Raw genomic sequence first — 56,913 nt, forward strand, 5'->3', positions numbered from 1 at the left:
GAATTCAGGGTTTCCGACACCGCACACCGCCCGTGAACGCCGTAGGCTACATACTTCCTCAGCGACGAAGGTGGGTGGAACCCAGAAATGCGTGCAAGCTGCTGCGCGTTGGCGGCCGTGGGTCTCGTGCGCACGTGAGCTAAGTTGATGGCCTGCGCCGGGCGTATCAGAGTGGGAACCAGGCGTAGATTCAGCACCAAATGGTGCTATTTATAATGCCAGAATTAGGAAACCAGATAATGCGATCGACTATCGACCTCGACGACGCTCTCATGGAAAGAGCCAGATCCCTCACCGGTACAAAAGAAATCGCCGCTTTAGTCCGCCAAGCGTTGGAGACGTTTGTTCGTGTGGAGTCGGGAAAACGCCTCATCGCGCTCGGAGGAACTATGCCCGATGCGGAGGCAGCCCCACGCCGCCGGAGCACAGCGGCCAAGTGATACTTGCAGACACTTCTATCTGGATTGATCATTTCCGCCATGTCGATATAGAGCTGCGTAGGATTATTGAGGACGATGGCCTACTCTGCCATCCGGCTGTGATTGGCGAACTGGCGCTTGGCAGGCTTCGGGATCGCGGGAGCGTGATACCTTTCCTGGCCGCTCAGCGCGAAGCGTTCGTCGCAACACACGACGAAGTCATGACGATGATCGATCGCCACGACATTTTCAGCATGGGCATTGGCTACACTGAGGCCCATTTGCTGGCCTCGGTTCTCCTTGATCAGCGTGCGGCCTTATGGACCAGAGACAAGCGTCTGCGGGCAGCGGCCGAAAAGATGGGGGCTTCACTGCACACGCCTGTCGACGCGCGAAACTAGAACTGAATGCAAAGCTCGCTGCAGCACTTTGAATTGCTGCATCTTAAATCGAATAGGATTTAAGGATAGATGCAGCAGTCATGCTGAGCGGCTGATGCGCTCATCGCCTCAAACGCGCCAGAACCAGACCTTAGCCGCTCTCGCCCTTTCCAAGACATTGGCCGGCTCCGCCAAAAGAGCAAATCCACCGCCGAGAACGGACCGCGCATGTCCTCGATCGGCGATCAGCGTTCGGGCAAACCTGCTTGCCGCAAACCCTCGGCCATCTTCTCTTCCCAATGCGGTATGTTTTGAAACCAGGGCAGCGCTCGATACCACTCGATTGTAAAGCCTGGCTCGGCCGCCAATAGCTTCTGCGCGGCCCATCGGGCGGTCTCCAGGTCTCCGCTCATCGCCGACCAGGCGGCGAGATGGCGATAGGACCAGGTCACGTCAGGATAGCTGTTGATGACCTCCTGGGCTATCGCGATGGCCTGGGATAGAGAACCTTCCATGGCCAAAGAAAAGGCCATCCCTAATCTCATGTTGAATGTGAGCGGATCTCTTGGGCTCAGGGTCATCCCACGCTGGAAGCGTTCCGGCGCGCGAGTGGCTTCGCCCTTGTAGATCGCGATCCAGCCCAGGCGCGCCCATGCCCAGGCATTGTTTGGATCAAGCGCAAGCGCCTTTTCGATAAGGATGGTGGCGCGCTGCTGGTCGCCGCAGATGCTCATTGCCGCGCCGGCGGCAGTCAGCGCGGTTGGATCATCGCCGATCGAGCCTGCAGCTTCGACCGCTGCGCGCGCCTTTTCCAGATCAGGTTTCGGTTGTTCTGTCCATAGGTAGGAGGCGTTTGAGGCGTGGCACCACGCCAAAAGTGCATGCGCGCGACCATAGCTCCGATCGACGGCGATCGCTTGCTGAAGCAGTTCGATCGCCTGGTTGTTGGTATCCTTGCGGCGGCCCCAAAGGTACGGGTAGGCGCGCATAACGAGATCATAGGCCCGCAGGCTGGTCGGCGGCTTGCGCTTGGCCAGCTCGATCTCTGCATTGCGGATGACCGGATGAATGGCGCCTGCCACCTGCGCCGCGATCCGATCCTGGAACTCGAAAATATCTTCAATCGCGCCCTCGTAACGATCGGACCAGAACTGGGTCCTTGTCTCCGCATCGACCAGTTGCACGGAAATGCGCAGCCGGTCGCCGCCCCGGCGAACGGTGCCTTCGACCACATAATTGACGCCGAGTTCCCTGCCGACTTCACGCACGTCGACGAAGCGTCCCTTGTAGGTGAATGCGGACTGTCGCGCGATTACAAAGAAATCCCGAACGCGCGAGAGCGCGGCGGTGATCTCCTCTACAACGCCGTCTACGAAGTATTCGTCGCCCTGGCCGCTGAGGTTGTCGAAGGGCATGACGACGATTGACGGCTGGTCCTTGTCACGGCGGGCCACAAGTAATGGCGCGGACGCTATGCTGCCTCCGACAGGCATATCTTGCTGCCAATCGACCCGGAAGACGAAGATTGGCCGGGGGATATTCTTCAAGCTCCGCTCGCCGAGGCTGGTCAGCGCGAACGGCACCTTGCCGTCAAGATGTTCGCGCACCGATGCGGAAATGCAGATGCCTGACGGAGCGGCGATCTCCTGCACGCGTGCCGCGATATTGACGCCGTCGCCGAGCAGATCGTCTCCCGACACAACGACGTCACCCAGATTGACGCCGATGCGGAATTCCAAGCGGCGATCGGGTGGGAGGGCTTCTGTGAGACTGAAGAGACGGCGCTGGATTTCTACTGAGCACCGGACGGCCTGAACAGCGCTTGGGAACTCGGCGACAAGGCCGTCGCCTGCGCTACCGAAGATACGGCCACCATGCTCGCTAACCATTTCGTCAATCCGACCGCGGCATAGATCGAGTGCGCGAACCGTACCCTCCTCGTCCAGCGCCGTGAGGCGGCTGAAGCCGGCAACATCGGCTGAAAGGATGGCTGCAAGCTTTCGATCCACAGCGGTGAACGCTCCTGCGGCGCACGATGTCGTTATCGTTGGGCTAATATGCGCGCATTTTCCCACATTCACAGATGTTTTTCGCCAGCGAGACCGGATGAAAGACCGCTTTTGGGCGTGGTCACGTCGTGCCCGCTCGGTCCCGCGCCCTCGGCCACCTCATCTGCCCTGCCTGACCAGCGTGCGGGCGATTTTGCGCCATTCAAGCAGAAGTGTCGTTGCTGCAAACTCACGCGGTAACCCTGCCGGAGCACGTTCACCGGCACTGTCACGTTGTTTCATCAACGCCCGACAAAGCGTTTGTCTATGAACTCAGATAGTTGCGCCGGACACGGCTTTCCACTGCGCGCCATTGTGCGGATCCGATGAATGTGGGTGGCTGGGGCTGAGTGTTTCTGGTGCGGTTAGACGAAGAGATTTCGGACTGCCGAGAAGACCGAGATGAAACGTTGCAAGCCGCCGACAGATCGAAATCCCTGCATCATGCCTTCTCGTTAGTGGGGTGTGCAAAAGCCGTGCACGTTGTTCTTATCTGTTCTCCTAGCGGGCCTGGCAAATGTGTCTCACTGTAGAGATTGTCCACAGTGCCCTGATTGAGGAACCTCCCGTGAAATTGTTCGACTGGCTGACAGGATATAAACCGGCGCCGAATGGGGTGGACCGCCAATCCACGACAGCGCTTCGCAATGATCTTCTCGCCATCAATAGAAAGACTGCGCCGTTCATCATTCGTGACGGCAAGCCGGAAGGCGTCGATCTCGTCGCCGAATGGAAGATCGCTGATGCCCGCTGGTACGAACTATTTGCCAAAGCTGGGCTGCAAAGGGTGTTCAAGGTGCTGATGAAATTCGATGCTGCCGTTTGCGAAGTTCGCGCCGTCGATCAGGAATGGTCCGTCGAATGGCGCGCTGGCGTGCCCACGCTTACTTTGAGCGCTAATGCGTTTCGCGGTCGAAAGTGGGAAAAAAGCTTCGACATGGCCTTCGCCTTCAAGGAAGATTTGTCCTACGGCAAGGTTTACGAATATCGCTTCAATACCACCGAAATAAAGACGCCCCTAATTGAAGCCGCTCATCGGACCGGCTGGGGTTGGAGAGGCGTGGCGTTCGGGAAGTTATGACTGCGTCACTCTTCACATGCGGAAGACAGGCCGGCGCTCTTTGCCGCGGCAGTTCGCCTTGCCGCATGTCTGCTGGCTGATCACCTATCCGCGTACAGGCTGGCTCGGAGCGACCACCCTCACATCGCCGGAGCTGCGCGCATCGACAACGAGCACGTCTTCGTGATCGACAGCCACCATCCCGAATAGCCTGCGGAGCGGTAGGCAACGCGCCGCTATCTGCGGACGGCACCGCTCCCGGAAAGCGACAAGATCGCCGCGTCGGCGATTTCCGCAAAGCGGGCACTCGGCCCCTGCACCCCGCTGCTTTGCTGGGCGACACGCGCGCCCTCGATCAACAACAGCAACGTGTCGCAGAGCAGTTCCGCATTGGCGACACCGGCCTTGCGGCAAAGCTCCATAACGCGATCGCGTTGCGCATCCTTGAACTTCCGGATCACCGACCTGCCGGGATGGTCCTCGTCCGTCAGCTGGACGGCGGCGCTCATCATTTCGCAGTGGCAATCGTCGTCGCCGAGGTGCTCGGCGATCCGCCGGACCCAGGCCCTGAGCTGCGCCAGCCCGTCGCCGGGGTGGGCGTCCTCCAGCTCCCGCCAGAAGCCGTCCATCTCCATTCCCGCGCGCTGAAGACATTCGACGATGAGTTCGTCCTTCGAATTGAAGTGACGATAGAGCGTCATCTTGTTGCTGCTGGCGGCATCGGCGATGGCGTCGACACCGATCCCGCGAATGCCGTGCCTGCGGAACAGCTGGCGGGCCGCCTCGACGAGGCGATCGCGCGGCGAAACACGTGGTTGCTTGCGGGAATCCGTGGTCATCGCATTCGGCCCGACGTCGTCGGCATGGAAAAACTTGCCCCTTGACGACCCGTTGGCGACAGATAACATGCGACGATGTTACCGACCAGTAACATTTTCGCCAGCGGCGCATCGAGGAATGCCGTTTGTCGCGAGGGCTTCCGGGACACAGCGGTAACTGCAGAAAAATTTCTAGCGTAATGTCGGTGGGCGCGGTCGTCGGGCGTCTTTTAGCCAGAGTGCACACCGCACAGACTTATAAGTTTCGATCACGTTCAAGATTTGGGTCGCTCCGGCCCATCGTGATCTCGTGCTGGAGCCTTACGATGCGCATGCTGGATGGGCCGAAGGCGAAGAACCGCACCGCTGACCGCAAGGTCCGCGTGGCAGACGTCTGCCTGCCCGTTTTCGGGATCTCCCGAAATGCCTCCTGCATCGCTGCCGCAGACATTCAGCCCTTCGAACGCTCCAATCGCGGGGCACTTTACCAAAATGACGCCCCGTGGACCCTTCACAATGGCGCCTTGCAAGGATCGATCCCGCCATGATCGACTTCTTCATTCACCGGCCGATCTTCGCATCGGCGATCGCGATCATCACGACGCTTGCCGGCGGCATCTGCTATTTCCTGCTGCCGATCTCGCAGTTTCCCGATGTGACGCCGCCACAGATCGTCGTTGCCGCCAACTATCCGGGTGCCAGCGCCCAGGTCGTCGCCGATACGGTGACGACGCCGCTCGAACAACAGATCAACGGCGTGCCGGGCATGCTCTATATGACCTCGACGAGTTCGAATGACGGCTCGTCGCGGATCATCATTTCCTTCGAAGTGGGCTATCCGATCGACGTCGCCGCACTCGACGTCCAGAACCGCGTTTCGCAGGCAGCATCCTCGCTTCCCGCGCTCGTCAACCAGACCGGCGTGACCATTGCCAAGCAAATCCCGAACTTCACGGTGCTGGTGAGCCTGGATTCGCCCGACAATTCGGTCGATTTCGCCTCCGTCAGCAACTACGCCTACCTGCAGATCCTCGATCCATTGAAGCGCCTGCCTGGGGTCGGCGACGTCCAGCTCTTCGGCGAGCGTCGCTATTCGATGCGCGTCTGGCTCGATCCCGACCGTCTGGCCAATCTCGGCATCACCGCCGTCGACGTGCAGAACGTCATCGCCGAACAGAACATCCAGGTCGCAGGCGGCAAGATCGGGCAATCGCCGGCACCAGCCGGGACACCCTTCGAGATGCAGATCAACGCGCTCGGCCGGTTGAGCGATCCGGCGCAGTTCGGCGATATCGTGCTTCGGGCCGACCAGACGACCGGGGCGACGACGCGGCTGCGCGATGTGGCGCGCATCGAACTCGGGGCACTGCTCTATTCGTCGTCGGTCACCTTCAACGGCAAGGAAAGTGTCGTACTCGCCGTATTCCAGGCGCCCGGTTCCAATGCGCTCGACCTGCAAAGCCGCGTCCAGGCCAAAATGGATGAACTGTCGCAGCGCTTCCCCGCAGGCATCGCCTACCACATGTTTTACGACACCACCCGCTTCGTCTCGGCGGCGATGGAGGATGTGGTGTTTACGTTGCTCGAGGCGCTCGCCCTCGTCGTCTTCGTCGTCTTCATCTTCCTGCAGAACCTGCGCACCACGATCATTCCGACGATCGCCATCCCGGTGTCGCTGATCGCGACGCTGGTCGTCATGTATCTGTTCGGCTTTTCGCTGAACATGCTGAGCCTGCTCGGCATGGTGCTCGCCATCGGCCTCGTGGTCGACGACGCGATCGTCGTCGTCGAGAACGTCGAACGTCAGCTTGAGGCCGGCCTGCCGCCACTTGCCGCTACGCGCAAGGCGATGCAGGAAGTGACAGGCCCGATCATCGCGACCACCGCAGTTTTGCTTGCGGTCTTCATTCCGGTCGCCTTCATCCCGGGCGTTGCCGGCAGCCTTTACAACCAGTTCGCCCTGACGGTCGCGATCTCGGTCGCCTTTTCCGCCTTCAACTCGCTGACCCTCAGCCCGGCGCTCAGCGCCGCCTTCCTGCGTTATCGCGGCGAGCCGCGCTTTGCGTTCTTCCGTTGGTTCAACACCGGCTTTCACGCACTGTCGGATGGTTATGCACGCAGCATAGCCGGGCTCGTGCGCTGGCGCTGGGCGCTGTTTGCGCTGTTCCTCATCGCCATCGGCTCGACCTACGCGCTTTGGCAGCGCACGCCGTCGACCTTCCTGCCGGTCGAGGACCAGGGTTACTTCTTCGTCGTCATCCAGCTTCCCGACGGCGCCTCGCTCGAACGCACCCAGGCCGTCGCGCGGCGGTCCGAAGAGATCCTGCGCGGCACGTCAGGTGTCGATTTCGTCGGCTCCGTCGTCGGCTTCAATTTCCTGTCCTTCGCCGCCCAGTCGAATTCCGCCGTGCAATTCGCGGTTCTGAAGCCATGGGATGAACGTCCCGCGGCACAAGGCGCTTCGGCGCTGCGCGAGGCGGTGCAGCCGCAATTGCTGCAGATCCCGGACGCGCTTGTGCTCGCCTTTGATCCCCCGTCGATCCAGGGGCTCGGCGCGACCGGTGGCTTCGAGTTTCAGGTCGAAGATCTCGCCGGGCGCAGTGCACAGGCGCTCAGCGACACAACCCAGGCGCTGATTGCCGAGGCGCGCAAACAGCCGGAGATCAATCCCTACCAGCTCTTCACCACCTTCAGCACGTCGAGCCCGCAATTCGACTACGATCTCGACCGTGACAAGGCGAAACTGCTCGGCCTCAACCTGCCGGATATCTTCAGCACGCTGCAGATCTATTTCGGCTCGCTCTATGTCAACGACTTCAACCTGTTCGGTCGCACCTTCCGCGTGACGCTGCAGGCCGATCAGGCTGCGCGGGCCTCGGCCACCGATCTTTCCCGGTTCTATGTGCGCAACAGCCAGGGCGAAATGGTGCCGCTCAACACGCTCGGCTCGTTCAAGTCGACGGTCGGACCAGAGACCATCACCCACTACAACAACTATCCCTCTGCGCTGATCAACGGCGCGGCAGCACCCGGCTTCAGTTCAAGCCAGGCGGCAGCGGCAATGGAGCGGGTCGCCCGTACGACGCTGCCGCGGGACTACACATTCGAATGGACCGGCATTACCTATCAGGAGATCCGCGCAGGTTCGATCGCCGCGCTCGTCTTTGCACTCGCGCTCGTTTTCTGCTTCCTGATCCTGGCCGCCCAGTACGAAAGCTGGTCGATGCCGTTCATGGTGCTGCTCTCGGTACCGCTCGCGCTTCTGGGCGCGCTGTCGGCACTGTGGCTTCGCGGAATGCAGATCGACGTCTATTCGCAGATCGGTTTCGTGATGCTGGTTGGACTTGCCGCCAAGAACGCCATCCTGATCGTCGAGTTCGCGCGCCGCCGGCGCGAGGAAGGGCTGGATGTGGTGGCAGCAGCAGCGGAAGCGGCGCGCCTGCGCTTGCGCCCGATTCTGATGACAGCTTTTGCCTTCATCCTCGGCGTGCTGCCGCTGATGTACGCCAAGGGCGCCGGTGCTGCCAGCCGCCAGTCGATCGGCACCACCGTGTTCGGCGGCATGCTCGCGGCGACCGTTCTCACACTCATTTTCGTCCCGGTCTTCTACGCGGTCATCGAACAATGGCGGGAGGGACTTTCCTCAAAGCCCGTCGGCCAGAGCCACGAGCCGGAGGCGGCGGAATAAGGATTGGAGCCTAACATGCGTGGTTCGAGACTGGTCCTTGCCGCAGTGGTCATAATCGGCGGCCTTGCTGCGGCCTACCACTACAGGAATGGCGGGTTCGAGATCAAAGGCGGCGATGCCGGGGCCGCCCCACCGCCGCAACAGGCCATGCCCGTTCCCGTCGCGGCTGTCGTCAAGAAAACGATCCCCATCTATCTCGACTATTCCGCACGGACCGAGGCGATCCGCAACGTGACGCTTCGCGCCAAGATCACCGGCTATATCGAGTCACAGGCGGTTGCGGACGGTTCGGATGTTCAGGGCGGCGATCTCCTCTACCGGATCGACGCACGCGACTATCGGGCGGAACTGGATCAGGCAAAGGCCCAGGTCGAAAGGGACGAAGCGTCACTCGCCTATCTCCGATCCAATCTCACGCGCGGCAACGAGCTTGCCACGACAGGATATCTGGACAAGGACAGCTTCGACCAGCGTCAGAGCGCAGTGCGTCAGGCGGAGGCTGCACTTGCCATGTCGCGGGCGGCGGTGCGCACCGCTGAGATCAACCTCGACTACACCGAAATCCGCGCCCCCTTTGCCGGGCAGCTTGGGCGCAACCTGGCGCCGGAGGGAACACTGGTCAGCAGCACGACCGGAACCCCGCTCAACAACCTTGTGCAGCTTTCGCCGATCTATGTTTCGTTCAACCCGAGCGAAACCGAACTCGCCGACATCCGGAAGGCCCGGACAAAGGGCAAAGTGGAGGCAGAGGTGCTTCTGCCCGGCGACAAGGAACCGCGTTACCGCGGCGACCTCAGCTTCATAAACAATACGGTCGAGGGCAATACCGGAACGGTGGTAGCGCGCGCCACGATCGACAATGCCGATCTGACCCTGCTTCCCGGCCAGTATGTCCGCGTGCGCCTGAAGATCAGGGATGAACCGAACGTGATGATGGTGCCGGAGACAGCGCTCGGATCGAGCCAGCTCGGCAAGTATGTCTATGTCGTCGGCAAGGACGATACGGTCGAGCAGCGGCTCGTCACCCTCGGCCCGACCAGCGGCGATCTCATTGGGTTGGCCTCGGGTGTTTCGGAAGGCGACCAGGTGATCGCCGGAAATCTGCAGAAAATCTTCCCCGGAGCGCCAGTCAAACCGATGCCGGCGGGGCAGGCGCAGAAGTAGCGCGGCGCTGTAGGATCGCTGCAAATGCACTTGGCCATCCGACTGCATCCGCCGCGGCGACGTTTTGCTGACCAGACGTCTCGTCGTGTGCTCGCTCTCTCGGCTTCAGATCACCTGTGCGGTCACAGAGTGGATCGAGTTGTTACCGTAGCCCAGACGGTTCCACTCGGCGCGCTCAGGCTGAGTCCGGCCGGCCATGTCGGTGGCGCGCGCCCGCACGGCGAGCGGCCCCGTCTGCTCAAGTCGCGTGATCAGCTCCCACCATTGCCAGGCAGAGCGCCGCGGTTCGCCGACGAGCCGCGCCTCGCGCCACGGGCCGTTGTTTAGGCTGACATCGACCCTGGATATGCTCCCGGCACCAGACCACGCGACGCCACGGATCGCGGTCTCGCCGCGCGGTAGGCTCTCCCCCTGATCGGGCGAAGAGATCAGCGCCCGCACACTCATGAGCGTCACCGGCGCGCGCTCGTCGCGCCCGTTCCGCACCCACTGGTACCAGTACTTCTCCGTTTGATAGTGGGTCTCGCAGGGCTTGTCGGTAACGACGATCTCGGTCAGCCACTTGACGGACGCCACCGCATACCAACCGGGCACGATCAGCCGCAGCGGATAGCCATGGGTTGCTGACAGCGGCTCGCCGTTCATCTCGTAGGCGAGAAGCGCGTCCGTTTCGCGAATCTGGTCGAAGCTGAGGCCACGCTCGAAACGAATCGGCGCATCGTGACCCTCGACGAGCCCGCCGTCCGCACCGCGGAACGTAAGTTCCCTCGCGCCGGACCGCGGGCCTGCCCGTTCGATCACCTTGCTCAAGGGAACGCCGGTCCATTCGGCTGTGCTGACGGCGCCTAGGCCCCAGGCTTCGCCGGGCACGGTCGGATCGAACAGGCTGCGGCCGTTACCAGCGCATTCGAGGGTCACCATGAGGCTCTCAGCGTGGAGATTGTGAAGGTCCCTCATGCTCAGACTCAAAGACCTTTCGACCAGCCCGTCGACGGAGAGCCGATAGCTCTCGCCATCGAGGTTCGGAATATCGAAGTGATTGCGCAAGTAGAACCGACCATTGGGCACGACTGCCCCGCCCGCGAGGTCCTGCACCGACGTCTCGCCGTTCAGCGGATAGACGCTGTGAATTAGGAGCCCCGCCTCAACGGCGTCCTGGCAAGCGTCCGCCGGGTCGAGCACCGAGGTGGAAACGTCGGCAGGGCGTGCATCGCAGCCGCCGCTCGCCACGACCCCGGCGCAGGTCGACGCCGCCATCACTTCGACCTCACCGGCTTGAAGGAATGGCGTCAAGAACGCTTGGAGGACGGTCTCATCCGCCGCTTCGGCAATGAAGAACAGTGAATGGGAACCGCGAACGACGGCTTCGCCCTTGATGACCACGCCATGGCGAGCGGCGCTAGGCCGGCTCAAATGGTTCAGCAGCATCGCGCCCTTGGCCGGATCGCGTGCGGGGCAGGTTTGGGGCGAATGCTGATGGTGCACAATGAACAGAGGCACTGGGAACCTCCACGTTAGGGCGGGGTTGCCCTGCGCCAAACCGCCCGTTGCGGTCTGCAAGGCGATCGATCCCGATCCTGAGGACACGTTGCTCCGCTAGCATTGCTCACGATCATTTCAAGACCTGCACGATGCGGAGATGGATCGCGCCTCCCGACGATACATTATGCGACCGTGAACGCAAAACCCGGCAGATCCAGCGTCCTTGTCGGGTCTTCGCACCGCCCGGCTCTCTTCCTATTTTTAGGATCTCAGATTTCCATCGTGGTGGAAAAAAGCACTGACGGTATCTCTGGGTTGTCCGCGTCAGTGACAAGCAGGAGGTCCAGACGGCTTCCATCCGATCGAGCGTGGATACCCTCTATCTTGTGTGGTCGCTCAAGGCGACGCACCGAACGCAAGTTACCATTATTGTCAGCTATTCCAATTGCAGCGCCGATGCAGGGTCCATCACGGAATGCATCTTCGGTATCTTCTGCAACGGCGCTGAAAACCATATCGCCGTTGCCCAAAACGGCCGCGTCCGTGAAGGAGAATGGCACACCGTGGAGAACCCCCAAGTCTAGCCGACGGATAGAAGATGGCTTGATGGCTTCGACAGACCCGGCCTGCAATGCATCCAGTACTGTTGAAAGCGGGAACCGGATGATCGCGTTGTCGGCTTGGCTCTTGTTGCCGCGCTGGAACAAGCGCAGTTCATCGCCAACCACGACCGCGCCTTCAATATTGACCTCGGAGAATTCCTCGTTGAGCGGAACAAGAATGGGTGAAAGATCCACGGTTCGGGGCGGCATCAGCATCTCGACATCGGGACCTAGTCCAAGCAGAACGCCCCTGCGGCGGTTGGGTCTGGAGCCTGAGCCAAATGCCAATAGCGCGCCATGAGGAAAATTCCGGAAGGCGGGAAGGCGTGCGAGCGCTTCGAGATCGGGTTTTTGCCGCTTGCGGGCAGCCTTGGACTCCGGCAACACGCCATCAAACAGGCGGATCAGATGACCGGGCTTCCCGTTGATCAAGGAAAACACGCCTAGGTGAAGCTCATCATCTGCAATGACGCAGATGATCGAATCCAGGCACACGAGCCCGCTCGCAGCACTTAGATGCAAAGGCCCGATCCCGGCGTCAGCCGGTGAAATATCTAACTCGCGTATCTTCGTGAGAGCGATCATCCCTGCGTTCTAAAGCATGCTCATGCAAATACAATTGGTCAGGCCAAGGCATGAAGCGCCTTGATCTCAGGCGTGTTGCGCTAACAGTTCCGCAAACGGCTGCGCCCTCCGCCGGGAAGCGGAAGGCGCTTGATGTCAGGCCGAACTGGCGAGGAGAGATTTTCAGCGCATTAGCGCTCGATCATGCGGTTCCAGCGCTTGTTCCAGTCCTGACGGCTCTTGTTGATTGCATCCCAATCGAGAACCTTCGCGGTTTCCATGTTGGTCTTGAAGGTCGCCAGCTTCTCATTGGCCGCAGCCGTACCGGCCTTGGCGTTCCTGTTGGACGGAATGATGTTGCCATTGTCCAGCGCCAGGCTCTGAGCCTCTGCCGACAGCAGGTAATGGGCAAGCTTCTGGCTGAGTTCCGGCTCGCTGTTGTTGGCGATGACGCATTCGGTTACGGCGAGAACGACTGAGCCTTCCTTCGGCTGGGCGTATTCCACCGGTATACCCTTGTCCTTCAGGTTGTTTACCGCCGTCGGCGTCAGCGGGAAGATCGCCGCTTCGCCGGTCTGGACCATCTCCGAGATCTTGGCAGAGCTTGGAATGAACTCGATGACGTTCTTGCCGATCATATCGGAAAACTTCTCGAAACCGGGTTCGACATTGGTCTCGTCGCCGCCCTGGATGCGGTTGAACATCAGGAAGGCATGCAGGCCGAAACTGGAGGCGGAAGCGGACTGGAACACCACCGCATTTTCGAACTTCGGATCGGCCATATCCATCCAGGAGCTCGGTGCCGGCCAGCCCTTTTCGTCAAAGAGCTTCTTGTTGTAGGCAAGGCCCGTCATGCCCATGTCGACGCCGATTGCCATGTCATCCTTTAGGCGCGCAGCCGGCTGGATTTCAGCAAGCACAGGATCGTCGGCGATCTTCTGGCAAAGCCCGGCGCCAATGGCGCGCACCATGACGCCGTCGTCGAGCAGCATGACATGCATCTGCGGATTGTCCTTGGCAGCCGTGGCCTTCGCGAGAATGTCGGCGGAGGTGCCGGGAACGATGACGACTTTGACGTCATTGGCGTTCTCGAAGGGAGGCAACACGTGCTCGGTGTAGGCGCGCTCGAAATTGCCGCCATTCATGCCGATGTAAAGCGTCTTGGTTTCCGCCTGGGCGGTGGTCTGCTGAACGGCGAGCGCGAGCAGCGCGAGGGCCGAAGTTCTCATAAGGCGTTGGTCAATCATGGTATTCCCCTTTCTGTTTACAACGAGACTGCAGTTTGAGCCGCTACTTGACTGAAGCGGCCGATGGAAAAGGCATCGATAGGCGTGGTGCTTTGCCCGGTGGCGACGAGCTCCAAGAGCACTTCGCCGACGGCAGGCGCGATCTGGAACCCGGCGCCGCAGAACCCGAAGGCGTGGAAGAGGCCGGGCGTCGTCTGGCTTGCGCCGATGACCGGATTGCCGTCAGGCATCTCCGCTTCCGTACCGGACCAGAACCGGATGACCTGGGCATTGGCCAGATGCGGAAAGAGCGCTATGGCGCGCTGCATGACCGATGAAGCCGCCGTCACCGACGGCCGCGAGAAATCGGGATCGGCAAGTGCTGCTCCGCGCCCGCCACCCATCACATAGTTGCCGCGCGCAACCTGCCGTCCGTAAAAACTGCCGCCCTGCTCGCCCATGCTGACCGGCAATCGCACCGGCAGCGGCTCGGTGACCACCATCGAGGGATAGATGCGGGTCAGCGGAACGCTTTCGCCGAACTGCGCGGCAAACGTATCGGACCAGGCACCGGCGCTGTTGACGATCTGACGACTGCGAATTTCGACATTCTCTCCCGCAAGCACGGCAAATCCGCTGCCGGTCGCGCGCACATCACGCACAGGCGTCTGTTCGAAGACCTTTACGCCCGCCCGTTCCGCCGCACGCGCAAAGGCGGGCGAGACCAGCCTGGGATTGGCATGGCCGTCGCCTGGGCAAAGCGATGCGCCTGCGCCTGCCGCCGACAACCAGGGGAAACGCGTCTTCAATGCGGCAGCCCCAACCAGCTCGAGATCGAGCCCGTAGGGCTTGGCTATCTCGGCATAGGCTTCCAGCTTAGCAAAATCCGCCTCAGTGCGCGCTAGCTTCAGATGGCCGGACGGCACGTATTCTCCGTCAATGCCGACCAGTGCCTTCAGTCGTGGCCAGATGCCGTGTGCCCGCTGGGACAGCGGCAATTGCTCGGGAGGCCGTCCTTGCCGGCGCACGCCGCCATAGTTGACACCGCTGGCCTGGGCGCCGCAGAAGCCCTTATCGATCAGCACAACGGCAAGTCCGGCCTTGCGCATCGCCAGCGCTGCTGAACTGCCGACAAGCCCGCCACCGATGATGGTCACATCCGCCGAAATGCGCTGGATCATCGGCCTGCCTCCCTGTCGAGCGGACCGCCGAACCCGAGCGGAATGGGCTTCACCGGCGCCTGCGCCCGCAGACGGCCGGTTTCCTGCGGCTCGACATTGCGGATGCTGCGAAGCACCTCAGTTGCGGCGACCGAACACATCCGCCCCTGGCAACGCCCCATGCCGACGCGGCTCAGAGCCTTCATCCGATTGATCTCGCCGATGTTCCCGGCCTCGACCGCGCGGCGGATCTCGCCGATGCTGATTTCCTCGCACCGGCAAAGCGTCGTCTCGGCCGGCACCGTCTCGAACCAGTCGCGCGGGAAAGGAAACGCATTTTCGAGAATTTCGCGCTGGCGCAGGATCCGTGCCCGGGCAGCCATCAATTGCCGGAGACGATCGCCCTCGACCGTCTTGCCCACATCATTGAGGATTGCCAATGCCGCTAGCTGGCCGTCGATCTCGGCGGCATCGGCACCAGCAATACCGCTGCCGTCGCCGGAGACGTAGACATCCTTGCGGCTCGTGCGGCCCAGGGCGTCGCGTTCCGGCAACCATGTCCGGTCGCGATCCTCGAAGCGGAAGCGACATCCGGCGAGGTCGGCCAGCTGCGTTTCCGGGCGCAGCGCAAACCCGTAGGCAATCGCGTCGCATTCTAGCTCTTGTGTGCAGCCACTCGCCTGAAAGCGGATGCCCTCGACCCGGTCTGCGCCGATGACCGTTTCGGGCCGAACACCATATCGGATCTTGACGCCCGACAGTTGGAGTTGAGCGCCATAGAACAGGCCGAGCGCGACGATGCGCGGCGCTCGGGCGAACAGCGACACCAGATGAATTTTCGATCGCAACGGCGCCGTATCGAGCACGGCGGCCACTGTCGCTCCCGCCTTCATGTATTGCCACGCAACAAGATAAAGCAGCGGGCCGGACCCCATGAATACCAGTCGGTCGCCAACCGTGCAGCCTTGCGCCTTCAAAGCCGTCTGGGCGGCACCGAGCGTGAATACGCCCGGCCTCGTCCAACCGGGAAATGGCAGCACGCGGTCCGTGGCGCCGGTGCACAAAAGCAGCTTGGAAAAGGCAATCTGGTTATGCACGCCGTCAGTCATCATATCGAGGTGACCGCCGCGCTCCTGGCCGCTGACGTTCCAGGCAAGTGTTTCCGGCCGATACTCGATTGCCGGGCGGAGCCGCTCGAAGGCCGCGTGCAACTGCTCGGCCTTTCTCGCCTCGGAGCCGTACCGGTTGCGGTAGGAACGGCCGTCGTCGATCATCGGGCGCCGGTAGATCTGCCCGCCGGCGCGCAATCCCTCATCGAGAACAATCGGCCGGATACCGGCTTCGACCATTTGTTCGGCGGCGCGGATGCCGGCCGGACCGGCACCGACGATCACGATCGGCAGAGCATCAGTCATGCTCGACGCGCTCCATCGTGGTCGTGAAAAAAGCCATGCCGGGTTTCAGCGCCGTGCTGCAGGCACGCACGCGGCTACCGTCCGCCGTCATCACGAAGCAATCCTGGCAGGCACCGATCAGGCAGAAACCTGCGCGGTTCTCGCCGGTGAATTCGGTGCGGCGAAGGCTGGATCCGAGCGAAAGGATGGCCGTCATGACCGTGTCGCCACGTCGTCCGATTTCGGGCAAGCCGTTTAGCAGGAACGGGATTGCTTCCTCGTCCCGGCGATATCGGCGCTTGAACAGGGCTTGTCTCGACATCGCCGTTCTCAGCCTTTGCCGACAAGAAGACGATCGAGCCCAAACATCCGGTCGAGGACGATCATGGTCACGGTCGCAAGCGCGATCATCAGCGTGGAAACCGCGGCCATCATCGGATCGATGGATTCGCTGGCATACATGTACATGCGAACCGGCAAGGTCACGGTCGAAGGCGATGTGACGAAGATAGACATCGTCAGTTCATCGAAGCTGTTGATGAAGGCAAGCAGCCAGCCGCCGCTGATCCCCGGCAGCAGCAACGGCAAGGTGATGCGCTTGAACACCGTCCACTCGGCCGCTCCAAGGGTGCGGGCCGCGTTCTCGGCGTTGCGATCCATGCTCGTCAACGACGCGAGGATGAGCCTCAGCGTATAGGGCGTGACGATGATTGCATGCGTGGCCACCAGCCAGGTGAAGGAGCCGGTCATGCTCATCAGCGAAAACAACCGGAGAAAGGCAACGCCAAGAACCAGATGTGGGATGATCAGCGGCGACAGGAACAATGCGTTCAGCACATCACGGCCGCGGAACTCGTAGCGCGTGATGGCAAGGGCGGCCGGGACAGCAAGCAGTGTCGAAATCGTTGCCGAAAGGAGGGCCAATCGAATGCTGTTGCCGAATGACGACATGAAGTCGTTGTGGCGGAAGACTGCCTCGAACCAGCGCAGCGACAGGCCGTTCCATGGCATGGCCAAAGTGTTTTCAGGGGTGAAGGCCACGAGGCACACCACGACCATGGGAGCCAGCATGAACACGACGATGAGGCTGTGAAAGACCAGCGCGACAGGACCGTTTCTCTGCATGATTTCAACCCAGCTTCCGTTTGGCCTGCTGCTCGATGAGCCTGTTATAGGCGAGCATGATCACGAGGTTGGCGACGAGGACGATGATGGCGATGGTAGCGCCGAGCGGCCAATTGAGTTCGATCAGGAACTCGTCGTAGACGAGCGTCGCCGCCATCTTCAGCCGCCTCCCACCGAGAAGGCCGGGGATGGCGAAGGAACTCGCCGACAGCGCGAAGACGATCAGGCTGCCGGAGAGAATGCCAAGGGCGGCCTGCGGAAAGACGATCCGGCGCAGGGCGGTAAAGCGGGATGCGCCGAGCGTGAGCGCCGCCGCCTCGACGGTCGGATCCAGCTTCTGAAGCACCGTCCAAACCGGGATGACCATGAACGGCAGCATGATGTGGACGAGGCCGATGACGATCGCCGCTTCGGTGTAGAGCAGTTGCACCGGCTCGAGGCCGACGGCGGCAAGCGCGCCGTTCACCAGCCCGTTCTTGCCTAGCAGCATGCTCCAGCCAAAGGTGCGCACGACCACCGAGACTAGCAACGGGCCGATGATGACGAGCAGGAAGATCGACCGCCAGGGCTTGCGCATGTTGGAGAGGATGTAGGCTTCCGGAACACCGATCAGCACGGCGATCACAGTGGTCAGCAGCGCCAGGCGCAGCGTACGCCAGAAGGTCGAGAGGTAATACTCGTCCTGCAGAACGGTCAGATAGTTTGCGAGCGAGAAGTCATTCTGAATGCCGGCGGTATAGTCGTAGCTGTTGAACGACAGGATGATCGTTAGCGCCAGTGGCAGCAGAACAAGCCCAATGAAAAACAGCGTTGCCGGAGCCGAAAGGAACAACGGGGCGAAAGCGCGCGGCGCCGCCGCAGGGGTCGCCGCGCCCATCACTCGGCAGCTCCCGCAGCGAGAACGCGACAGTCGCCATGCTGCCAGGACAGGCCCACATTTTCGCCTTCCAGCGGCGGCGGTGCGCCAAGATTGGGAACGGCGACGGCCAGAACGCCGGCCGGGGTCGCAGCGCTGACCAGCCACTGGCTGCCCATGAAGTAGCGGGTGGTCACGGTTCCCTGAAGCTGCCCGTTGGATGGTGTCGTCAGACGCAGCTTTTCCGGGCGGATGAATACGGAAACATCCTTGCTTGCCGTCTTGGCGTCCGTTTCGAAGGTTATGTCGGTACTACCAATCGAGATTGTGGTGCCCGCACCGTTTGCGACCGCAGTCGCCGGCATGAAGTTCGACTTTCCGACAAAGGAAGAAATGAAATCGTTGCGCGGGTGTTCATAGAGTTCGTAGGGCGTGTCGACCTGAGTGATCTTGCCCTTCTCCATGACCACGACGCGGTCGCTAATGGAGAGCGCCTCGGCCTGGTCGTGCGTAACCATGATGGTGGTGATGCCGACGGCCTGTTGGATGCGACGCAATTCGAACTGCATTTCTTCGCGAAGCTGGGCATCGAGGTTGGACAGCGGCTCATCCAGCAGCAGAACCGGCGGATTGATGACCAGCGCACGGGCGATCGCCACACGCTGGCGCTGGCCGCCGGACATCTCGCGCGGATATCGATCGGCGAGCGCCGAGAGGTGGACGAGAGCAAGAATGTCCTTGATGCGCGTTTCGCGCTCGGCCTTCGCAACCTTGCGCATCTCGAGGCCGAAGCTGACATTTTGCGCAACCGTCATGTGCGGGAAGAGCGCGTAGCTTTGAAAGACCACGCCGAGCTGCCGTTGCGGCGGCGGCATGTAGGTGATGTCGCGGCCGCCCATCATGATCGTGCCCGAGGACGGACGCACGAGACCCGCGATCATTTGCAGCGTTGTCGTCTTGCCGCAACCGGATGGTCCCAGAAGCGAGATGAACTCGCCCTTCTCCACACCAAGGTCGAAATTGTGAACAGCGGCAACCGATCCGTAGAATCTGGAAACCTGTTTTAGGCTGAGGAAACTCATGCTCGCTCTCCCGTCATTCATTACCTGAAGAGATCGCCTGCCCTGATTTTTTTGTCAGCGATCCATGCGGCAACGACACGTCGTCAAAATCCATTGGGCCCGCTCAGACAGATGCCGAAGTCAGCAACTGCGGCCGTCACGACCGGGCCGCACAGTTTTCCCGGTCGGGACGAACGGCAGTCCGTCCACGTTTTCCATCCGCCACCTTGAGAAGGGCTTGCCGGTTAATTTCCGGAGTTTGGCAAAAAACACAAACCGAATTTTCTATGTTGAAATTTTTTATGAAAAAAGTCCATGATTCGGAATATTAATAGGGGATCTATAAATTTATGACGCAGATTTCGGAATCCGAAGCCGTTGGCAACTCCAGCCTCTCGAAGGCAATCCACATCCTGAAAGATCTGGCGGCGCAGTCGGTGGAAGGTGTGCGGTTGATCGACCTTGCGCGCAGGTTGAATCTGAGCCAACCGTCGGCACATCGTCTGCTGAAGACCCTTATCGCCGAGGACATGGTTGAGCAGATGCCGGACAGCAAATCCTACCGTCTGTCGCTGGAGTTCTTTTCCATCGCCTCGCAGGCAAGGCGGCGCGAGGGCATCCTCGATATCGCCCGCCCATCACTGCTGCGACTTTCGGCGACCTTCAACGACACAGTGTTTCTGCTGGTGCGCAGCAACTTCGATGCAATTTGCCTCGACCGCGTCGAGGGGCCGTTCCCCATCCGCTCGTTTACCGGCGACATCGGCGGCAAGGTGCCATTGGGCATCGGCCAGGGCAGCATCGCCATTCTCTCCTACCTGCCGGAGGAGGAGCGCGAGGCCATCATCAAGTTCAACATGCCCCGCATCATGGATCGTGCGGCGATCGATGAAGTTGATCTGCGCATCAAGATCGAGGAGGTGCGCCGCATCGGCGCTGCGCAGATGAATTTCGAGATGATTGAAGGCATGGCCGGCTTGGGCGTTCCGGTTCTCGATCGAAACGGCATTGCCGTCGCCTCCTTAAGCATCGGGACCCTGGCATCGAGGCTGACCGAAATGCGCAGCGGCACGATCACCGATCTGCTGAAATCGGAAGCGCAGGCGATCAGCAACAAGCTCAACCCGTTCGATCCGACCTTGCGCTATCCCGCTTCGGCATTGCGCGCCTCGTCCAAGTCTTAAACTCTTCAAAAGATATTCGGACTTGGACGCGCGCTCCTACTGTGATCCGGCGTGCAAAAATTGGATGTCGATACGCCGAGACGGAGACCGTGCCAGCGAAGATCAGTTGGGGCGTCGTGAAGATTGGGCCCGCCAAAGTGACCTCTGCGGCGGGATATCGCCGCTCACCAGCTTTATACATTGAATTAGCGGCAGCAGATATTGCCCGTAAGGCAATCTTGCGCGCCAGCACAGCGACATCATTCTCAACGGCCTGTGGATCGGCCTCGACACGAACTGATCCAATATCAGAGCAGTCGGTTCGGTACTGGACCACTTGAACGGATATCGGATCAATCATTTGATATTCGTTGGGAGAAGACACGGCGACTCCTATCGTTCATCTATGCGGCGGTGTGCCGCAACGTTGAGGCGCAAGTCGACGTCATCCTGGCCGCCCTCCGGCGGGAGGCAGGCTGAACGGCTGCGACGCTCTTCTGTATCAGTCTTGGGAAATTCAACCTCTTGCCCTATATGATGTGTGATGACTGATGCGCGATGAGGCAGATTTGAGAACGACACTTGCGATCGATGACGATGTCCTGATTGCAGCCAAGGCCATGGCAGCCCAGCAGCATCGGAGCCTTGGCGAGGTCATTTCCGAGCTGGCAAGGCGTTCTTTGCGCCGGCCCCGCAGCGGTAACGAGCGCAATGGAATTCCTCTTCTGACGTCACGACCGAATACCCCGCCAGTTGCCCTCGAAATCGTCAACGCCTTGCGTGACGAACTGCCGTGACTTTCCTGCTCGGCGTTAATCTCCTGATCGCGTTGATCGATCCGGCCGCAAGCAAACAGTAGCAGCGGGCACAGGGCAACTCTGCCTTGCACCTCATCGCGGGTGCTAGGTCGTAAGTTCCCGTCGATATAGTATGCGATCCTAAACGCGCAAAACCAAACGGAGGCCTCCCCCTTCGCCCGAGCACATCGACCGGTTCGCTGCTTTTGCATTTGATGCTGACCACGGCGGACGCACGCTACCAAATTCCCGCCGAGGAGCGATGGTAGGTCTCAATTCGGGGCGTCCATCCTGATCGGACAGTCCCGAAATAACCTAAATTCGCGACGTGACCCACGTTTCCCTGTCGTCCCTCTGGGGAATTAACTCGCCAACGTTGGACCTCCATGGCGGCTGATCTCTTTTTCAATCTGCACGATCAAGGTGTCGAGTGCCGGATTTCTCGTCCCGCGGGCTCGTCGGATAACATAGGCCAATGATGGCCAATCGTATTCGGCGTGAAGATTGTGACTCCGCTGGTCCCGGCTATCCTTGCGGCTAATCCTGAACTTCCCTCCCTCCTGAGAAGATCGAGCGATAGCCGGCGCGACCGCGCTCTCGTGGATCGGCTACCCGATGTCGTTATCGCCCAATATGCCGACGGTACTGCGGATTTTGCCGATGCCCGGTCAACGCACTGCCTGCTCCGCCGTGAGTGCCCTTTCGCGGGTGCCGGAAACAATGATCTCCAGAATCTCGTGTTCGTCAGTGTGCTTGATATAGCGGTCGCCGACATACTCGCCGCGCTTCAGCACCATCACGCGATCGCCGACGGCAAAGATATCTACCAGCCGATGAGAGATGATAACCTGGGCTACACCCTGTCTCTTCAATTCCAGCATCGTTTCAAGCAGGCGTTCGGTCGCCATCACCGAAAGATTGGCGGTCGGCTCATCGAGGATTACGACCTGCGGCTCGAACGAGATGGCGCGGGCAATCGCCACCGATTGCTGGCGGCCGCCCGACAGGCTTTCGACCTTCTGGTAGACGGAGTTGACGTCGACCTTGAGCCGTTTCAACACCTTGTCGGCCTCCGCATACATCTTCCGCCGATCGACGAACGGGCCCTTGAGCGGCCAGCGGCCCAGAAATATGTTCTGCCCGACGTCCATGTTCCCGCACAACGCGAAATCCTGGTAGATCATCTCGATACCGACGTCGCGGCTCTCATGCGGGCTCCTGAAATGCACCGGGTGTCCGGCGACGAATATCTCGCCAGCATCGCGCTGGTAGGCGCCGGTCAGGATTTTCATTAGCGTTGATTTGCCGGCGGAATTGTCGCCAACGAGACCGAGGATCTCGCCGGGATGGAGCACCAAGTCGACCGAGCGTAGCGCCTGGACCGCACCGAACACCTTTTCGATGCTCCGCATTTCCACGATCGGTGTACCTTGGGTATCAGCGGCCATGACTGGTCTCCGATCTTTGTCCGCGTTGCGCCAAAAAGGAGCGCATGCGTCCGAAGATATTGGCTTGGCGAACCCAAATGTCGACGAGCACGGCCACGATAAGGATGACGCCGATAAAGACATTGATCCAGTGCTGCGGCATGGTGAACCCCTGGACGTTCAATTGCAGCAGCGCCCGCACGAGCGTGATCGCCGCGGCGCCGGCAAGCGAGCCGATGATGGTGCCGTAACCGCCGAAGATCGATCCGCCGCCGATGATGACCGAGGCGATGGCGTCCAGTTCGCGGAACTGGCCGGCGACGGGGTTGAAACTGCGAAAGTAGGCGACGTTGATGATCCCGGCCATGGAGGCGCAGAGCGCTGACAACAAGAGCGCGAGGAAACGCACGCGGTTCGTGTTGATGCCCGCGTAAGCCGAGGCGCGGAGGTTGCCGCCGGTGGACAGGACCTTCAGTCCGAACGGCGAGTAAGCGAGCACGAGGCCAGCCACCAGGGCGACAAAGAACATCCAGATCGTCTGCACGCTGACGACTTCTGCGACAGTCCGAAGAAAGCCGGGCGGCAGCGAAAAGCCGAAATGTAGGAGGACGTCGTTCGCCTTGCGGCCGAGCAGGTTGTAGCCTTCGGGCCAGCCCGTCAGTTGCTGGCCGGCGACGAACCAGGCGGCAAGACCGCGGGCGATGTAGAACATGCCCAGCGTAGCGATGAAGGCCGGCAGCTTGAAACCGACTGTGACGGTGGCGTTGACGAGTCCGGCGAGCATTCCGACAATCAGGCCCATCGCCACGGCGGTCATCGGGTCGGCGCCCAGCACCTTCAGAAAATAGGCCGCGGTGCTGCCCGAAAGCGCAAGTACCGCCCCGACGGAGAGATCGATATCGCCGGCTGCGATGACATAGGTGAGCCCGACCGCGATGAGAGCAAGTTCTGTGTAGTTGAGCAGGATCGCGAACGTATTGGAGAGGTTCCACCAGTAGTCGGGCCTGAGGGTGAGCCCCGTCAGCCACAACAGGATTGTCAGGATAACGGCAAGCGCGTCGCGGCGTGCGAGAAACTTGCCGAACCCGGTAGCCGTCAGCTCCCGGTCGCTCGCCATCGCTCCCTTGGTCTGGACGCCCTCGAGAGCCACGCCGCCCATCTCATAGGCGGGTGGCGGCGGGCGGCCGCGCAGCCAGGCCCAGAAGCGGCCCGCGACTTGGCGGCGGATGAGATAGGGCTCTATCAGCACCGCAATGACGAGAAGGAGGCCGAGGAAAACAAGTACCGCGCCCGCGGGTAGGGTGAACCTGGCGTTGACCGCAATATTCTCGCCGTCGATGACGACAATGCGCGTGATTGGCCATCCTTCGCGCAAGACCTTGTCGACCAGCACGACGACCGCGGCTCCCAGGCAAGAGCCGATCACGCGACCGCGACCGCCCAGGATCGACGCGCCGCCGATGACCACGGATGCGATGACGGTGAGTTCCCAGCTGACACCATAAAGGGGGGTTACGCCCTTATCCTGTGCCGCCGACAGGAGAGCCGCAAGGGTCGCACAGAGCGACGAGATCAGGTAGGCGCGGATGCGCACCCAGCGTGCGGGAATACCGGCATAGACTGCCGCCTGTTCGTTCCCACCGGTGGCGAGTGTCTCGTAGCCCCAGCGGGTTTTGGCAAGCACAACGGCTCCGAGCGCGACAACGCAGGCGAAGACGATGATCTGGTTGTTGAAGCCGAGGACATTGGTTTCGCCGAGGTGGAAGAACAGCGGAAATTCATCCGCCTTGCCGGAATAATAGATCGCCTGGCCGTGCGTCAGCGCCAGCACGAAACCGCGGCCGATGAAAAGGATCGTCAGAGTCGCGATGAATGCCGGCGCCCTTAAGATGGTCACGAGCACGCCGTTGAGTAACCCGATCGCCGTCCCCAGCAGCAGACAAAGAATGACTGAGGCCGTGATTTCGAGATCGAGAAAGCTCGGTGAAAAAAGCCGGGCGAACGCCACCGCGACGAGGCCGTAGGTGGACCCTACCGACAGATCGAGGTCCTTGTTGACGATAACGAAGGTCATCCCCACGGCGATGATCCCCACGCGGGAGGTATCGCGAAGCAGGGCGTGAAGCGCGTCCGTCGAGGCGAAGAAGGTCGGATTGGCGAACACGCCGCCGACATAGAGCAGGACTAGGAACAGTATGAGACCGGCCTCCCAGCCGCCGGCGAGCTGCGGAGGCGCACGGCCGAGCGATGTCGTCTCCACAGGCGCCATGGGTTTGTCCGGTAAAACTTTGCACTTGCGCAGGCGGCAGGAACGGCCCTCCCGCCCGTATATGTCAGGCGGCTCGTGCGAAATCAGTTCTCGAAGCGCTTGCCGACATTGGCGACGGTCTCCTTCGTCACCAGCTGGGCCCGTGTGTCGAGATTGGCGGCCGAAATGCCGCGGTCGATCTGCAGGTAGAGCTGCATGACCGGCCAGAAGCCTTGCAGAAACGGCTGTTGTCCCAGCGAGCCCGTTAGGTTGCCCGCGGTGATGCCCTCTTGCTGCGCCGGCCCCAGATCGAAGCCGAAGGCACAGAACTTACCGGTCCATCCCATTTGCGCGACTGCCTTTACGAGTGGCGGTGTGAAGACGTTGTTTGCGGTGAAGGCCCCGACGACGTCACCACGCGACTCGAAGAGCGACACGAGCGCGTTCACGGGGTCGTTCGGGTTCGTGTCGATGCCGACATTCTCCGGCCCGGCGTCCACCTTGAAGTTTTCAAGCTTTCCGGCGTCCTTCAGTGTCTTGACGATCGCATTAAAGGCCGAGGTCACCCGGTTGTTCACTTCGATATTGCCCATCGCGGTCGAGGACGGCAGCAGGATCGAGCCGCTCGTCTTGCCGCTGTCGAGCACGCATTTGGCAAGTGCTTCGCCGCCGATCGCAGCCGCGGATGCGTCCTGGCCGGTATGACTGATGCTACTGCGATTGAGCAGCGTCCCGTCAAAGGAATTTGTCGTAGCGACGGGAATTCCCTTTGCCTCGGCGGCCTTGACGATGTCGTTGTAGGCGCCGACCTGCGGTGTCGTCATGATGATACCGTCGATCGTCGGATCCTGAACGATCTGATTAAGGATTTCGATCTCGCGGGCCGGATCATCCACCGGCGATTCCGAGCCAAGCAGCAGGATCTTGGCGCCGATCATGTTGCCAGCCACAGTGGCGCCAACATAGACGGGATCGAAAAAACCGTTCCCGGCGGTGTGCGTCACGATACCAAAGGTGAGGTGGCCGTCGGCCGAATGAAAGTCCTTGGTACCGGGCGCCTCTTTTGCGGCCTCCTCGAAACTGTAGCCGCCGACCGCCTTCTCGACACTGCCTGATTGCGCGGATGCATACGAGACGCCAAGCGAGAGCGCCGCGACCGATGCTGCCGCGTGCAACAAAATACGCCTCATGACTGGTCCTCCCTTGAAAGGGGCAGAAGCCGTTCGGGCGCGCTGATCGTGAGGGCCGAATGCCTTCCTCCCACGACGCTAATTTTCCGCGTAATTCTATCGTAAGTAAATGGTAAACACGTGGTGCTGGCAAATTTGTTTGGCAGCGGCGTTAAGTTGGACTCGGCGCGCATCCGACTGCGTGCTCGTCGGCGGTCTTTCGAAGGATTGCATGAGGCTCGAGAATGCCGGAGCGCGACCAGGCCGGAAACGCAGCCTTGGCCGCGGCGATCGCCGCCTTCGCATCCTCGGCCGAGGCGCGCGCATATTCCCCGATCACGTCGTTGGTGTCGGACGGATTGATATTGGCAACGCCATCACCGCCAACCCATTCGCCGGCAATCAGGTTCTGGTGCAAAGCCATAATGGGGTTCCTAGATTAGCTGGCGTGCGGCGAGGTTGCGCATGAGATGGGACGCGCCGAAGGTCCAGGGAGGGCACTCGGTAGATAGCCTCACCGTGTTGACGAGAGCGCCGAGCTTGGCGTTGGAAATCGTCACGACATCGCCGATCTTGTGTGTGAAGCCCTGACCGGGGACGTCGCGATCTTCGACTGGAGCGAACAGCGTGCCCATGAACAACATCAAGCCATCGGGATATTGGTGATGGGGACCGATGGTCTGTGCCACTAGGTCGAGTGGATCGCGGCTGATCTCCTTCATCGAGCTGCGGCCGGTCAGGACATAGCCATCTTCGCCCTCAATCCTCAGATCGAGTTCGGCGTCGCGAACGTCATCGATCGAATAGCTTTCGTCGAACAGTCGAATGAACGGACCGAGTGCGCAGGAGGCGTTGTTGTCCTTGGCTTTGCCGAGCAACAGCGCCGAGCGCCCTTCGACATCGCGCAGGTTCACATCGTTGCCGAGCGTCGCCCCCTTCACCCGGCCCTGGCTGTCGACAACCAGCACCACCTCCGGTTCAGGGTTGTTCCATCTCGAGATCGGGTGGAGCCCCACCTCGTCCCCATAGCCGACCGCCGACATGATCTGTCCCTTTGTGAAGACTTCGGCGTCGGGACCAATTCCGACTTCGAGATATTGAGACCAGACGCCCTCCTCGATCAGTGCCTCCTTGACCTTCGCCGCTTCCAGCGAACCGGCCTTGAGATTGCGCAGGCTGTCTCCGACGACCGCCGTCACGCGTTCGCGGATTTTGGAGGCGAGGTCGGGATTTCCTGCCGCGCGCTCCTCGATCACCCGCTCGAGCATCGAGCGTGCAAAGGTCACTCCGCAGGCCTTGATCGCGTGAAGATCGCATGGGGCGAGCAGCCGGGGTATGCTCGGGTTAGCGGCCCTGCCGGACAAAACATCGTCGAGATTGCAGATCGCTTTTCCCTCTTGGGCACGAACAAACCCGACTGCATCGTCCATCTCGGCGAGATCGCGCATCGTTGGCGCATCTTTCGAGGTAATATCGAAGAGAACGCCGGCCCTAACAGCCACCAGCGCCGGCCCCTCTTCTTGCGGCAGCCAAACGCGACCTACGAAGGTGCCGTTCTTACTGAGTTCCATATCGTTCATCCCATTCCAACGTCATTGAAGCAGTCAGTTTTTGACGGTGTTCGAGCACCTGAAGGCCGGGGTGACCCTCAAGATTATGCGCGTCGACGGGGTGGGAGACCGGCTCAAAACAAAAGAAGTCGGCCTTCGACCCCGGCGAGAAGACCAACGCATATGCGAGGTTATCCGAAGCGGAGAGCCTGAGAGAGACGGCCCTCTCGCCTTGCGTGATCACGGCTTCTCCACCCCACTCGCCGAAGGCATTGTTGATCCAGCCGTCGGGCAAGATCCGCCCGCCATCGAAGTTCCAGTCTGAAGCGTCACCGATCTCTTGCCGCCCGGCGGGAAGATGACGCTCGTCCTCCAGCCATATCTCCGCGGCACGAAATTGCAGCCGAGTGTCCACATTTCTGGGAAACCACGGATGGAACCCCACGCCGAACGGCAATGCTTGCCCCGACAAGTTTTCAACTTCGAGCTCTACGATCAGTTTGCCCATGGCGAGCGTGATGATTTGCCGTGCCCGGTAGCGGAATGGACCGATCTCCCCGTCACATTCTACTTCAAGGGACTCTGAGCGCTGAGCAAGCGTGCGCCAACACCGCTGAAAGCCGTCCCCATGAATGGGCAATGGCTCGCCACAAAAGTTGGCAGGAACAGGATGGAACGCACCATCATGTTCGAAGCCGCCCCCGGAAATGCGATTGGAAAACGGGACAAGGACATTGCAGCCGAGTGCGAGGGGTCCATCCTCCATCCGACCGTTCCACGGCCTCAACACGGGAAGCAACGCGCCGTCCGGGTGTCGCACATCAAGCCGCGCAATCCCCCCTCCGAGCGCCGGCACGAGTTCGAGGCGCGCGTTGCCATTGTCCAGGATAATCCGGTCGGCCACCATCTACCAGCCGCCGTCGATCGCGAAGATCTGCCCAGAAATCATGTCCGAGGCCGGCGAGACGAGGAAGAAAACGAGTTCGGCGACATCCTCGGGCTGGATGCGTTTTTTGAGGCATTGCCGCGTCAGGATCCAATCGTTGTATTCCTGAAGCCTATCTGCAAAGACCCGGTCTTCCGCTTGGGAAACAATCGCGCCTGGCGAAACCGCATTGACGTTGATGCCATGGGGACCAAGCTCACGGGCCAGCGACTTCGTGAGACCGACCATCGCACCTTTTGACGCCACATATGGTACGTAGCCTTCCCATTGGCCATTGAGCGTGATGGAAGCAAAGTTGACAATCTTGCCGGCCCCCTTGCGCGTCATCAAATCCGCACAGCCTCTGACAGCAGCAAAGGCAGCTGAGGAGTTGACCCGGATCTGATCTTCGTACTCCTCCAGGCTGAATTCTTGAAACGGCTTGTTGATGATGAGCGCGGCGTTGTTGATCAGGATGTCGATGCCACCGGAGGTCTCCGCCTCCTGCCGAATGACCCTTTCCGATGTGGCGAGATCGTTCAGATCACAACCAAGAAAGCGCACGTTTTCGCCGAGGCTTCGTGCCAGCGTTTGCGCATCCTCCAGCTCGGGACGATCGAGTATAACGACGGTCGCGCCTTCCTTGTTGAGCTTCCTCGCCTGCGCCCGACCGAGCGTGCCGAGGCCTCCGGTGACGAGTGCCACTTTTCCTTGAAGCGTCTCCATTTGCGTTCCCTTCAAAGCACCGACTGCACTTCGTCAATCGACGTGTCGGCGACACGCTTGTCGAGCACGATCTGTCCACGCGCCATCGCGACCACACGGTCACAGCAGTCAAAGACATGATGCATATTGTGGCTAATGAAGATCCCCGTGACGTTCTGCTCCTTCAGCGAACGAACGAAACCGATGACCTTGTTGGTCTCCTTGACCGAAAGATGGTTAGTCGGCTCATCGAGGATCATCACCTTGGATTTAAAGTGCATGGCTCGGGCGATGGCGACACCCTGCCGCTGCCCCCCGGAAAGCTCACCAACCAGCGCATCAGGCGAGCGGAGATGCAGATCGACATCTGCGATCGCCCGGACACTTTCCTCGCGCATTTTTCGTAGATCCATAACGCCGATGCCAAACACCGAGTATTTCAGCGGCTCTCGACCGATGAACAAATTCCGCGCAATCGACATGGTTGGAACCATGGAGTTGTACTGGTAGATCGTCTCGATGCCGAGACGCATGGAATCGCGCGGGCTGCAGATCGCGACTTTCTCGGATTCGATATAGATGTCGCCCTCATCCTGCTTCTGCACACCGGAGAGGATATTGATCAGTGTGGATTTGCCGGCACCGTTATCACCGATGAGGCCCACTGCTTCGTTGCGGGCGAAATCGACCGAGACGCCTTTCAGCGCATGCACGCCCGAATACCACTTGTGGAGGTTTTTGACGGAAACGATGGTATCCTTCATGGATCAGACCTCCACTTTGATGGACTTTGCGCGCTTGCGCAGCCAAGAGTTGGCGACCACCGCAAAGATGGTCAACGAGCCGATGGCGAACTTGAACCAGTTGGCGTCGACCTGGCTGAGAACGAGACCATTGTCGATCACGCGGATCAGCGCAACGCCCACGATGCCGCCCAAAACGGCGCCGACCCCACCGGTCAGTGCAGTGCCGCCGATGACCGCCGCCGCCACGGCCTGAAGCTCCATTCCCTCGCCGATTGACGGCAGGGGCGAACCGAGGCGCAGCACCTGGATCAATCCGGCAAATCCGCTCAGTACCGAGCAGAGAATGAAACAGGCGATCTTGACGCGCGCTGTCGGGATGCCGAGTGCCGCTGCCGCAGGCAGGAATCCGCCGGTTGCTCGGATCCAGTTGCCTAAGTTTGTACGGCTAAGGAGCAACGACACAAGACCAGCGATGGCCAGAAACCAGATGAATGACATTCTCACCAGTTCGCCCGGCCCGACGAAGCTAGTGAAGAGCCACGTGGGGAGATCGGCCGGTAGAAGCGGCGGAAATCCGCCGGAGATCACGACAGTCAGGGATCTGGCGACAAACATCATGCCAAGCGTGGTGATGAAACTTGGTATTGCGAAGCGAATGGTCAGAAAGCCGTTCAAAAGACCGATAGCGACGCACACAAGAAGGCCGGCGATCAGTGCCAGTGGGAACGAAATCCCTGTAACCATCAGCACCGCCATCGACATCGGCATCAGGGCGAATACGGCTCCCACTGAAAGGTCGAATTCACCGCAGATCATGAGAACCGTCACACCAATCGCGACCAATGCCATCTCGGGCAGGATCCCCAAAACGCCGCGCAAATTGTCAAGACTCAAGAACACGCCTTCAGACTGGCTCTGGAAGATACCCATGAGAAGCAGGAGAAGGATAAGCGCGGCCAGTTCGGGCTTATCCATGTAGATTTTCAAAAAACGTTTCATTGCATGCGGCTCCAGTGCGAGAGGGCGGCGATGTGCTCGCCGTACCCTCTCGGCCAAATTTGGCGCTCTGCGCGTTCAACTTAACGCGCAAAGCACACTCTAACGCCCTGAACAGGCTAGTTTGTCTCTTCGCTCCGGCCCCCCGGGGACGTGCGTTAGCGAAGCCCCTTGGCGGAGAACTCCATGATCGTCTCGGCATCGGCCGGGCGAACAATGCCCTGCCCCGTGTCAATGTCGGACGGGGCAAGTCCGAAAGTCTCGGCGAGATAGACTTGCATGACTGGCATGAAGCCCTGCATGTACGGCTGCTGATCGACCTGAACCTGGACGTAGCCGGTCTGCATCTGCTGGACGACTTCCGGCACGAGGTCGAAGCCGCCTAGCAGCACCTTGCCCGGCTCGACGCCGCGATCCTTCAGCACCCGTGCGACCGCAGCATGCCAAAAGCCAGTGTCGAAATAGGCCGTGGTGTCGGGGTGGGCATTAAGATAGGCGCCAACACGATCGGCCGTAATCGCAAGATCAGTGCCGCTATCGATTCGCTCCCAAGAAACCTCTCGGTTGGGATTGGCGGCCTTGTATTCCTCCAGGAAATCCATGACGCCCTGCCCGCGTGCCTCAGACCAGTTCTGGCCTGGAGCCGAAACTCCGACCAGCACCTTAATCGGCCCCTCCTTCGGGAAATTCTGCGCCATGGCCTGACCGAGCGAGTGGCCGGCTGGTCGGAATCCCTGGCCGACAAAAGCAGCGCGCATGTTTCCTTGTGCGCCCTGACTGTCATCCACGTTGACCCCGATCACGACGACGTTGTCCTTCGTGGCGCGGGCGATGACGTCGTCGAACGCCTTGTCGTCGACGATCGAAGTTAGAAGGGCATCAGGCTTGCGCGCTAGGGCCGCTTCCATGTTTGAAAGCTGCTGCTCGACGGAGCCTTCGTTCTGCGTAAAGACCATCTGGCAGTTGGCTGCGATCTTCTCGCAGGCGTCGTCAAAGCCCTTCTTCACCGCCTGCCAAAACGTATTCGACGCCGACGAATGGTGCGTGAAGACGATGTTTAGCGGCTCCGCGGATGCCCCGAGCGCTGTGGAGCCCAAAAGCGCTATGCTCAAAGCGCACCCAGTCAAAAACCTTCTCATGCTTACTCCTCCCTTGGTTCATTTTGATTGCAGCTGAAGGTCCGTGTCAGTTCGTATCCGAGCTGCGGCGAAATACGGTGAATGCCTTATCGAGGTCCGGATTGAGTTCCATGCCCAGTCCGGCGCCTGGCGGTACCGTGATCATGCCGTTCTTGACTTCGGGCAACGCCGTAACGAGGTCGCGGTACCAGGTCTTGTAGAAGGCGCGGACGCTCTCCTGCACCAGCGCATTGGGCGCGTTTAGCGACAGATGCGTCGATGCGCAAAGGACGACCGGGCCAGTGCAGTCATGCGGCGCGACGGGCAAGTGCCATGCCTCCGCCATAGCGGCGATCTTGCGTGCTTCCGACAATCCGCCGCACCAGCTGATGTCGAGCATGACCACGCCGGCAGCGTCGGTTTCCAGAAGGTCGCGAAAGGCCCAGCGCGAGCCCAACGTTTCCGAGGCTGAGATCGGTGCCGGCGAGACGGCCGCGTAGCGCTTGAGGCTCGAGAGGCTGTCCATTTTGATGGGATCCTCGTGCCAGAATGTTTGGTATGGCGCGAGTGCTTTGGCGATCTGCATTGCTGGCAACAGCTGCCACATCGAATGGAACTCGACCATGATATCCATCCGGTCGCCGACCGCCGAACGGATCTTCTCGAAGGGCTTAAGCGCCGACTTAAGATCGGGCAGTGAGATATATTGGCCGCGCGTCTTTTCCGCAGAGATATCGAACGGCCAGATCTTCATCGCCGTGATGCCCTCTTCAAGCAGGGAATGGGCAAGTTCGTCGGCGCTGTTCAGGAAGCCATTGAGGTCGTCGTAATTGCGCGCGGACGACGAGGACAGATCATAGTTCGCTGTCGTCTGGCCGGTCGCCTTCTTGATGTACTCAGTGCCCGCGCATGTGTTGTAGGTCCGGATTTCCTTGCGACTGAAACCGCCGAGCAACTGGGCGATCGGCTGGTTCGTTGCCTTGCCGAAGATGTCCCACAGCGCGATGTCAAAGGCCGAGTTGCCTCGCACTTCAGCTCCGGAGGAGCGAAACCCGAGGTACCCCACGAGATCGGCGGCGAGGAGGTCGATCTGCAAGGGGTCGCGGCCGATGACCCGAGGCGCGACATATTCATGAATATAGGTTTCGACGGTCTCGGCGCCGAAGAACGTCTCCCCGAGCCCGGTCAGCCCCTCATCCGTATGGACCAGGAGCCAGAGAAGGTTCGGGCGCTCCGCGACGCGGACCGTTTCCAGTTTCGTTATTTTCATAAGGCTGCTTCCTATGCGATGCCGGCGGCAAGAAGCGCCTTGACGCTCTCGTCGAAATGCCGGGCCATGAGCTGACTGGCTGCTTGCGGATCGCCCGCAGCAATCGCTTGCGCCAACTCGATATGGATTGCGTTCATTGCGTGCCGCTCTGCGTCCGAGGCGCGGCTACGCCAACCGATCGGCCAAGTCTGCCGCGACACGCCCTGGAAGGCGCCGACAATCATCGAGAAGATCGGATTCTTTGAAGCGCGGGCGATCTCGAGATGAAACGCGAGGTCGCTCTCCATTACTTTCTCCGCGTCTACAAAATTGTCCTCCATTGCCTTCGCAAGTCCGAGAATGGTGCGCGCTTCCGCGTCCGTCCGCCTCAGTGCGGCGAGCGTCGCTGTACGGGTCTCTATGGTTCGGCGCACGTCGTAGACCTGATTGATGTTGATCTGGGCAGTGTGTACGCCGTGCTCGATCATCAAGGACATTGCTCCGTGATCGAGCTGCGCCACGGTGGCGCGCTTACCCGCACTGAGATCAATCAAGCGCATCGTGGCGAGCGACCTGAACGCCTCGCGGACCACCGATCGAGATACGCTGAGTTCCTTCGATAAGGTTGCCTCACTCGGCAGCCGATCGCCGGGGCCGAGTTCATTTGTCCGGATGTGCTGGGTGATCGCGCCGATCGCGGTGCCGACCAGGCTGCCGGCTATATGTTGCTCATCTTCAACTGGCCGCAGATTCATACATCGCCTCCCGAAATGCCAAAACCTGTCGGACAGGTTTACTTGATCCGATTCATAGTTTACGCATAAGCTGTATGTCAAGATTGAATTCGAAGACCAAAAGGGGAATTCCATGGGAGTTGAGGTTGACGTTGTTCTCGCCGCGAAAAACGTCGTCGGAGAAAGTGCCGTATGGGACGAACGAGAACATGCGCTATGCTGGGTCGACATCGTCGGGAAATCGATCCATCGCTTACGCCCGAACTCGGGCAAGCACGAAAAGTGGAACTTCCATGATCTCGTGACTTCAATTGGCCTTCGTAAGGACGGAGGCGCCATTGTCGGATTGAGGAAGTCAATTGCGCTATGGGACTTCGGCGGCCAACTCCGCGCCATAGCAGAGGTTGAATCGGAGCTTCCGCGAAATCGCCTGAACGAAGGCGTTGTCGGGCCAGATGGCGCATTCTGGGTTGGCACCATGCAGGACAATATCGGTCTCGATGGCACGCCGCAGGCGATAACGGCAAAGACGGGAAGGCTGTATCGTTATGCGGGCGGAGAGCTATGCTCGGTTTCGGATGACCACTTTGGCATCACCAACACACTGATATGGACTGAAGACGATCGGCTCATTACGGCCGACACCGAAGACAACACGATCTACAGTTACGCCTTGGATAACAAATCCTGGTCTCTTCATGACCGGCGGACGATCCTTTCTGGCTTCAGTCGTGGTCTTCCAGACGGATCTTGCGTCGATGCGGAAGGTTTCATCTGGAATTGTCGCGTCGCCGGTGGCGGTTGCGTGGTTCGTTTCACGCCGAGCGGTATAATAGATCGCATTGTCGATCTGCCCTGTTCGTGGCCAACCAGCTGTGCTTTTGGCGGGCCTGGACTTGAAACGCTGTTCGTTACCTCAGCACGCTTCACGATGACCGACGCGCACCTTGCCGACAATCCGTACGAGGGAGCTGTGTTCGGGATGCGGGCAGGTGTTTGTGGGCAGCCGACCAATCGGTTCGGTCAATGACACAAATTGCAGGTTGCCAGAGATATTAGAGCACCCATCTGCCGGTGACGGCGCGCTTGCGCCGATTGAGCCTTTCCGCCAGCACCGCCGCAAGTGGATGATCCAGCAATGGACCGTCAACAATCGAAGCTAGTACCCTCACGATTGATTATGCGATCTTGAGTGGCAGCCGAACGGACCGATGTTCTCGACCGGCCGGATAAGGAGGAGTCTGCTTCGGCCGATGTCTATCGAGCGGATCATGACGCTAATCGAGCCGCACCCTCGCGGTTGGTGCTCGACAGGAACACCGGGGACAGCCGATCTAAGGTCAAAACAAGTTTCCCCTGTCAGCGCGCGCGCAACGGCGACGCGCCCCGGGAACCACGATCACATCCTGCTTCTCGCGCGTCCAACTCTCCGACTGACGCTCTGCTTCAAGTCGCCGGCACCACCTACGGCCGGCCGATGCGACGTGATGGCTGAGCGCCCTGGCGTAATGGCGGGCGACCTTGCGCTCCTTGTTGTCGCCGAACAGCCAGCCTTGCCGCGCAGCTCCGCGAACGTTTCGGGCGTTCAGCGACCGACCTCGCCAAAGCCTCACCGTCTATACCCTTGTCCACTAAGGCGACCTTGACCTTAAAGGCGACACCCTCCGGATCGACATAGACATTGCAGCCTACGGAACGCACCGTTGCCATGGCCCGCTCGAGGTCGGGTTTCGCCTTCGCTGACCCAGAATTCAAGGGAGCGTTCGATGGAGCTTGAACCTGCCCTGCTCACCACGATCGCCTCAAACAGGTTGCCCCATGACCGTGATTGTGGTCGAAAAGCTGCAGGCCACCGGATCGCCGACCACGCTTGCGCAACTCGTGGAGATCACAGGTCTCGCCAGAAACGTTACTGCCCAGACCCTCGACCCGCTCATACAGCGCGGGCCCGCCTCGGCAATGCCATCCTCCGTTCGGTCCGATATCAACCGCCTCTCAAAATGGGCGATCGCGCTGATTTGAGGACCGTCCCTTTAACGCCCCTCCTCCCTGCCACCCAAGGCAGAGAGATGGAATCGGCCTTGGGGCTATAGGCGCGGTTGCTATCGCTCATGATTTCCGGCAAAAATGAGGTATAGAAAAGGAAGTCTATAGCTCATGAAATGGAACTGGACGCAGCAAGGCTGGCCCGAATTCAGTTTTGACGCTTCCCGGCTTGAGCCGCTTGAACGGCAATTCCTTTTGTCATCTGGTGAGGTCATCGGCGCAATCCGCCACGTCAGCGACAATGAACGCGATCAACTACGCATAGAGTTGATCAGCGAAGAGGCGGTGAAGACATCGCAAATCGAGGGAGAAATGCTCGATCGTTTGAGCGTCCAATCCTCTTTGCGCCGACAGTTCGGTCTAGAAGCAGACAGCCGGCCGATCAAGCCGCAGGAACGCGGGATCGCAGAAATGATGGCCGACGTCTATGGCACTTGGTCGCGGCCTCTGGACCATGAAACGCTCTTTCGGTGGCATAGAATGTTGATGACGGGAAACCGTCATATGGGAACGATTGGTACATACCGAATACACGAAGATGCCATGCAGATCGTATCTGGTCGCCACGATAAACCTATCATCCACTTTGAAGCGCCACCGTCAGTACGAATACCGGACGAGATGGCCGCCTACGTGGATTGGTTCAACAAATCCGCAACTCACGGTGAAGCCCCCCTCCCCGCTTTGACACGTGCTGGTATCGGCCATATTTATTTCGAGAGCATCCATCCTTTCGAAGATGGCAACGGTAGGCTCGGTCGGGCGATTTCCGAAAAATCACTTGCACAGAATATTGGACAACCAAGTCTCATTGCACTCGCCTTCACGATTGAGCTTGCCCGAAAGGAATACTACAGCCAGTTGGAGAAAAACCAGCGCACGTTGGATATCACCGAATGGCTGATCTACTTCGCGCAGACCATCCTGGAAGCGCAACAGACGACATTGCGTCGGATCGACTTTTACCTCGACAAGGCGCAATTCTATGATCGGTTTCGCGGGCAGTTCAACGAGCGGCAGGAAAAGGCGGTCGCCCGCATGTTCCGTGAAGGCCCTTCGGGATTTAGAGGCGGGCTGAGCGCCGAGAACTACATCGCGATCACACAAACCTCGCGAGCGACCGCCACTCGTGATCTTCACGACTTGGTGGAAAAAGGCGCACTTGTGCGAACCGGCGAACGTCGCCATACGCGGTATTCCCTCAGCCTAACTGAGACGAAAATGCACGATCCGGGATTCAGAGGCGCCTTTGATCAGGCATGAGTTGCTACAGGCCAACGGTATTTGAAATAACGCATGAGAAACCTTCCATGAGCAAATCGTCGAGAGACAAACTTGGCCCAGTTGCTGCACGGGACACGGATGTGTTGAAAGCGCAGGCAATCAATGCGCTACTCACACAGCCGATTGCCATTCTTCCCATGAAGCCCGGCGATCCAATCCGACCCTTCGGGCTCGGACTCTGGCCTGAAATCAGACCCCTTCTGCGGCCTGGCCTTAGCGTCTCGACCCTGCGCCGCGCGACCGGAACCTTTCTCCACTCAAAGAGATACCATCTAGCGATCGCGCAGCTAGGCTCCGTCCGCCACGATATAAACGGCACAGCGATAGGCCTAGTATCGGACACAGACGGGCTGGCGGCCGAGCAAAAAATTGAAAGCTTGAGAAAGCGCGATGAAGCCCGAAAGGCAGCGGCACCTGCGGTTGTCCGATCCATCCCACTTTCGAAGGCTGACATGATCCCGCGCTGCTCTGTTCAATCGGGACAATCCGCCGGGTTAAATCAGGGCGAGCGGCATCGAGCAGCAGCGGCTGCTCGCCCGCGGAAAATGTCTTAGTCGCCGCGCGTGCCGATGAAGGTAGTCGGCTTCGAGCGCCAGCGAGAATGAGCGTACCAGGCGCCGGCAGCGCAGCTGACAGAGCCCGTTCGCGCGCGGTTTGACCGGTTAAAAAGCCTCGTCTCGGAGGATCAGCATCGCGACGGCCAACGCCGGGATCCGGGAAGCCTAGGCCCGGCAAGCCGCTCCAATTGAAAAGCGCCCTGCCTTCACCTGCCCGACCTGACCAGCAAACCTGCGTATCGATGATACCCGTCTCTGGCGGCCGCTGGATCATCATTGAGACGATGCAGGGCGCATGCTTACGAGGGCCCCGGCGATGCGCTTTCTCTCGCCAGGCGGAAACGCTGCGATCGATTCCGCAAATCGATGTGGCGAGCGGACGACAACTTCCGTCGAGATCCGGCTTTCGATCTCCGACTGCCATACCGGACGGCGGGCAGCCTAAATCGTTCACGCTTGCAGATCGTGAACCGTTTGGCTGAGAGAGGAGCCCAGGACCTGGTCGCCGCGTGCGGATCATCTAATGGTCGCCGGTATACTCTGAACGGGCTCTCTACCGGGTGCGGCGCTCACTTCTAATGAAGGGCCGACGATACAGGCGACGATCGACAGATGGTTGGAACCCGCACGCGCCCTGGAACGTTTAGAGAACGAATTCAGGAGGGTGTTATGACTGTCAATCCGAAAACCGATCCTTCTTCCAACACACAGAAAGACCCCGACGATTGGGTCAGCGGCGACGAGCCGATGACCGGTGCGCAGCGGTCCTATCTGAAGACCCTGTCGGAGCAGGCGCATCAGCCCGAGGCCTATGCTGAGGATCTGACCAAGGCGGAAGCATCCAAGAAGATCGACGAACTGAAGCAGTCGCTCGATTTGGAATGAATCGCCGCGTGCGGCCACCATGCATTGAAGCCGATAGCCGAGGACGCACAGTGACATCACGAATCTCTGGAACTTTTTTCACGAGAGGCGATATTTGCTGATTAAGCCAGCCCGGTCACGCTGCGAAACAGCCAACGTCGAGAATACGGCCATGCAACACGAAGACACCAGACAACAGTATAGCAAGGTGGTTCACGGCTGGAATCAGCGGTACGACCTGGAAGAGTTCATCCGCGCGCACCGGCTTATGCCCCTTGTCGCACGTGAACTGTTTGAGAAATTCGGACCATACAAAATCGACCTCGATCGAAAGGTCGCCGAGCTCGGAGCAGTGGGAAAATCTAATCGTGGGCACTAGTCGAGAGTTCCTCTACGCGCCCCTAGACGACCAGGCGGTCGTTCCCTCCATCTGTCGGCCGCCTGGAATAAACTTTTCTCACAGATAGCAGCTCGCTTCGCGAGCACGACGCGCTTAACTGTGGGGCGGCTGCACCCGTCAAAAAAACGGCCCCCGTAATAGAGGCCATAATCGCATTGCCAAGTCCAACTTACTACGATGTCTGCTCAGGTGGAATACCCTTCTCCACCAGCCGAGCCTTACAGAAGACCATTGCCGTGTTCCGGGCCAGCAGCCCATGCTGCCGACGGTGAGGCGATCGACCTCCACGATTTCGGGCTTGTCGCCGTGTTCCGGCAACCCAGCCAGGCGATCGCCTGTGCATTCGATCTTCGGAGCCGCCTGAATCAAATCGGCCTGAATGTGCAAGCAGCCATCCACATCGGCGAGTGCGGAAGACACCACGGCCATGCCGGCCCGGTCCTGCAGCTTGCAGCGGGACTTGCGGGCTGCGCGAGACCGGGCGATATCATCGCCTCCCGCACCGTGCGCGATCTCGCCATCGGTACAAACCTCTCCTTTGATCCACGCGGGGAGCTCGACCTGCCCGGAATCCCCGGCCCATGGCGGTACTTTTCCGTTGGCCCGGTTTTGGCCATGCCCCGTACGGGAGCATCCAATGAATTACCGGAAGATAATTGACCCGATCGGGAGCACCCGGCTGCCTGCAGTTCCTTGTCGCTCCAATGGCGTGTCGATGCCGTGCCCTCCCTCAACGCATCCGGTCGCCATAGTCGTGGCGCAGCCCGCACAACCATTCGGTGAGGTGCGCGACAGTTTTTGGATCCGATTCCTGTTTCAGGGGAATGCCGCGCATGATTTCGCCAAGCGAGAAACGCACTCAGGTGATGCTGTAGCTTCGCAGGGATCAGCGCCGTCGGTGGGGTTATTTGCACACGCTATGGTTCGAAATCGGCTTCAAATGTGCAGCTTTGGTCATGTCACCCGCAATTTTATTAGTAAATGTGAAAAAAACATTGGCTTTCCGAAGCGATTAATTGACGGCTCCGACGACCCCGAAAAAAACGTGGCACCGGAGGGGGTTATCTTCGTCCCGGGATATTTGTTCTGTTACGGCCTCAGCAAAACTCCGGCTCTGGATGCGGTGCACGCAACCTATGCTTAGTGGAGGTCACGGAAGGACATGCCTAGCCTCGTTGTTGAGGAGTGAGTTATTGCTCGGCGGCTGGGCAAATACTTGAATCAACATTGGGAGACCAGCATGAAAAAGTATCTTCAAACAGTTGCTATCTGCGCCATCGTTGCGGCGGGTTACACGGCGCCAGCATTCGCTGACGGCGGCAAAATCGGCGGAGCCGGCGAAATTGGCGGCAAAAGCGACGGTGCGAGCGGAACGGGCGCTGATAGCGGCAGCGGCGGTGGTGGAGACAGCGGTAGCGGCGGCGGTGGAGACAACGGCAGCAGCGGCGGTGGAGACGGCGGCAGCGGCGGCAGTGAAGGTGGCGGCGGCAGTGAAAGCGGCGGTGGCAGTGAAAGCGGCGGCGGCACTGAAAGCGGCGGCGGCAGCGAAAGCGGCGGCGGCACTGAAAGCGGCGGCGGCAGCGAAAGCGGCGGCGGCAGTGAAAGCGGCGGCGGCAGCGAAAGCGGCGGCGGCAGCGAAAGCGGCGGCGGCAGCGAAAGCGGCGGCGGCAGCGAAAGCGGCGGCGGCAGCGAAAGCGGCGGCGGCAGCGAAAGCGGCGGCGGCAGCGAAAGCGGCGGCGGCAGCGAAAGCGGCGGCGGCAGCGAAAGCGGCGGCGGCAGCGAAAGCGGCGGCGGCAGCGAAAGCGGCGGCGGCAGCGAAAGCGGCGGCGGCAGCGAAAGCGGCGGCGGCACTGAAAGCGGCGGCGGGAGCGAAGGCGGCGGCGGCACTGAAAGCGGCGGCGTCGTGTCAACCGCGCGTTAAGCGGGACAGTCTGCTGGTAAACAGACCGGCAGAACTCTATCCTGGCAGCGAGGGGCCTTTGCCCCTCGCTTTTTTTTCACAAGCGCCGTCAGTCGGCGAATGTCGGCTCGGCTGGCAATCTCAATTCCCAAGCTGCTCATCATCGACGAGCTTGGCTATCTTCCGTTGAAACTCAATACAACCCATCTGCTCTTCCAGCTCGTGTCCGGCGCTATGAAATGGGTGCCAATGCTCGTCACAGCCATGTCATCACGATCCGTGGCGACAGCTATAGAAAAGCGCCGCAGTGGACTCCTGCAGAGGCCAGCAACGCCTGGCAGAGATTGATCCAGCTCGCTTCAAGCAAAAGAACCTCAGAATGATGCAACGGCTGGTCAGAACATGGCGCATGGAACTGGCTGGGCTAGTCATTCTCGATGGCGGCTGGATAAGGAGTCTGCCCCTATCGTCTGCTTTGGTCGCTCGGCCTCAAACTGGCGGTCTAGGGCCTCGACGTCACCCTAGCCGTAGGGCGCTTTAACTCAATATCCACCGGAAAGAATGAGTGTCTCGCCGGTTACAAAACTGCTCGCCTCAGACGCCAGAAATAGCGCCGCACCAACCATTTCGTCAGGTCGTCCTGCCCGACCCATCCAGTTCAGCTTGCGGACGTAGTCCGCCCACGCTTCAGGATCCGAGTCACGTCTGTCCGCATTCCTGTCGGTATCGATCAAGCCCGGGGCCAGTGTGTTGAGAAGCACACCCCTGCCGGCGTAGTCTCGCGCCAGGCTCTGGACGAGATTGTGTTGAGCCGCCTTCGTGGCGGCGTAGATCGAGACGATCGCCTTTGGCCGTATCTGATTGATGCTACCGACGTTGATGACGCGACCCCAGCCGCGTTCCGCCATTGACGGAAGCACCGCTTGCAGCATGTCGACGGTCGACCGCAAATTTACATCGATCTGCAGATCAAGGTCCTCGGGTTTGACATCCTCAAAGGTGCCATTGATCTGTGCGGACGCGTTGATCACCAAAATGTCGAGGGGACCAGCCGCAGCCTCGGCGCGCTCGATGAGCATGCGTCCAGCCCGTTTGCTAGACAGATCACAGTAAACGGAGACGGCTTGTCCCCCGGCCTCCCGAATGGAACGCTCGACGTCGGCTGCTGCACCTTCCGTTTGTCCATGGACAACGACGCGGGCGCCATAGGCGGCAAACCCTTTTGCGATTGCCGCACCGATGCCGCGGCTGGAACCGGTGACGAGTGCCGTCCGCCCCTTCATCGAGAACATGTCCTGGTATGTCATCAAAGTCCTTTCATCCACCAAAGAGGTTTGCGGGTAAGCCACGCACTCCAGGCGTACATGCGAAAATGCCCCCCGATAGCGGTGCTTCGGTGAGCGTCGAAGCGGGCAGACGCGTGCGGGCGCTCGTTATGAAAAGGGTTGCTAGATCGTCGCCGCCGAAGGCGACACTCGTCGGACGCGGCACTGGCAGGTCCACGACACGATCGATCTTGCCGTCGGGATGGTAGCGCACCACGCGCCATCCGTCCCAAATCGCGCACCAGACGCCGCCCTCAGCGTCGACCGTCAGGCCATCGGGCCGGCCTTCGGATTCCGGGATTCGGGCGAACACCCGGCGATTGCCGATGAGGCCTTCCCCAATGTCGAATTCATACGCGTAGATGATGCCCGGCACTGTATCGACGAAGTAGAAGATCCGGCCGTCGGAGCTCCATGCAAGCCCGTTTGCGACTGTCAATCCGGCCGCGGCCCGGTGAACCTCTCCGCTGCCGGAAATCCGGTAGAGGTTCCCGGTCGGCCGGCTGACATCGAGGCGCATGGAGCCGACCCAAAGCCGCCCGCGCGCGTCGGTCTTTGCGTCGTTCAGGCGGTTTTCCGGCATGCCGGGCTCGGGTTCGGCAAAGAGGGTGAAGGTGCCGCGGTCGAAATCCAGAAACTCCACTCCGTCCTGGGATGCAACGACGAGCCTTCCATCGATAGCAGGCAGCACGGCGCTGACAAGTTTGGAAACGTTGCAGGTCTCGTTCTTGCCGGTCACCGGGTCGAAGCGGTGGACGGCGGGATGAAGAATATCGACCCAGTACAGCCGCTTTTCCCGCTCGATCCAGACGGGTGCCTCGCCCAGCTGAGCGCCCCACGGCAGCACGCAGTGCACAAAACTGGATGTGGACGTCCGCTCTCGCGGCCGCGGGCCCGAACTGATCGCGACAGTTCCGGCCGTTCCGGTGATGCGGCGGGCGGAGGCGATGAGCTCCCGGCCCACCGGGTGAATTCCGGAACTGTCGAGGCGCGAGGCCGGGGCGAGGACGACGAGAGCACCGATGGGTACGCCGTCCCGCCCGGCAATCGGCGCAGCAACGGAATTCACACCGACCAGATGCTCCTCGTAAGAGACGGCATATCCCCGTGCCCGCGTCAGCACCAGATCCGCCTCGAGCGACTGCGCATCGGTTATCGTTTTCGGGGTGAAGCGGTCGTAGGACAGCTGCGCCATCAGGCTGCGTGCAAACGTCGGCTCCTGGAACGCCAGGAGTGCCTTGCCCGCCGCCGAGCAATGGATCGCAACCCTGCGCCCGACTTCGATCAGGACGCCAAGTCCGCCGCTCGACCGCTCCTCCAGATAGACGACGCGCGAACCATCGAGACGGCATAGCGCGACGGTTTCTCCCAGATCGATGGACAGCCGTTGGAGCTCAGGCAGAGCGGCGCTCAACAGGTCGAACTTGTCCCAGACGCGATGGGATAGTTCGAGAAAGCGGTTGCCCAGCAGATAGGCACCGCTTTCATCATCCTGGCGAACCAGGCGATAGACCATCAGGGTTTTGAGCATACGCGCCAGGGTCGGCTTCGGGACGCCGCTCTGCCTTTGCAGATCGGCAAACCGAAGCGGCTTCGTGGCTTCCGCGATGAGGTCGAGCAGGGCGAGGCCCTTGGCGAGCGCTGCAGCGCCCGCCGGTGCCCCGCGATCCTCCAGGCCTACGCTGGCATTTTCTTCCATGCTTCTACCGCCTCATCTAGCATCCGCATGATCGGCCATTGCGGCGCGAAGCCAAGCGTGTCGCATATATGCTGGTTGGAGGTGTGATACCACACACCGGGGCCGGGCAGGTCCACGGTGACGAGTGGCAAACCGGTCCTTTGCGCCATTACCGGTAGAACGTCAGCAAAGTCAACGGGATCGCTGGAGCCGAGGTTGAACGTGCCGCCCGGCGCCTTTTCATGCGTCAACGCTAGTAGAACGCCCTGGGCCATGTCGCGCGTGTCCGTGATGTGCATGCGGAAGGGGCGCCCGTTTTCGTTCCGAGACAGGATCAATGCGGGGCGGCCGGGGTCCGCTGCCCGCAGCACCTCGACCGCCGCCCTGTTGCCGAAACCTTCCTGCTGGCGGATCTTCGGCTGCAGGAAGAAGCGCGGGCCTGAAAAGAAACTCGTCGCATCCAGGAGTTCGGAGGCGTTCTGCGTGTGCGAGAAACGCAGGATCACGGTTTCCATGGACGAGACACGACCCTGAAACCGCACCAGTTCCTCGCCGAGCAGCTTGGTCAGCCCGTAGGGCGACAACGGGTTTGTGCCATTCGCCTCGGTTATCGGCTGGAACTCCGGCTTGTTTTCCGGATAAACCTCGCCGGAACTCGCGAAAACGAACCGGCCGACCTTTTCAGCCACTGCTGCTTCCAGCACAACCCGCGTGCCCTCCACGTTGGCGCGGAACAGCTTCTCCCGGTCATCCGGCAACCACGACATGAAGGCACCGAGGTGCAATACGGCGTCCATGTCCGAGCAAGCGCGGCGCGCCGCTTCTTCGTCGTCGAAGGCTCCGACCACTTCGTCAAAGCCGTCCTGCTCGATGCCGGCGGGTCGCAGATCGAACCCCCTGACGCGATGGCCGGCGGCCAGCAAATCCCGTATGACGAACGATCCGACTCTGCCCGCCGAGCCAGTTACAAGCACTTTCATCTGTCGATTGCCTTTTCAGTTTGTGCGTCAAAGAGGTGGATGTGAGAGGGGTCGAAAGACAGCGAGAGCTCTTCGCCCTCCCGGATCGTGCCGGAATAGGGAACGCGGGCGATCAACCCCTTGCCGCGCTCGTCCTCACGGCCCTGGTGGAAGGCGTACTGGCCTGGTTCGAAGTAGACGTATTTTTCGGATCCCAGGCTTTCGACGAGCACCGGCTTCACCTGGAAGGTGACGCCGCCCTGCCCCAGCGAGAGGTGCTCGGGACGAATGCCGACAATCACCTCCCCGTCAGCGACCCCCGGCCGAGCGGCGAAGGTCTGGCCGAACAGCTCGATGTGTCCGCCCGTGATGCGAGTTCGAAGGAAATTCATGCCCGGGGAGCCGATGAAACTGGCAACGAAGAGATTTATCGGCTTCTGAAACAGCGTATCCGGATCGGCGATCTGCTGGACGAGGCCGTCGCGCATGATGACCACCCGATCCGCCATCGTCATCGCTTCGATCTGGTCATGAGTGACGTAGACGGTGGTGACCCCAATGCGCTTGTGGAGCGCGCTGATTTCGGCGCGGGTGTGAACACGCAGCTTGGCATCGAGGTTCGACAGCGGTTCATCCATCAGAAAGGCGCGGGGTTCGCGCACAATGGCGCGCCCGAGCGCCACACGCTGCCGCTGGCCGCCCGACAGGGCTTTCGGCCGGCGATCAAGCAGATGGTCGACCGCCAGAATTCGGGCTGCCGCCTGCACGCGCTTGTCGATCTCGGTCTTTGCCATGCCGCGCATCTTGAGGCCGAAGCCGATGTTCTGTCCGACGGTCAGATGCGGATAGAGCGCGTAGTTCTGGAAGACCATGGCGATATCGCGGTCGCCCGGTGCGAGATCGGTGACATCCCTGTCGCCGATCAGGATCTTGCCTCCGCTTGCAGCCTCGAGCCCCGCGAGAATCTTGAGCATAGTCGACTTGCCGCAGCCGGACGGGCCGACCAACACAACGAATTCGCCGTCCGTGATCTCGAGCGAGAATTCTTTCAATACGTTGAGCGCGCCGTAGCTCTTGTGCACGCCTTGAATGCTTATTCCAGCCATTTCACTTCTCCGCGCCGGCGGTGAGCCCACCGACTAAGTAACGTTCGAGGAATAGGTAGATGACGACGATGGGCAGGGCCACAAACACGGCGGCGGCCGAGATTTCGTTCCAATCCGTGACGTATTCGCCCTTCATCGTGGTGATGCCGAGATTGGCCGTCCAGTTGCCCTGAGCGTTGGTCAGGAACGTCCGCGCGTAGGCGTAATCCGCCCAGGAAAGAACGAAGGCATAGAGTGCCGTCGCCGCCAGGCCCGGTGTTGCCACGGGAAGCACGACCCGGAACAACGCACCGAGCGGCGAGCAGCCGTCGACCATGGCGGCCTGCTCAAGTTCGCGCGGAATGGTGTCGAAATAGCCTTTCAGCATCCATGTGGTGAAGGGGATGATGAGCGTCGAATGTGCCAGAACCAGCGACCAAAGGCTGCCGATCAGCCCCATCGACCGGAATATCCCGAACAGCGGTATCACAAGAAGCGTTGCAGGCAGCATCTTCGCCGTGAGGATGAACAAGCCGAGGGGCCGGCTGCCCTTCACGCTGAAGCGCGAAAGACTGTAGCCAGCAAAGACCGAGACGATCATCGATAGCGCTACGGAGCCGGCGGCCGCCAGCGTCGAGTTCATCAGCCACAAGAGGATCGGTCGCTCGGAGGCCACCTTGGCGAACGTGCTCCACTGCGGCTCGGCCGGCCAGAAAGACGGGGGCAACGACCGAATTTCGGAAAGCGTCGACAAGGCGGTGACGAAGAGCCAGTAGATCGGAAAAAGCAGAATCCCACAGACGGCGATTACACCGGCATAGAGAGCAAGGGATTGTAGCCCTGTGCGTTTCATGATGGCCCCCTAGTACATTGCTTGCGATTTGCGGCCGAGCATCAATAGGCTGACCACTACGCAAAGGATGAGCGTCACGATGCCGATGGCCGATGCGTAACCCATGTTGAAGAAGCCGAAGGCCTGGTCGTACGTCATGATCGACAGCGTCGTCGTGGACTTCAGGGGTCCGCCATCCGTGAGCACCTTGATGATGGAGAAATCGCGAAACACCCACAGCACGACCAGCACAAGCGTCACGCCCAGTACCGGCATGAGCACGGGGACGGTGATGTAGCGGAAGCGCTGGAAGGCGTTGGCTCCGTCGACCTTCGCGGCATTGTAGAAGTCGTCCGGTATAGACTGAAGACCGGCGAGCGTCATGATCGAGACGAACGGATAGCCCTTCCAGATCATCGTGACGGCGACGACCCAGAAGGCTGCTGTCGGATCAGAGAACCAGTTGATCATGCCGCTGGTCAGGCCGAGCTTGATGAGGAGCCAGTTCATCAGACCGAAGGAGGAATCGAAGATCCAGGAAAAGATGACGACCGCGATGACCTCGGGAACCGCCCAAGGCAAGGCGACGAAGAGCCTCGCAAGGCTGCGTCCCCTGAAGCGATTGTTGACCAGAAGGGCTGTTGCAAGCCCCACGGCAAAGCAGGCGACCGTCACCACGACAACGAGCTTGATCGTCACCCAGCAGGCTGTCCAGAACTCCGGCGATGTGAACAGCTTCTCGTAGTTCTGAAGAGTAAACGGCTTTCGCGGCGCGCTGAGCGTCGCCATCCCGACCTTCTGAAACGACAGATCCAGGGAGACGAACAGGGGATAGATGATAATCAGCGCGACCAGTGCGACGGCCGGCAGCAGTAGCAGATAGCCGAGATAATGCTGACGGCTGGGCCTTGCCAGGTCTAAGAAGCGTAGGCTCATGGCGTTGCTTTCAGGTTGGGAGCGCCAAGCGCCGTCGGGCGCCTGGACGTTCGTGTGTCTCTAGGGCGAGAGGCTCGCGCTAGTTGAGCGCTTCGGCCTTTTCCTGCATCGTCTTCGCAACGACAGCCGGATCGAGATCCTCGATGATCATCCGCTGCGCCTCTTCCTGGACCATCTTCGAAAACTCGTTGAACTGGACCTCGAGGCCCACAGGAATGCGATCGATCCGGTTCTTGGCAGCCGCCCGCTGCGATTCAAGCATGAGTTCGAAGTGTGGCAGCTTGGCTTTCGCCTCTGTCAGATCAGCATTCGGATCCGGCGGCGTCGAGGCGGCCATCGTCGCGAAACTCCCCTGGAATTTGTGCGACGTCGCTATGGCTATGAAGTCCCAGACCAGCTGCTTCTTCTCGTCCGGGATTTCGCTCGGCATCGCCAGGACGTTCGAGGAGCCGCCGAGAGGCGGATCGAAGGGCACACTGGCGAGCTTCAGTTTATCCTTCGCTGTCCCGTCCTGCATGATCTGATAGATCCAGGGGCCGTCGATCTTGAGGGCTATCTTGCCGTCCGCGAAGAGTTTGCGCACCTCGCCGGCGGAAAGGTCGCGCGGTGTCAGGTTTTCCGTCACGACCGTCTTCCAGCGCTTGAGGCCTTCGACCATCTCGGGCGTGTCGATCGTGACGTTGCCTTCGGCATCAGTGAAACGTGCGCCAGTATCGAAGAGGTAGCTCGCCATTTCCGCCAGGTACTGGCCGCTGCCGCCTCTCGTCTCGTGGCCGGTTCCGAACTGGTCGAGAATACCGTCGCCGTTGAGGTCCTTGGTGGTGGCGCGTGCAGCGGCGAGGAACTCTTCGTAGTTCTTCGGTACCGCCACGCCCGCTTGCTTGAGCATGTCTTCGTTGTATCCGAAGATAACGCCGTAATAGAGCATCATGACGCAGACGGTCGTGCCCTGGAACTGGCAGGTGTTCTGCCCGCTCCAGCCGTTCAGATCGAGTCCGGCCTTCTCGATCCAGGGGCCGAGATCCTCCAGCCAGCCGTTGTTCGCGAAGGTCTGGAACTCGAACGAGGCGAGATGGACGATGTCCGGCGGCGTTCCGCCGGCAAACAGGGTTGTCATCGTATCGGCATAGGCATTTCGCTCCACCTTCGTCCATTCGATGGTGTCACCCGGATGCTTCGCCTCCCATTCCTTGATGACCGTGCCCCACCAGTCCCCGATACCCCGTTCGTCTTTCTGCCAGGAGACGAACTTGAGCGTTTCAGCGCCGGCCGTCTGGGGCAGCGCAAATCCGGCCAGCAGGCCCGCAACGGTCGCCGCGGCGATCCGGTCCTTGATCCTCTTCATCATTCCTCCACTCCTCCGTTGTTCATTCACTGCTTCTTCAGAAGCGACAAAGCCTCTCGTGAGAGCTCCACCCCGAGGCCGGCTCCCGTCGGCAGGACGTATTCTCCCGCCACGCAATCCATGTCCGTTTCGAGCAGCCGGCGATTGGGCTCGAAGATCGAATGCTGAAATTCGTGACAATCCACCATTGCAAGCGCAGCACTCGCCTGAAGACTTGCCGCCAGGAAGATGCCGGCGCCGATGGTCGCATGCGGAATAACCTTGATGTGATGGGCCTGGGCGTATTGTCCGATGCGCATGAACTCGGTCACACCCTTGTGCCCCATCTCGGGCTGGACGATTGCCATCGCCCGGACAGCAACTCTCGGCACCATGTCATGGACCGTTCGCCATTCCTCGCCGACGGCGATGGCGCTTGCGACGGCATTTGCCACGCGCGCCAGACCATCAATGTCCTCCGTGCGAACCGGCGCCTCAGCAAACCAGAGGCCATGAGGTTCCATTGCCTTGATCAGCGCGATCGCCTCGCTGGCCGTATGCGTCCAGTGCATGTCGCAGGCGATACGCGCTGATGGCCCCAGCCGCGCTCTCAATGTCTCGATTTCGCGGGCGACGCCGTCGTCGGCCACCGGTGCTGCAAACTTGAAGGACGAAAACCCCTTCTCGCGCCAGTGAAGCGCCAGCTCGGCCCGCTTTTCGCGCGTGTCTTCCGGCAATCCGGAGACATATGCGTCGATGCGCTCGCGGCGCTGGCCGCCGAGCAGTTTGCAGAGCGGCAGTTGCGCGAGCTTGCCCGCCAGATCCCAAAGCGCGATGTCGACGGCCGCCAGCGCATCCAGGTAGAAGCCGCCGGTATAACCGCGCACCCGCATGAGGTCATAGAGGTCATCGTGAATTGCGGCAGCGTCGAAGACATCCCGGCCGATCGTGAAGTCTGCCAGGAGATCGTCGATAATCTCCATCGTCGCCTTCGGGGCGACGAGCCCGTAGGTTTCCCCCCAGCCGACTGCGCCATTCACGGTTTCGATGCGCACCAGGACGCTGCGATCGAAGACGGGATACACCGTCCTGTTGCCCTTGCGCACGAGATAGCCACGTGCGCTCGGCTCCTCTCCGCTGCGCGCCTTTCCAAGGTACGGGCGCTCGCGCGGAATGGTCAGCGTGAAGGTTTCGACAGACTTGACCCGATCGATCATGCGTTTTCTCCCTCGCCGGGACGTCCCAGCCCACATTCCGCATAGGATGCGTCGATGTCTCGAAGAGCAAGTGCGTCGATTTCAGGGGTCGGCGCGCGCACGATGCGGTTGTCGGCGACACCACGCAGCATCAGGATATGCTTGGTCAACCGCATACGGTAGACGGCCTGCAGAACAAGAAGCGGCAGCGAACGGATATAGAGGGCACGGGCTTCGCTTTTCCGGCCGTCGCGGAAAGCGCGATCGAGCGACACATGCAGGTCCGCGATTTCCAGAGCCGGCATGGCCGCACAGGCACCTCGCTCGTATTCGTCGAGAATGTAGCGGGCACCGCCCCCGCCGATGACCCCGCGCAGGTGTTCCGGCGCCTCGGCGAGGATGGCCGTGATTGCCGGACCCGCGGGCAGCGTCTCTTCCTTCACGTAACGCACCGACGGAACCGAGCGGACGACATGAACGACGGCTTCCGGCGAGAGGTCGGATCCGCGTGGCGCCGGGGCATTCTGAAGGATGATCTCAGCGTTCGGCACCTGGGCTGCGACCGCGCCGAGAAATGCCGCGACGGCCTCGGCACCCGCGCCAATCGACTTCGGCGGCTGGATCATCAGCAAATCGATGCCGAGGGCCGCCGCTTGGTGCGCATGGGCGACGACCTCCGCCACGGTGCCCCCGCTTGCGCCGGCGACGACGGGGATCCGGCCGGCGACCTCAGCCACCACGGCTGCCAGGAGGGCTACCCGCTCCTCTGCACTCAGCGCCTCGACCTCGCTTGCGAAGCCCGGAAAGACGACGCCGTCGACACCCCCCTCCAAGGCAAATCGTACAAGCCGACGCATCGCATCGAGATCGACGCCATCATCGGCGAAGGGTGTGGGCAGTACCGGCAATATTCCACTCAGTCGCATCTTTTGGTCCATATTGTGAGACTTATAATTTGCATTGTGGACCTTATGCGGAAATGTTAAGCGGTGTCAATCGGCAATGAAGTAGGAAGGAGTTTGCTGTGAGCGATCGGACATACCGGCACACGGTCGTCCTCGATTGGGGCACGACGGGATTTTCCGCCGCGCTGCTCGACGAGAGCGGCGGCGTTCGCGAGGTGAAGACGGGCGATTTGGGAATTCAATCGGTCCCGAATGGCGAGCATGAAAAGGTTCTGTCCGGTGAGCTGGCAGATTGGCGCGCGCGGTGCGGCGGACTGTCGATCATCGCGTCGGGAATGATCGGTAGTCGCAACGGATGGATCGAGATGCCCTATGTGCCGACACCGGCCAGCGCCGCGGACCTGGCTGCGGCCGCACGGACGATCGAACTGCCGCATGGCGACACACTCACCCTGCTGCCCGGCCTGACCGACCGCACGGCCCATCCCCATTCTGACGTCATGCGAGGCGAGGAGACGCAGCTGGTTGGTTTTGGACTGGAGCGCGACATCGTCGTCGTCCTGCCCGGCACACATACCAAATGGGCGGAGCTGCGCGGCGGCCAAATTCATCGGTTCCGCACCTTCGTCACGAGTGAGGTGTTCAACACGGTCGCCCACCATTCCTTTTTGATGAAAGCGGCAAAGGGAGAGGCGAGCGCGACCGGGCAGGCATTTCTTGATGGCGTGAAGCTCGCGATGGACGACAGCGGCAGGGCCGGCGGACTGCTGACCCGTCTGTTTTCATTGCGCACTGCCTGGCTTGCCGGGGAGCTGGAGCAGCAGGACATGCGCAGCCGCCTCTGGGGACTGGTCGTCGGCTGGGAATTCAGGGAAGCGCGCGAGCAGAACTGGTTTTCCCCCGGCGACCCGATCGCGGTCGTCGGTGATGACCATCTGGTCGATGTCTACGAGGTGGTTGTCGAAGCCTTCGGCGCCAGGCTCGTCTCTGCCGGCCGGGACATGGCCATCAAGGGCGCACAGGCAATCTTTCAACACGCGGCGTCTTGAGGAGTCAGATCAATGGATGACACCGTTACAATCACTTCTGGCGCCATGCGGGCGGAAATCGCGCTCCTCGGCGCGGAACTGCTGTCCTTACGTCTCGGCGGGCATGAGCTATTGTGGGAGGCAGACGCGGCCTCCTGGAGCGGCACGAGCCCGATCCTTTTCCCTGTCATCGGTCGCGTGAACGATGGGGTCGTTCGGATTGCCGGGAAGCCATATCCCATGCCGCCGCACGGTTTCGCCAGACAGGCAAAGTTTACAATCGAGAAACGGGCGTCTGACCAGGTCGTCCTCGTGAGGGCGGAGAATGACGAGAGCCTGCGATCCTATCCATTCCGCTTCGTTCTGAAGGTCACTTATTTCCTGGCGGCTGGAGGTCTTCAGATCACGTTCGACGTGATCAACACGGGAGAAGATGCACTACCATACGCAATCGGGTTCCACCCGGGTTTCCGGTGGCCCTTCGCGCAGGGTGACAAAGACGGCTACAGCCTGGCCCTGCCCACGAGGGAAAAGGTGTCTGGTTCTAGGCTGACCTCGGCCGGCTTGATGGACCCCGCTCGTTACGAGGTCCCCCTAGCAGACGGTCGCCTGGCGCTCACCGAAGAGCTTTTTTATGCTGGGGCCCTGTGCCTGCTCGATCTGGATTGCACATCGGCCTCCTATGTTTCGCCCGTTGGATCATCCATCGAACTTTCCTGGCAAAACTTCTCGCATCTGGCCCTCTGGGCCAAGACCGATGCGCCGTTTCTCTGCATCCAACCCTGGACTGGCTACAGCGACCCGCTCGGATTCGACAAGGACATGTTCGAGAAACCAGCGATGCATTTGCTGGAGCCCGCGGCACAACGGCAGCACGGCATCAGCGTCCAATTTTCATCGTGATCAAGCGGTCCCGAAAGGGCCTTTTGCAACGTCTCAGCGGGGAGGCAGTGACATGGCTGACCGTGCCCTGAATTTCATCGGGGTCGAACATGACGAGTTCGGCGCGATGAATCGGCTGCTGTCGTGACGGTGAAAAGACACTGGGTAGAAGAGATCGTCACAAACTGCATCAAGTTAACGAGGTGAGTGCGCACGGCAACCTTCGCTAGCGTTCATGCCCATAAACGTTCGATCCTCACCAGAACCTAGAGCAACAGCATTTTTTTCAGGATCGAAAGAACATCCTTCAGGGGCAACCGGGTCGCTCCCTCGATGGCGAATGGCAGGAGTGCCGCCGCACCGACCGGTAAAACCGCCTTACGGCTAAGAAGCACTGTCGAAAGCTTTTTCGCCAACTCGTGGTGCTTGGAGGGATCGGCGATGTCTTCCTTTCTCTCCGATCTCTCATCGCAGTGGGCAGCCACATTACGGCCAAGAACCTTGCGTTCGGCAAGCCGCTGATAATGGGTAGCTTGCACGGAGAGCGCGAGAATCGTGGCGGCCTTCAGGTCGGCAAGGGGTTTCCAGAAAGCAGAAAGTGAGTAGGCAAACAATGCAAGCACCAGCACCAGCCATACGGCCATGGTAGCGGTAAGGCTGGCCGCATTGAGGGTTTCCATATCGAAATGCCTGCCGAGGGTTACCGCCACAGGTGCGCTGACACCGAAAATATACATCATATAGGCATTGGGATATTCGGAGATGAAGGCGAGCCCGCCCTGTCCGTCGGGATGTGTTGCGACCAGCTTCAGTTCCAGCCTCGCCAGCTTCCTAAGCAATTGCGACCAGACGAAGTGACGCCACAGCCCACGCAGCATCAGGAACCAGAAAAGAGGCACGCTTACCGCCACGGACCACCAGCCCGCCAAGCTAATGGCACTACCGTTCGGCGCAAGCTCGACGGCCCAGGACGTCAACGGAGCATGATGGAGAAGTGCGCAGTAGAACAGTCCGCCAAAGACCGCCAACGCCACGCATATGATCTCGGCCAATCCGGAATCGCGCTGTTTGAGCGCCACAAGGACCGCCTCCGCGGCGCTCTGCATCGAAACGGGCGCAATGATCGGTGCTCTAAGGAAATGCTGGAGCTTGGTGCGTAGACCGTCTTCGACCTGTCGCTCGGCAAGAACGAACGTCCCGATAGCGACGAAAAAAGTGGCCCAAACGCCGAGATCTCGGAGATAAGCTCCTGCATCGCTGACTGACAGGCTACCGGGCAAAGCCAAAAAGAACGGAATTGCCCAAGCAATCGCGATGAAAAACACCGCACGGCGACCCGCGTTGAGCGCGAGTGTGTGCAGCAGCTTCAACCGACGTTGAAGCTCGTAGAAAGGTCCGCCATGCGACGCGAGGAAATCCCAGGGCGTCTGGTCGGCTTCGGAACCTGTAGCTTGAGAGGATTGCGGATCGTCCGCATAAATATCGCCACGGTTAGTAGCATCTGCGCGCGCGGGCGCTGCTTGTTCCACGTCTTTTGACGTTTTGTTTATCGACGCATGAGGCATAGGCTGTCGTACTCCCGATTTCCTTGCCGAGAGCCCGCTCGACATCAAATGATGGTATGAAGCCATCAGTTCTGCCGCAGGCCGGACTCAGCCCTTTTGCTTGGGCAAGGTCGTGTCATTGAATCTGCGGCCCGCCACAGCACCGAGACCGTTCCACTGACGACCGCGAACCAGCGAAATCCGTGGCGGGGTTGGCTGGCAGACGTTTCGGCCTTGCACAGTTCCGGCGTCGCGTTCCGACGGGATCGAGACCGCGACTTCCGCGAAGGAGAGTTCCTGATTGCGCTCGCGTTTGAACAAGGTTGCCGGATCCCCGGACGGCTGATGCGTCGTCGGCAAAAGTATGTCGACCTGCGTTGTCTTTGGTGTTGATGCCGCCAGAGCGACGGGTTCCATCATCCCGACCGGATGACCGACATGCGTTCTCGCACGCAGACGTCGTTGCGTTGCGACTAGAAATGGAAAACCAACCCCAGCATCGGGCCTTTCTGCACAACGTCATAGTCAAAGCCGCCGGAGCTGTAATCGACACCCATCGCGCGATATCCAGCCACTGCCGAAATGCTATCCTTGATTTGGTAGCCGATGGCACCTGCGACATCCCAATCAAGATCGGCTTGCCCGGCGCCGACATTCCCCCAACCCGTGAGGTAGAATTGATCCGTGAGGAAATACGTTCCACGGAAACCTGCGACGGCGTCGAGCCAGGTAGCGCTGTCTTCGCGGCTTATGCCATCTAGGAGGCCGCCGCTGAAAGATACCTTGGTGCTCGCGTACCAGAGGCGCGCCCCGGCAATCACGTCCAGATGGTCCCGGCCATTCGTCAGCAGGCTGTAGCCGCCTCCAACCAGACCCGAAAACGTCTCGGACGTCACACTGATCTTGTTCGTCAAAACCCTGGCGGGGCTGTGGCCACTTACAGAAAGCTTTGTGTAGATTACGTCGCTGAAAACGCTGAAACGGTCATATCTACCCTCTGCCACGCCCATAAATGCGAAATCCAGATCCTTGAGTATATCGCCGAAGTCGGACTTCAAGCTCGCCGGCGGATGGCCAAACTGCCCGACGGTGCCGTCGATGCCAGCAGCCCAGAAATACGGGCTGGCATTTAACTGCCAGCCAGACGAGGTCTCGCTGCCGGCTTCGGGTTGGAATGGCAGAAACTGCTTATCCGCAGCCTTCGCCGAAAGCGAAAGCGTCAAAACCGATGCGAATGCAGTTGAGCATACTGAAAAAAACTTCATTTTCCCCTCGATAACGGCTTCCGTTTCAGAAAAGGCCGCGCAGCGAATGGCACTCCGGATACGCGTGCGGGCGAAATCCGATCCGCCCGCCCGCATGAGCCGTCTTACGGCAAGGGTTGTGGCTGCGGGAAACTCCATTCGCCGCTCAATATCTCGGCACGCGGCTGATAGAGCCTCACCGTATAATTCCAGCCAGGCACGGTCGGCAGGCAGTTGACGATGTTGCCGTCGCAGCCGCCGAACTGGATGGTGATCGAGCCATCGTCGCTCTTCTTTGCCGTCAGGTTGTTCAGCGAATAGGCGTTGTATGGGTTCTTCTCGAAGTAGCCCTCGGCGTTGTAGACGCTGACCGACCAGAAACTATCGACCGGAACGTCTCCAACCTTGAGCGTATAGACGGTAGCTCCATCGTTCTTGGGCGCGTCCCCGCTGAGGTAGGTCGCATCTTTGGCGGGATTTCCGCCCCAGCCGGTCGCGGTGCCGATCAGGTGCCGGATCGGATCGACGGCTTCCTTTGTGCCGAAGGCGTTGTTGTAGTCGGGGATCGTCGAACCGAGGACGAGCAGGGCTTCGCGTATCTTCGTCTGGCTCGCTTGATCCCAGTTCGGCACCTCGAAATTTCCGGCGCCTGCCAAGCTGACCTTGATCGCGTCCTGAAGCTCATGAACCTGGTCTACGTCCTTCGGATCGGCAGGATCGACCAGCGTGCGAATCGCGACAAACACGTAACGCGTGCCGACATTCTCCTTCGTCAGCGTATAGCTGCCGGCGCCGTAGAAGACCGACGGCACATAGTGGTCCTCGCTGACTACCTGCATCGACATGAAGCGCTGGCCCGCATCGGGTAGCGTGACCGTGACGGGGCCGGCGTCGAGATCGAAAACCGCCTCCGAATAGAGCGTGTCACGATTCATGCGGATGACGTTCTGGTTGTCGATGGAGACCGGTTCGCGGCTATGGACGAACTGGCCGAAGCCGCCGTCCTTCACCGTCTTGCCTATGTACAAGTCGGACTCGGCGCGGACGAAA

The 56,913-nt window shown here is 60.4% G+C and carries 53 protein-coding genes and 4 pseudogenes (2 of these 57 cut by a window edge); 20 read left to right on the forward strand and 37 right to left on the reverse strand.

What is annotated here, in order from left to right; translation table 11 throughout:
• The 3 genes from J3R84_RS36770 to J3R84_RS36780 all read left to right on the forward strand — a co-directional run.
• Window positions 1–36, forward strand: the 3' end of a protein-coding gene (locus tag J3R84_RS36770; protein ID WP_057216472.1) for a hypothetical protein. It extends 1,773 nt beyond the left edge of the window; 36 of the gene's 1,809 nt are visible here — the last part of the coding sequence; its start codon lies beyond the left edge, outside the window; it ends in the stop codon at window positions 34–36.
• Between the two features lie 203 nt (window positions 37–239).
• Window positions 240–440: a type II toxin-antitoxin system VapB family antitoxin gene (locus tag J3R84_RS36775; RefSeq protein ID WP_057216469.1), complete on the forward strand. Its 201-nt coding sequence runs from the start codon at window positions 240–242 to the stop codon at window positions 438–440.
• Complete coding sequence (locus tag J3R84_RS36780; protein WP_057216466.1) at window positions 437–820, forward strand: type II toxin-antitoxin system VapC family toxin; 384 nt, start codon at window positions 437–439, stop codon at window positions 818–820. The genes J3R84_RS36775 and J3R84_RS36780 overlap by 4 nt, the downstream gene beginning before the upstream one ends.
• Before the next feature lie 224 nt (window positions 821–1,044).
• On the opposite strand, the gene J3R84_RS36785 is transcribed toward J3R84_RS36780, so the two are convergent.
• Both J3R84_RS36785 and J3R84_RS36790 read right to left on the reverse strand, forming a co-directional pair.
• On the reverse strand, window positions 1,045–2,808 hold the full coding sequence (locus J3R84_RS36785; protein ID WP_203528511.1) for an adenylate/guanylate cyclase domain-containing protein: 1,764 nt from the start codon (window positions 2,806–2,808) through the stop codon (window positions 1,045–1,047).
• Window positions 2,809–3,120: 312 nt separating this feature from the next.
• A pseudogene (locus J3R84_RS36790) lies at window positions 3,121–3,302 on the reverse strand (IS6 family transposase); the annotation flags it as partial.
• Between the two features lie 113 nt (window positions 3,303–3,415).
• On the opposite strand from J3R84_RS36790, the gene J3R84_RS36795 reads away from it, so the two are divergent.
• Entirely contained in the window at window positions 3,416–3,928 is a 513-nt protein-coding gene (locus tag J3R84_RS36795) for a hypothetical protein (RefSeq protein WP_057216459.1), read from the forward strand.
• Between the two features lie 215 nt (window positions 3,929–4,143).
• Here the strand turns inward: J3R84_RS36795 and J3R84_RS36800 are convergent, their stop codons facing one another.
• Window positions 4,144–4,746 (reverse strand): TetR/AcrR family transcriptional regulator, encoded by a 603-nt coding sequence (locus J3R84_RS36800; RefSeq protein WP_203528513.1) that lies wholly within the window; start codon window positions 4,744–4,746, stop codon window positions 4,144–4,146.
• Window positions 4,747–5,051: 305 nt separating this feature from the next.
• Between J3R84_RS36800 and J3R84_RS36805 the strand changes: the two genes are divergently transcribed.
• The 3 genes from J3R84_RS36805 to J3R84_RS36815 are packed head-to-tail and all read left to right on the forward strand — an operon-like array spanning window position 5,052 to window position 9,577.
• A complete protein-coding gene (locus J3R84_RS36805; protein WP_203528515.1) occupies window positions 5,052–5,273 on the forward strand; it encodes a hypothetical protein in 222 nt (73 codons plus the stop codon).
• Complete coding sequence (locus J3R84_RS36810; RefSeq protein ID WP_203528517.1) at window positions 5,270–8,413, forward strand: efflux RND transporter permease subunit; 3,144 nt, start codon at window positions 5,270–5,272, stop codon at window positions 8,411–8,413. Before J3R84_RS36805 ends, J3R84_RS36810 begins: the two co-directional genes overlap by 4 nt.
• 15 nt (window positions 8,414–8,428) lie before the next feature.
• Entirely contained in the window at window positions 8,429–9,577 is a 1,149-nt protein-coding gene (locus tag J3R84_RS36815) for an efflux RND transporter periplasmic adaptor subunit (RefSeq protein ID WP_203528518.1), read from the forward strand.
• Between the two features lie 105 nt (window positions 9,578–9,682).
• On the opposite strand, the gene J3R84_RS36820 is transcribed toward J3R84_RS36815, so the two are convergent.
• From J3R84_RS36820 to J3R84_RS36860, 9 genes are all read right to left on the reverse strand, one after another.
• A complete protein-coding gene (locus J3R84_RS36820; RefSeq protein ID WP_203528520.1) occupies window positions 9,683–11,077 on the reverse strand; it encodes a sulfite oxidase in 1,395 nt (464 codons plus the stop codon).
• A 251-nt stretch (window positions 11,078–11,328) separates the two neighbouring features.
• Window positions 11,329–12,246: a DUF6929 family protein gene (locus tag J3R84_RS36825; RefSeq protein WP_057216445.1), complete on the reverse strand. Its 918-nt coding sequence runs from the start codon at window positions 12,244–12,246 to the stop codon at window positions 11,329–11,331.
• A gap of 170 nt (window positions 12,247–12,416) precedes the next feature.
• Window positions 12,417–13,472, reverse strand: a complete 1,056-nt coding sequence (locus tag J3R84_RS36830) for an ABC transporter substrate-binding protein (protein WP_057206745.1) — start codon at window positions 13,470–13,472, stop codon at window positions 12,417–12,419.
• Window positions 13,473–13,489: 17 nt separating this feature from the next.
• Window positions 13,490–14,632, reverse strand: coding sequence for an NAD(P)/FAD-dependent oxidoreductase (locus J3R84_RS36835; RefSeq protein WP_203528521.1), 1,143 nt, complete (start codon window positions 14,630–14,632; stop codon window positions 13,490–13,492).
• A complete protein-coding gene (locus tag J3R84_RS36840) occupies window positions 14,629–16,026 on the reverse strand; it encodes an FAD/NAD(P)-dependent oxidoreductase (RefSeq protein WP_203528522.1) in 1,398 nt (465 codons plus the stop codon). Before J3R84_RS36840 ends, J3R84_RS36835 begins: the two co-directional genes overlap by 4 nt.
• Window positions 16,019–16,327, reverse strand: coding sequence for a (2Fe-2S)-binding protein (locus tag J3R84_RS36845; protein ID WP_057206739.1), 309 nt, complete (start codon window positions 16,325–16,327; stop codon window positions 16,019–16,021). The genes J3R84_RS36840 and J3R84_RS36845 overlap by 8 nt, the downstream gene beginning before the upstream one ends.
• Window positions 16,328–16,335: 8 nt before the next feature.
• A complete protein-coding gene (locus J3R84_RS36850; RefSeq protein ID WP_057216438.1) occupies window positions 16,336–17,130 on the reverse strand; it encodes an ABC transporter permease in 795 nt (264 codons plus the stop codon).
• Between the two features lie 4 nt (window positions 17,131–17,134).
• Complete coding sequence (locus J3R84_RS36855) at window positions 17,135–18,007, reverse strand: ABC transporter permease (RefSeq protein WP_057206736.1); 873 nt, start codon at window positions 18,005–18,007, stop codon at window positions 17,135–17,137.
• Window positions 18,007–19,068, reverse strand: coding sequence for an ABC transporter ATP-binding protein (locus J3R84_RS36860; RefSeq protein ID WP_057206734.1), 1,062 nt, complete (start codon window positions 19,066–19,068; stop codon window positions 18,007–18,009). The genes J3R84_RS36855 and J3R84_RS36860 overlap by 1 nt, the downstream gene beginning before the upstream one ends.
• 329 nt (window positions 19,069–19,397) lie before the next feature.
• Here J3R84_RS36860 and J3R84_RS36865 point away from each other — a divergent pair, with 329 nt between their 5' ends.
• A complete protein-coding gene (locus J3R84_RS36865; RefSeq protein ID WP_025430617.1) occupies window positions 19,398–20,231 on the forward strand; it encodes an IclR family transcriptional regulator in 834 nt (277 codons plus the stop codon).
• Between the two features lie 548 nt (window positions 20,232–20,779).
• Complete coding sequence (locus tag J3R84_RS36870; RefSeq protein ID WP_156613047.1) at window positions 20,780–21,007, forward strand: CopG family transcriptional regulator; 228 nt, start codon at window positions 20,780–20,782, stop codon at window positions 21,005–21,007.
• A gap of 668 nt (window positions 21,008–21,675) precedes the next feature.
• On the opposite strand, the gene J3R84_RS36880 is transcribed toward J3R84_RS36870, so the two are convergent.
• The 12 genes and pseudogenes from J3R84_RS36880 to J3R84_RS36935 all read right to left on the reverse strand — a co-directional run bounded on the left by J3R84_RS36880 (window position 21,676) and on the right by J3R84_RS36935 (window position 33,895).
• On the reverse strand, window positions 21,676–22,455 hold the full coding sequence (locus tag J3R84_RS36880) for an ATP-binding cassette domain-containing protein (protein ID WP_203528523.1): 780 nt from the start codon (window positions 22,453–22,455) through the stop codon (window positions 21,676–21,678).
• Window positions 22,445–24,703: an ABC transporter permease gene (locus J3R84_RS36885; RefSeq protein ID WP_057206726.1), complete on the reverse strand. Its 2,259-nt coding sequence runs from the start codon at window positions 24,701–24,703 to the stop codon at window positions 22,445–22,447. The genes J3R84_RS36880 and J3R84_RS36885 overlap by 11 nt, the downstream gene beginning before the upstream one ends.
• A gap of 83 nt (window positions 24,704–24,786) precedes the next feature.
• On the reverse strand, window positions 24,787–25,872 hold the full coding sequence (locus J3R84_RS36890; RefSeq protein WP_057206724.1) for a substrate-binding domain-containing protein: 1,086 nt from the start codon (window positions 25,870–25,872) through the stop codon (window positions 24,787–24,789).
• Between the two features lie 184 nt (window positions 25,873–26,056).
• Window positions 26,057–26,275, reverse strand: a pseudogene (locus J3R84_RS36895) (aldehyde dehydrogenase family protein); the annotation flags it as partial.
• A 10-nt stretch (window positions 26,276–26,285) separates the two neighbouring features.
• Window positions 26,286–27,422 (reverse strand): fumarylacetoacetate hydrolase family protein, encoded by a 1,137-nt coding sequence (locus J3R84_RS36900; protein WP_156408048.1) that lies wholly within the window; start codon window positions 27,420–27,422, stop codon window positions 26,286–26,288.
• Window positions 27,409–28,308: an aldose 1-epimerase gene (locus tag J3R84_RS36905; protein ID WP_057206718.1), complete on the reverse strand. Its 900-nt coding sequence runs from the start codon at window positions 28,306–28,308 to the stop codon at window positions 27,409–27,411. Before J3R84_RS36905 ends, J3R84_RS36900 begins: the two co-directional genes overlap by 14 nt.
• Window positions 28,309–29,052: an SDR family oxidoreductase gene (locus tag J3R84_RS36910; RefSeq protein ID WP_057216431.1), complete on the reverse strand. Its 744-nt coding sequence runs from the start codon at window positions 29,050–29,052 to the stop codon at window positions 28,309–28,311.
• A gap of 11 nt (window positions 29,053–29,063) precedes the next feature.
• Complete coding sequence (locus tag J3R84_RS36915) at window positions 29,064–29,795, reverse strand: ATP-binding cassette domain-containing protein (RefSeq protein WP_057206714.1); 732 nt, start codon at window positions 29,793–29,795, stop codon at window positions 29,064–29,066.
• 3 nt (window positions 29,796–29,798) lie between these two features.
• Window positions 29,799–30,776 carry an ABC transporter permease gene (locus tag J3R84_RS36920; RefSeq protein WP_057206712.1) on the reverse strand — a complete coding sequence of 326 codons (978 nt, stop codon included), beginning with the start codon at window positions 30,774–30,776 and terminating at the stop codon, window positions 29,799–29,801.
• Between the two features lie 155 nt (window positions 30,777–30,931).
• Window positions 30,932–31,912 carry a sugar ABC transporter substrate-binding protein gene (locus J3R84_RS36925; RefSeq protein WP_203528524.1) on the reverse strand — a complete coding sequence of 327 codons (981 nt, stop codon included), beginning with the start codon at window positions 31,910–31,912 and terminating at the stop codon, window positions 30,932–30,934.
• Window positions 31,913–31,958: 46 nt separating this feature from the next.
• Window positions 31,959–33,161: a mandelate racemase/muconate lactonizing enzyme family protein gene (locus tag J3R84_RS36930; RefSeq protein ID WP_057206708.1), complete on the reverse strand. Its 1,203-nt coding sequence runs from the start codon at window positions 33,159–33,161 to the stop codon at window positions 31,959–31,961.
• A gap of 11 nt (window positions 33,162–33,172) precedes the next feature.
• Window positions 33,173–33,895: a FadR/GntR family transcriptional regulator gene (locus J3R84_RS36935; RefSeq protein WP_025430665.1), complete on the reverse strand. Its 723-nt coding sequence runs from the start codon at window positions 33,893–33,895 to the stop codon at window positions 33,173–33,175.
• A 112-nt stretch (window positions 33,896–34,007) separates the two neighbouring features.
• On the opposite strand from J3R84_RS36935, the gene J3R84_RS36940 reads away from it, so the two are divergent.
• From J3R84_RS36940 to J3R84_RS36965, 6 genes are all read left to right on the forward strand, one after another.
• Window positions 34,008–34,904 carry an SMP-30/gluconolactonase/LRE family protein gene (locus tag J3R84_RS36940; RefSeq protein ID WP_057216428.1) on the forward strand — a complete coding sequence of 299 codons (897 nt, stop codon included), beginning with the start codon at window positions 34,008–34,010 and terminating at the stop codon, window positions 34,902–34,904.
• Window positions 34,905–35,692: 788 nt separating this feature from the next.
• Window positions 35,693–35,896, forward strand: coding sequence for a hypothetical protein (locus tag J3R84_RS36945; protein WP_203528525.1), 204 nt, complete (start codon window positions 35,693–35,695; stop codon window positions 35,894–35,896).
• 135 nt (window positions 35,897–36,031) lie between these two features.
• Window positions 36,032–37,183, forward strand: coding sequence for a Fic family protein (locus J3R84_RS36950; protein ID WP_203528527.1), 1,152 nt, complete (start codon window positions 36,032–36,034; stop codon window positions 37,181–37,183).
• 47 nt (window positions 37,184–37,230) lie between these two features.
• Window positions 37,231–37,758, forward strand: a complete 528-nt coding sequence (locus J3R84_RS36955; RefSeq protein ID WP_057206697.1) for a ProQ/FINO family protein — start codon at window positions 37,231–37,233, stop codon at window positions 37,756–37,758.
• A 672-nt stretch (window positions 37,759–38,430) separates the two neighbouring features.
• Window positions 38,431–38,646 (forward strand): DUF3072 domain-containing protein, encoded by a 216-nt coding sequence (locus J3R84_RS36960; protein WP_057206695.1) that lies wholly within the window; start codon window positions 38,431–38,433, stop codon window positions 38,644–38,646.
• Between the two features lie 568 nt (window positions 38,647–39,214).
• The gene (locus tag J3R84_RS36965; RefSeq protein ID WP_203528529.1) at window positions 39,215–39,685 is read left to right on the forward strand and encodes a hypothetical protein; all 471 of its coding nucleotides are present in this window, start codon (window positions 39,215–39,217) and stop codon (window positions 39,683–39,685) included.
• A 76-nt stretch (window positions 39,686–39,761) separates the two neighbouring features.
• Here the strand turns inward: J3R84_RS36965 and J3R84_RS36970 are convergent.
• Window positions 39,762–39,875: pseudogene (locus tag J3R84_RS36970) on the reverse strand (type II toxin-antitoxin system VapC family toxin); the annotation flags it as partial.
• A gap of 390 nt (window positions 39,876–40,265) precedes the next feature.
• On the opposite strand from J3R84_RS36970, the gene J3R84_RS36975 reads away from it, so the two are divergent.
• The 3 genes and pseudogenes from J3R84_RS36975 (at window position 40,266) to J3R84_RS39265 (ending at window position 41,466) form a co-directional block, all read left to right on the forward strand.
• Window positions 40,266–40,946 (forward strand): hypothetical protein, encoded by a 681-nt coding sequence (locus J3R84_RS36975; protein ID WP_207932878.1) that lies wholly within the window; start codon window positions 40,266–40,268, stop codon window positions 40,944–40,946.
• A gap of 117 nt (window positions 40,947–41,063) precedes the next feature.
• Window positions 41,064–41,273, forward strand: a pseudogene (locus tag J3R84_RS36980) (ATP-binding protein); the annotation flags it as partial.
• Window positions 41,274–41,307: 34 nt separating this feature from the next.
• The gene (locus tag J3R84_RS39265; RefSeq protein WP_494338020.1) at window positions 41,308–41,466 is read left to right on the forward strand and encodes a hypothetical protein; all 159 of its coding nucleotides are present in this window, start codon (window positions 41,308–41,310) and stop codon (window positions 41,464–41,466) included.
• A 1-nt stretch (window position 41,467) separates the two neighbouring features.
• Here J3R84_RS39265 and J3R84_RS36985 read toward each other — a convergent pair whose 3' ends face one another.
• From J3R84_RS36985 to J3R84_RS37025, 9 genes are all read right to left on the reverse strand, one after another.
• A complete protein-coding gene (locus J3R84_RS36985; protein WP_082523524.1) occupies window positions 41,468–42,232 on the reverse strand; it encodes an SDR family NAD(P)-dependent oxidoreductase in 765 nt (254 codons plus the stop codon).
• Between the two features lie 10 nt (window positions 42,233–42,242).
• Window positions 42,243–43,949 (reverse strand): SMP-30/gluconolactonase/LRE family protein, encoded by a 1,707-nt coding sequence (locus tag J3R84_RS36990; protein ID WP_057206685.1) that lies wholly within the window; start codon window positions 43,947–43,949, stop codon window positions 42,243–42,245.
• The gene (locus J3R84_RS36995) at window positions 43,928–44,908 is read right to left on the reverse strand and encodes an NAD-dependent epimerase/dehydratase family protein (RefSeq protein WP_057206683.1); all 981 of its coding nucleotides are present in this window, start codon (window positions 44,906–44,908) and stop codon (window positions 43,928–43,930) included. The genes J3R84_RS36990 and J3R84_RS36995 overlap by 22 nt, the downstream gene beginning before the upstream one ends.
• Complete coding sequence (locus tag J3R84_RS37000) at window positions 44,905–45,993, reverse strand: ABC transporter ATP-binding protein (RefSeq protein ID WP_057206681.1); 1,089 nt, start codon at window positions 45,991–45,993, stop codon at window positions 44,905–44,907. Before J3R84_RS37000 ends, J3R84_RS36995 begins: the two co-directional genes overlap by 4 nt.
• 1 nt (window position 45,994) lies before the next feature.
• Window positions 45,995–46,825: a carbohydrate ABC transporter permease gene (locus J3R84_RS37005; RefSeq protein ID WP_057206679.1), complete on the reverse strand. Its 831-nt coding sequence runs from the start codon at window positions 46,823–46,825 to the stop codon at window positions 45,995–45,997.
• Window positions 46,826–46,834: 9 nt separating this feature from the next.
• Complete coding sequence (locus J3R84_RS37010; protein ID WP_025430908.1) at window positions 46,835–47,740, reverse strand: carbohydrate ABC transporter permease; 906 nt, start codon at window positions 47,738–47,740, stop codon at window positions 46,835–46,837.
• 79 nt (window positions 47,741–47,819) lie between these two features.
• Window positions 47,820–49,085, reverse strand: coding sequence for an ABC transporter substrate-binding protein (locus tag J3R84_RS37015; RefSeq protein WP_057207301.1), 1,266 nt, complete (start codon window positions 49,083–49,085; stop codon window positions 47,820–47,822).
• A gap of 26 nt (window positions 49,086–49,111) precedes the next feature.
• Entirely contained in the window at window positions 49,112–50,281 is a 1,170-nt protein-coding gene (locus J3R84_RS37020) for a mandelate racemase/muconate lactonizing enzyme family protein (RefSeq protein ID WP_057206677.1), read from the reverse strand.
• A complete protein-coding gene (locus tag J3R84_RS37025) occupies window positions 50,278–51,198 on the reverse strand; it encodes a dihydrodipicolinate synthase family protein (protein WP_057206676.1) in 921 nt (306 codons plus the stop codon). The genes J3R84_RS37020 and J3R84_RS37025 overlap by 4 nt, the downstream gene beginning before the upstream one ends.
• An 86-nt stretch (window positions 51,199–51,284) precedes the next feature.
• Here J3R84_RS37025 and J3R84_RS37030 point away from each other — a divergent pair, with 86 nt between their 5' ends.
• Both J3R84_RS37030 and J3R84_RS37035 read left to right on the forward strand, forming a co-directional pair.
• Window positions 51,285–52,214 (forward strand): 2-dehydro-3-deoxygalactonokinase, encoded by a 930-nt coding sequence (locus tag J3R84_RS37030; protein ID WP_057206674.1) that lies wholly within the window; start codon window positions 51,285–51,287, stop codon window positions 52,212–52,214.
• A gap of 12 nt (window positions 52,215–52,226) precedes the next feature.
• A complete protein-coding gene (locus J3R84_RS37035; RefSeq protein WP_057221254.1) occupies window positions 52,227–53,096 on the forward strand; it encodes an aldose 1-epimerase family protein in 870 nt (289 codons plus the stop codon).
• Between the two features lie 245 nt (window positions 53,097–53,341).
• On the opposite strand, the gene J3R84_RS37040 is transcribed toward J3R84_RS37035, so the two are convergent.
• From J3R84_RS37040 to J3R84_RS37055, 3 genes are all read right to left on the reverse strand, one after another.
• Window positions 53,342–54,640 carry a hypothetical protein gene (locus tag J3R84_RS37040; protein WP_156408046.1) on the reverse strand — a complete coding sequence of 433 codons (1,299 nt, stop codon included), beginning with the start codon at window positions 54,638–54,640 and terminating at the stop codon, window positions 53,342–53,344.
• A 452-nt stretch (window positions 54,641–55,092) separates the two neighbouring features.
• Entirely contained in the window at window positions 55,093–55,884 is a 792-nt protein-coding gene (locus J3R84_RS37050; RefSeq protein ID WP_057207299.1) for a hypothetical protein, read from the reverse strand.
• Window positions 55,885–55,988: 104 nt separating this feature from the next.
• On the reverse strand, window positions 55,989–56,913 hold the 3' portion of the coding sequence (locus J3R84_RS37055) for a DUF1254 domain-containing protein (RefSeq protein WP_057216407.1). The gene runs 107 nt beyond the window's last position; the window shows 925 of its 1,032 coding nt (coding positions 108–1,032); the start codon falls outside the window, past its right edge; the stop codon is at window positions 55,989–55,991.

The organism is Ensifer canadensis (assembly GCF_017488845.2).
Lineage (GTDB): Bacteria > Pseudomonadota > Alphaproteobacteria > Rhizobiales > Rhizobiaceae > Ensifer > Ensifer canadensis.

Coding starts and splice junctions, on each gene's coding strand:
- J3R84_RS36775 (WP_057216469.1), top strand. CDS start 240: ATGCGATCGACTATCGACCTCGACGACGCTCTCATGGAAAGAGCCAGA.
- J3R84_RS36800 (WP_203528513.1), bottom strand. CDS start 4,746: ATGACCACGGATTCCCGCAAGCAACCACGTGTTTCGCCGCGCGATCGC.
- J3R84_RS36805 (WP_203528515.1), top strand. CDS start 5,052: ATGCGCATGCTGGATGGGCCGAAGGCGAAGAACCGCACCGCTGACCGC.
- J3R84_RS36810 (WP_203528517.1), top strand. CDS start 5,270: ATGATCGACTTCTTCATTCACCGGCCGATCTTCGCATCGGCGATCGCG.
- J3R84_RS36815 (WP_203528518.1), top strand. CDS start 8,429: ATGCGTGGTTCGAGACTGGTCCTTGCCGCAGTGGTCATAATCGGCGGC.
- J3R84_RS36825 (WP_057216445.1), bottom strand. CDS start 12,246: ATGATCGCTCTCACGAAGATACGCGAGTTAGATATTTCACCGGCTGAC.
- J3R84_RS36830 (WP_057206745.1), bottom strand. CDS start 13,472: ATGATTGACCAACGCCTTATGAGAACTTCGGCCCTCGCGCTGCTCGCG.
- J3R84_RS36835 (WP_203528521.1), bottom strand. CDS start 14,632: ATGATCCAGCGCATTTCGGCGGATGTGACCATCATCGGTGGCGGGCTT.
- J3R84_RS36840 (WP_203528522.1), bottom strand. CDS start 16,026: ATGACTGATGCTCTGCCGATCGTGATCGTCGGTGCCGGTCCGGCCGGC.
- J3R84_RS36845 (WP_057206739.1), bottom strand. CDS start 16,327: ATGTCGAGACAAGCCCTGTTCAAGCGCCGATATCGCCGGGACGAGGAA.
- J3R84_RS36850 (WP_057216438.1), bottom strand. CDS start 17,130: ATGCAGAGAAACGGTCCTGTCGCGCTGGTCTTTCACAGCCTCATCGTC.
- J3R84_RS36855 (WP_057206736.1), bottom strand. CDS start 18,007: ATGGGCGCGGCGACCCCTGCGGCGGCGCCGCGCGCTTTCGCCCCGTTG.
- J3R84_RS36860 (WP_057206734.1), bottom strand. CDS start 19,068: ATGAGTTTCCTCAGCCTAAAACAGGTTTCCAGATTCTACGGATCGGTT.
- J3R84_RS36865 (WP_025430617.1), top strand. CDS start 19,398: ATGACGCAGATTTCGGAATCCGAAGCCGTTGGCAACTCCAGCCTCTCG.
- J3R84_RS36880 (WP_203528523.1), bottom strand. CDS start 22,455: ATGGCCGCTGATACCCAAGGTACACCGATCGTGGAAATGCGGAGCATC.
- J3R84_RS36885 (WP_057206726.1), bottom strand. CDS start 24,703: ATGGCGCCTGTGGAGACGACATCGCTCGGCCGTGCGCCTCCGCAGCTC.
- J3R84_RS36890 (WP_057206724.1), bottom strand. CDS start 25,872: ATGAGGCGTATTTTGTTGCACGCGGCAGCATCGGTCGCGGCGCTCTCG.
- J3R84_RS36900 (WP_156408048.1), bottom strand. CDS start 27,422: ATGGAACTCAGTAAGAACGGCACCTTCGTAGGTCGCGTTTGGCTGCCG.
- J3R84_RS36905 (WP_057206718.1), bottom strand. CDS start 28,308: ATGGTGGCCGACCGGATTATCCTGGACAATGGCAACGCGCGCCTCGAA.
- J3R84_RS36910 (WP_057216431.1), bottom strand. CDS start 29,052: ATGGAGACGCTTCAAGGAAAAGTGGCACTCGTCACCGGAGGCCTCGGC.
- J3R84_RS36915 (WP_057206714.1), bottom strand. CDS start 29,795: ATGAAGGATACCATCGTTTCCGTCAAAAACCTCCACAAGTGGTATTCG.
- J3R84_RS36920 (WP_057206712.1), bottom strand. CDS start 30,776: ATGAAACGTTTTTTGAAAATCTACATGGATAAGCCCGAACTGGCCGCG.
- J3R84_RS36925 (WP_203528524.1), bottom strand. CDS start 31,912: ATGAGAAGGTTTTTGACTGGGTGCGCTTTGAGCATAGCGCTTTTGGGC.
- J3R84_RS36930 (WP_057206708.1), bottom strand. CDS start 33,161: ATGAAAATAACGAAACTGGAAACGGTCCGCGTCGCGGAGCGCCCGAAC.
- J3R84_RS36935 (WP_025430665.1), bottom strand. CDS start 33,895: ATGAATCTGCGGCCAGTTGAAGATGAGCAACATATAGCCGGCAGCCTG.
- J3R84_RS36940 (WP_057216428.1), top strand. CDS start 34,008: ATGGGAGTTGAGGTTGACGTTGTTCTCGCCGCGAAAAACGTCGTCGGA.
- J3R84_RS36945 (WP_203528525.1), top strand. CDS start 35,693: ATGACCGTGATTGTGGTCGAAAAGCTGCAGGCCACCGGATCGCCGACC.
- J3R84_RS36950 (WP_203528527.1), top strand. CDS start 36,032: ATGAAATGGAACTGGACGCAGCAAGGCTGGCCCGAATTCAGTTTTGAC.
- J3R84_RS36955 (WP_057206697.1), top strand. CDS start 37,231: ATGAGCAAATCGTCGAGAGACAAACTTGGCCCAGTTGCTGCACGGGAC.
- J3R84_RS36960 (WP_057206695.1), top strand. CDS start 38,431: ATGACTGTCAATCCGAAAACCGATCCTTCTTCCAACACACAGAAAGAC.
- J3R84_RS36975 (WP_207932878.1), top strand. CDS start 40,266: ATGAAAAAGTATCTTCAAACAGTTGCTATCTGCGCCATCGTTGCGGCG.
- J3R84_RS39265 (WP_494338020.1), top strand. CDS start 41,308: ATGCAACGGCTGGTCAGAACATGGCGCATGGAACTGGCTGGGCTAGTC.
- J3R84_RS36985 (WP_082523524.1), bottom strand. CDS start 42,232: ATGACATACCAGGACATGTTCTCGATGAAGGGGCGGACGGCACTCGTC.
- J3R84_RS36990 (WP_057206685.1), bottom strand. CDS start 43,949: ATGGAAGAAAATGCCAGCGTAGGCCTGGAGGATCGCGGGGCACCGGCG.
- J3R84_RS36995 (WP_057206683.1), bottom strand. CDS start 44,908: ATGAAAGTGCTTGTAACTGGCTCGGCGGGCAGAGTCGGATCGTTCGTC.
- J3R84_RS37000 (WP_057206681.1), bottom strand. CDS start 45,993: ATGGCTGGAATAAGCATTCAAGGCGTGCACAAGAGCTACGGCGCGCTC.
- J3R84_RS37005 (WP_057206679.1), bottom strand. CDS start 46,825: ATGAAACGCACAGGGCTACAATCCCTTGCTCTCTATGCCGGTGTAATC.
- J3R84_RS37010 (WP_025430908.1), bottom strand. CDS start 47,740: ATGAGCCTACGCTTCTTAGACCTGGCAAGGCCCAGCCGTCAGCATTAT.
- J3R84_RS37015 (WP_057207301.1), bottom strand. CDS start 49,085: ATGAAGAGGATCAAGGACCGGATCGCCGCGGCGACCGTTGCGGGCCTG.
- J3R84_RS37020 (WP_057206677.1), bottom strand. CDS start 50,281: ATGATCGATCGGGTCAAGTCTGTCGAAACCTTCACGCTGACCATTCCG.
- J3R84_RS37025 (WP_057206676.1), bottom strand. CDS start 51,198: ATGGACCAAAAGATGCGACTGAGTGGAATATTGCCGGTACTGCCCACA.
- J3R84_RS37035 (WP_057221254.1), top strand. CDS start 52,227: ATGGATGACACCGTTACAATCACTTCTGGCGCCATGCGGGCGGAAATC.
- J3R84_RS37040 (WP_156408046.1), bottom strand. CDS start 54,640: ATGCCTCATGCGTCGATAAACAAAACGTCAAAAGACGTGGAACAAGCA.
- J3R84_RS37050 (WP_057207299.1), bottom strand. CDS start 55,884: ATGAAGTTTTTTTCAGTATGCTCAACTGCATTCGCATCGGTTTTGACG.